Origin of the sequence: Caballeronia fortuita (assembly GCF_001544835.2) — a bacterium.
GTDB lineage: Bacteria > Pseudomonadota > Gammaproteobacteria > Burkholderiales > Burkholderiaceae > Caballeronia > Caballeronia fortuita.
The window spans coordinates 55,038-111,178 of record NZ_FCNX02000009.1 but is presented as its reverse complement, the minus strand read 5'-3'; the positions used below and the strand labels follow the sequence as shown (position 1 = coordinate 111,178).

The following is a 56,141-nucleotide window of genomic DNA, read 5'->3' as shown; positions in this document are numbered from 1 at the left end:
ATGCGGACGTCGTGGTCTTCGCCGCAGAAAACATCACGCCGGACGGCAAGGTCAATTACCGCGTCGAGACGGGCGACGCCGTTATCAGCGGCATGCAGGCAGTCGAGAAGATTCTCGATCTGTCGCTGCAGGCATATTGCTGTAACAAACTTGTGCGCCGTTCGATTTTTCTCGCTGTCGAGCATCCGACCGGGCTGATCTACGAAGATATTTGCGTGTCCGTCCAGACGCTCGGCAATTCGAAGATCGTGCGGCTGATGCCCGATACCCTGTATTCGTACATGTATCGCGAAACGGGTATTTCGACGCGCTTCAATCCGAATATCGTGGATCTCTTCGCCATCATCGATCGCGTGGAGAAAATCACCGCGTCGATGCCGATACCGAACTATCGGCGGCTGCTATTCCGATTGAAGTACATCTTTGCCTATCGCACGATTGCTTTTCAGGCGGCGATCAAGGCCCCGACCTATCGGCTCGCGAAGCCGATCCTTTGCAGCGTGTCGGAGAAACTGCGGGTCGCGCACTTGCTCGGCATGTACTCGGATCATCGGCCGAAGCTGTCGATCGTCATGGCGATGCTCAAGATTCATCCGTGGATCTTCTATTGCTTCGTTCGGAAATTCGGACGAAGGTAGCTTCCGATGGAAACGGCCGCGTGGCTCGCGGCCGTTTTGCGGCCGCCGCGCGGACGGTCATTGTTGCGTTTCGAATCCGATTCCGCTCGCCTGAAGGCACGTCAGTTCCGCTTCATCCATGCCCCAATCGAGCAGCGCATCGCGCCCGCCTTCGCCGCGCCGCGGCGCAGGACGCACGATCGCCGAGGGCGTCGCGGAAAATTTCGGCGAAGGGGCCGGCTGCACGACGCCGTCGAACTTGACAAAACTTCCGCGCGCCTCGTGCTGCGGGTGCGACGCCGCCTCGGTGAATCCGAGCACCGGCGCCACGCACGCATCGCTGCCTTCGAATATGCGGCACCATTCGTCGCGCGTGCGCTCGGCGAACGCCGCCGCAAACCTCGCACGCAATATCGGCCATCCGGCGCGATCGTGCTGCGCGGGCAAATTCGCGCCGGCAAGTTCGAGCTTGTCCAGCAACTGCGCGTAAAAGCGCGCCTCTACCGCGCCCACCGACATGTAATGTCCATCGCGGGTGCGATAGCTGTCGTACCACGGCGTGCCGCCGTCGAGCAGGTTGTTCCCGCGCGCCTCGCGCCAGTTGCCCGACGCGATCAATCCCCAGAAGGTGGTGCCCAGTTGCGCGGCGCCTTCGATCATCGCGGCATCGACCACCTGACCTACGCCCCCGCGTTGAGCGTGAAAAAGCGCGGCCACGACGCCGAGCGCGAGCAGCATGCCGCCGCCGCCATAGTCGCCGACGAGATTCAGCGGCGGCACCGGCGACTCGCCCGCGCGGCCGATTCCCGACAGCACGCCTGACAACGCGATGTAGTTCAGGTCGTGCCCCGCGCGCTGCGCGAGCGGCCCCGTCTGTCCCCAGCCCGTCATGCGCCCATACACGAGCTTCGGGTTACGCGCGAGCGCCTGGTCGGGACCGATGCCGAGACGCTCCATCGTGCCCGGCCGAAAGCCTTCGATGACGATGTCCGCCTTCGACATCAACCCGAGCGCGGCCTCGGCGGCTTCGCGCTTCTTCAGATCGAGCGTGATCGAGCGCCGGCCGCGTGCCGTCAGATTCTTGTGCTTGCCGCTGATCTTGGGTCCGAGATCGTCCGGCGCGACCGGCCGATCCACGCGCAACACGTCCGCTCCCATGTCGGCGAGCAGCATGCAGCCGAACGGCGCAGGACCGATCGCCTCGAATTCCAGGACCCGAACTCCGCTCAATACGCCCATTTGCCCGCCTCCGGTTTGAAAGTGATTCGATTGCATCAGTAGGCCAGACGCGCAAACGCGCGGCGCCACCCGCATCGGGTAGACTGCGCTGACGTTCATCCGCGCTCGATCAGCGAATCCGATGCTCTCTCTTTCTCCACGCGACACCGCCATGCTCGGCGGCGATCTCGGCGATGGCCTCGCGCTCGCGATGCGTATCGTCGCGGCGACGGCGCGCGTCATGGACGCCCACGCGCTCATCGATATTTCATCGGCGCATATCGACGGATGTCTGTATCACGGCGCGGCGAGCCTCGATTTCGTCGAGCGCTTCGTCGCGAGCGGCGCGCGCGTCGCCGTGCCGACGACGCTCAACGTCGGCTCGCTCGATCTCATCCATCCCGAACTCTTTCGCGGCACCGCCGATATCGCGAGCGCGGGCAAGCGCCTCATGCAGGCGCATCTCGAACTCGGTTGCGAAGCGAGCTTCACGTGCGCGCCGTATCAATTGAAGCATCGTCCGAAGCTCGGCGATCAGATCGCGTGGGCGGAATCGAACGCAATCGTCTTCGCGAACTCCGTGCTCGGCGCGCGCACGAGCCGATACGGCGATTTCCTCGATCTCGCCGCCGCGATCACCGGCCGCGTGCCCGACGCCGGCCTGCACGTCACGGCGAATCGCGCGGCGCGCATCGTGATCGCGGCGCCCGATCTTCGCGCGTCGCCGCATCGCGATGCCGACTTCGCCGCGCTCGGCTTTCTGCTCGGCAGCATCGCCGGCGCGACGGTGGCCGCCATCACCGGCCTGCCCGACGACACCACCGAGGACGAGCTGAAAGCGCTCGGCGCGGCGGCGGCATCGAGCGGATCGGTGGCGCTGTTCCATGCGGTCGGCATTACGCCGGAAGCCGCGACGCTCGATGCCGCGTTGCAAGGCCGCGCGCCCGAGCGCACGCTCGCGTTGAGCGCCGCCGATCTTCACGCGGTGCGCGCACGCTGGTCGCATGCGCGGCCCGGCGATGCCCTCGCCGCCGTCGCGCTCGGCACGCCGCACTTTTCCGTCGATGAATTCCGCGCGCTCGACGCACTTTTCGATGGTCACGAAGGCGCGCCGCGCTGCGATGTCTACGTGAACACGAGCCGCTACGTGCTTTGGCAACTCGAAGAAGAAGGCATCGCGCAGAATCTCACGGAGCGCGGCGTGCAGATCGTCGTCGATACGTGCACGTACATCACGCCGGTCATGAAGCAGATCAGCGGCCTCGTGATGACCAACTCGGGCAAATGGGCGCACTATGCGCCGGCGAATATCGGCGTGACGGTCGCGTTCGGCAGCATGAGCGAATGCGTGCGATCCGCGTTCGAAGGAAAGGTGTGCATCGATGAACACGTTTGAAGCCGTCACGCTCGTTCCGGGCCACGCGCGCGCACCTGTCATCGCGTTGCCGCCGCTCAGCTTCTGGGGCGGCTACGACGCTGAGCGCGGCCTGATCGTGGATGCCACGCATGACGGTCACGGCCAGAGCCTCGCATCGCGCGTGCTCGTCATGCCGCGTGCGCGCGGATCGAGTTCGAGCAGCAGCGTGCTCGCGGAAAGCTTGCGCAACGGCACCGGGCCAGCGGGCATCGTGCTCACGGAGCGCGATCTGATTCTGTCGATAGGCGCGATCGTCGCGAACGAACTCTATGCGTCGAACGTGCCGGTCGTGATGGTCGATGAAGCCGCGTTCGCGCGCATCGCCGCCGCCGGCGATGCTCACATAGAAATCGATGCGGGCGATGAGGGCAATGCAGCGAGCGTAAGAATCATCGCGCCATGATCGTTTCGACGACGGAGATGATCTGCTGCGCCGCCGTCTTCACGTGCTGTTCGAGCAGCTTCGCGCCGAGCTTCGCGTCGCGCTTCCTGCATGCGTCGATCAGGTTCATGTGCTCTTCGTGCGACTGCTCGCGGATCGGCACCTGCACGACCTGAAAGCGAAAGTAGCGGTCGCTGCGGTCGTGCAGCACGCGCAGCATCTGCAATGTGATGTCGCGCCGCGCGGGCAGATAGAGCGTTTCGTGGAGACGCCAGTTCAGTTGACCCCACACGCCGGAGTCGGCATCGTCCATGTCCTCGACGAGCTTTTCCGCCTTCGCGATCTCGGCATCGGTGATATGCGGGATCGCCTGCGAGAAGAGCCACGGCTCCAGACGCAGGCGAATCTCGAACGTTTCCTGGACCTCTTCTATGGACAGTTCCGCGACATACGCGCCCTTGTGCGGCACCTTGGTCAGCAAGCCTTCGCCCGTCAACCGCGTGATTGCTTCGCGGATCGGCACGCGGCTCACGCCGAGTTCGTCGGCGAGCGCCTCCTGACGCAGCACTTCGCCGGGCGCGAGATCGCCCGACAGAATGCGCTGCCGGATCGCGGTCGTGACGAGTTCGACCGTCGTCGTGCGCACGATCCTGTGCGTGCTGTCGCTCTCTGTTCGAAGCGGTTTGTTCGCGACCGGAGGCATGTTCTTATCGTGCTTATGCGTGAAGTTGCGGCATCGTAACATGGGCTTTCATCGCAACTTCTCACGCACCCACGCACCGTTTTTCATCACGCCCGCGATGCGCTCGCCCTGCCCCGTCAGCACGCGGATGTCCTTCAGCGGATCGCCGTCGACGACGAGCAGATCAGCATACGCACCCGCTGCGACGAACCCGAGCTTGCCCTTCATGTTGACGATCTCCGCGCCGATCGCAGTCGCCTGGCGAATGGCTTCGAATGCGCCGACGATATCCGCGCGTATCGACAGTTCATCGCTCTGATACTGATGCATGTCGCCGAGCAGATCGCTTCCAAGGCCGATCTTCACGCCGCGTCGATGCAGCATCGCGAGCGCTTCGAGACCGCGCTTGCGCACCGATTCGTTCTTGTCGAGCGTGTCTTGCGCGAGCCCCATCTGCGCGCCAACCTTCGACATCGCGTCATACGTGACGAGCGTCGGCACCGCGTAGGCGCCGTGTTCGGCCATGATGTTCGCGGCTTCTTCATCGATCAGATTGCCGTGCTCGATCGTGCGCACGCCGAGCTTCACCACGCGCGCGATCGCCTTCGCCGTGTACGCATGCGCCATCACATACGTCTGATGCGACTCCGCTTCTTCGACGGCGGCCTTCACTTCATCGACGGAAAATTGCAGGTTGCCGATGGGATCGGTCGGCGAAGCCACGCCGCCCGACGCCATGATCTTGATGTGATTCGCGCCCGCGCGCATTTCCTCGCGCACCGCCTTGCGCATTTCGTCGACGCCGTCGACCACGCGGCCGATCGCGCCCATGTTGCGATTGCAGCCGCATGGATCGGGATCGGTGTTGTCGAAGCGCTCCCGAAAATCGCCGTGGCCGCCTGTCTGCGAAAGCGCCTTGCCCGCGACGAACAAACGCGGTCCCGCGATCACGCCGTCTTCGATCGCGCGCGAAAGCGCATAGTCCGCGCCGCCCGCATCGCGCACGGTCGTGAAGCCGCGGTGCAACATGCCCGCGAGAATCGGCACGGCGCGCAACACGGCAAACGTGTTCGGCAAACGGCTGTTGTTGCCGAGATGCGCAACCGACGCGATCACATGCACATGGCAATCGATCATGCCGGGCATCACGGTCTTGCCGCCGACATCGATCACCTGCGCGCCGCTCGCCTCGACCGGTTCGCGCGTGACTTCGCGGATCGTATCGCCGTCGATCACGATGGAATAGCGCCCGTCGTCGCGTTCGTGATCGGCGTCGAGCACGCGTGCGTTCTTCAGTATCAGCATGACGATTCTCTCCGTCTATTTCAGCAGGAATCCGTGCGCGAGCGGATCGCGATCATCGACGAAGATCGTGTTGTGACCCGTCACGCGCGCCCATCCTTCGATGCCCGGCACGATTGCATCGAATTCGCCGACGCGCGCCGCTTCCATCGGAACGCCTTCGAACAAGGTGCCGATGATGCTCTCATGCACGAAGCGCTCGCCGATCTTCAACTGTCCCTTCGCGACGCGCTGCGCCATGCGTGCCGATGTGCCCGTGCCGCACGGCGAACGGTCGATGGCCTTGTCGCCGTAGAACACCGCGTTGCGCGCACTCGCGCCTTCCACTGTCGGCGCGCCGGTCCACATCACGTGACTGAGGCCGCGAATCGCGTCGTTCTCCGGATGCACGAACGCGTACTTCTCGTTCGCCTTCCGACGCAGGATCGGACTGAGCCGTTGGATGTCGGAAGGTTTCAGCGCATGCAGACCTTCGTAGTTCTGCTGCGGCTCGACGATTGCATAGAAGTTGCCGCCATATGCGACATCGAAACGAATCTCGCCGAGGCCTTCTACGTCCACGGACAAATCCTGCGAATGCAGAAACGACGGCACGTTCACGAGCTGCACGGAATCGACATGCTCGCCGTTCATGCGATATCGCGCGATGACGACACCCGCGGGCGTGTCGAGCCGCAACACGCCCGGCTCGCGCGGCCGCACCAGTCCGTTCTCGATGGCCGTCGTCACCGTGCCGATGGTGCCGTGGCCGCACATCGGCAGGCAGCCGCTCACCTCGATGAAGAGAATCGCGAGATCGCAATCGTCGCGCGTCGGCGGATAGAGAATGCTGCCGGACATCACTTCGTGGCCGCGCGGCTCGAACATGAGCGCCGTGCGTATCCAGTCGAATTCGCGCAAAAAATGCGCGCGCCGCTCGATCATGTTCGCGCCTTCGAGCGTCGGCGCGCCGCCCGCCACGACGCGCACCGGATTGCCGCACGTGTGTCCGTCGATGCAGAAGAACGTGGATTTCATCGCGCGAGCGCCCGCACATTCGCGATCGCCTTCTCGACGATCTCGATCGTCCGCTGCCGTTCCGCGCCTTCGAGCATCAAACGCGGCGCCTTCACATATTCCGGATAGCCCGCCGTGATGTTTTCCGCGAGCTTGATGTACTGCACGAGCTTCACGTGCGTGTCGAGATGAAATAGATCGATCAACGCGCGATACAGCGCGCGCGCCTTGTCATATTCGCCGTTCACCGCGTAGTTCAGCAAGTCGACCGATTCCTTCGGCATCGCGTTCGCCATGCCCGAGACCCAGCCCGTCACGCCGAGCGCGACGGATTCCACGATCAGATCGTCGACGCCGCAGAACACGACGAAGCGCTCGCCGAAGCGCGCGTAGAGATCGGTGACGCGCGTCGTGTCGTAGGTCTCTTCCTTGATCGCGACGACGTTCGGTTCATCGGCGAGTTGCGCGAGCAAGTCCGGCCGCATGTCCACGCCATAGCCGCGCGGATTGTTGTAAATCATGAGGCCGAGCTTCGTCGAACGCGCAATCGACCGATAATATTCGACGGTCTCGCGATCGTCCGAGCGATACGTGAGCCCCGGGAACACCATCAATCCTTGCACGCCTATTGTTTCGGCATCCTTGGCGAACTGTATTGCGCTTGCCGTGTTCAGTTCAGCGAGGCCCGAGATGACCGGGACGCGGCCATTCACCGTTTCGACGGCGATTTTCAGCACCGTGCGCTTTTCGTCGGGCGTAAGCTGCGCGTTCTCGCCGACCATGCCCATCATCACGACGCCGCCCACGCCGTTATCGATCAGACGGTTCAGGCCCGCGACAATGGCATCGCGATCGAGCGAGCCGTCTGCCTTCAGCTTCGTCGTGACGGCGGGGAATACGCCTTTCCAGTTCACTTGCATGTCTGCTCTCCGGTTTAGAAACGCGCAATCGAATAAGGTGTGAGCGGCACGCGCGGCGCGCGGTTCGCGAGGACATCGGCGACGAGCGCGGCGGTCGTCGCGGATTGCGTGAGGCCGAGATGACCATGCCCGAATGCATAGACCACCGACGGCGTGCGCGGCGATGCGCCGATCACCGGCAGCGAATCGGGCGTCGCGGGGCGATGGCCCATCCATTTTGCGGCGTCCGTATCGTCGATGCCCGGAATGAAGCGCTTGCCGAGCGCGAGCAACGCGTCGCTGCGGCGATAGTTCGGCGGCGCATCGATGCCCGCGAACTCCGCCGCGCCGCCGATGCGCAAGCCCACGTCGAGCGGCGTCGCGACGAACTTGCGCTCCGCGAAGATCACTTCGCGGGTCAGCGCGACGCCGTGCTTCGGCAGCGTTGCGTTATAGCCGCGCTCGCTTTCGAGCAACACGTTATCGCCGATTGAATTTGCAAGCGCCTTCGACCACGCGCCCGCCGCGATCACGATTCGTCGTCCTTTCACGCGCGCGCCGTCCTCGAGCAAAACCGATCCGGGCGTTTCGATGCCGCGCGCGAAACCCGTCACGAAGCGCGCGCCGAGCGCGCGCACGCGCTCGCGCAACAGCGTGACGATGCGGCGCGGATCGCCGATATGCGACCAGTCGTCGAGAAAGACGCCATGTCTGAACACGTGCGCGAGCGACGGTTCGCACTCGCGCACCTGCTGCGCGTTCAACGCATGCCAGCGTGCGCCGAGTTCGCGTTTGAAGGACCATTCGGGCTGATCGGCGGCGAAGGCTTCATCGGTTTCATAGACCGTGAGCGCGCCACGCCGATACAGCATCGCGCTCGCGCCAATATCGTCGAACATCGGCAGGATGTCGTCGTAGACGCGGTTGTTCAGCAGCGCGAGCGCGTGCGATATCGCCTGAAAACGCGCCGGTTCGCTCGCACGCCGGAACGCCATGAACCACGGCAGCGCCTTCGGCACATGCTTCCAGTCGAGCGCGAGCGGCCCGAGCGGATCAATCAGCCATTTCGCGGCCTTCGTGAACATGCCGTGCACGGCGATAGGCGTGCTTTCCGTCACCGCGATGCCGCCCGCATTGCCGTGCGACGCGCGATCGCCTTCGAACTCGCGATCGACGATCGTCACGCGCGCGCCATCGCGCGACGCGGCCCACGCGCACGCGAGTCCCACAATGCCCGCGCCGATCACCACGACATCCGCCATGTCTTCACTCGTCACGTCGTGATCCCGCGCGCGATTTGATGAGCTTGTCGTCGACGGCTTCGCACCATGTGTCGGCAAGCGTGAAGCCGGTCTGGAAGCGATCGGTCGGATCGACGCCGACCTGCGATATCGCCGTGATCCACGCCTGTCCCGCGACGACGGGCACGACGGCGGGAACATCGCCTAGACGCGTGACGGATTCGATGCGGCTTTCGAACACCGACCCGATGATCGACTCGTGCAGAAACGTCTCGCCGACATCGATCAATCCTTTCGCGTGCATCACCGCGAGCCGCGCGGACGTGCCCGTGCCGCACGGCGAACGGTCGCAGCGCCCCGGCGACACGATCACCGTGTTGCGCGATTTCAGCACGCCGCTTTCGCGTGCGAGGGGGCCGATAAACTCGGTCATCGTGATGCCCTTGATGAGCGGATTGAGCGGATGCGGCGATGGCAACTGTTCCGCCGCCGCGGCCTTGATGACTTGCCCCAGCTCGCACAGTTCGCGCGCTTCGTCGGGCGCGATGCGAAAGCCGAGCTTCTCCGCATCGACGATGACATACGTCATGCCGCCATAGCCGACATCCACGCTCAGACTGCCGATGCCTTCGACCTCGATCGTCCTGTCGAGATGATTCGCGAACGCCGGCTGATTCGTGAACTCGACCTTCGTGACCTTGCCGTTCGCGCACGAGCAACGCAGATGAATGAGGCCCGCGGGCGCTTCGAGCACGAGTTCGGTGACGGGCTCGGTCATCGGCAGGATGCCGGTTTCGAGCAGCACAGTCGCGACGCACATCGTGTTCGAACCGGACATCGCCGGATATTCGGTCGATTCCGCGATCACGTAGCCCATCTGCGCGCGCGGATCGGTCGCGGGCAGGATGAAGTTCACGGTCTGGTTCGCCGAACCGCGCGGCTCGAAGATGCAGATGCGGCGCAGGTCGTCGCGCACTTCTTCGAGGTGCATCATCTTGTCGAACATCGTGGCGCCGGGCACGTCGAAGACGCAGCCCGTCACGACGTTGCCGACTTCGCCTTCGGCATGGCAATTCACTACGGTCAGCGTGCGATTCCAGCGCATTTATTGCAGCGGCGCGTGCGCCGTCTCCTTGATGGTGACGACCGTGATGGTCGAGAGCAGCGCCGCGAGCATCACGAAGTACGCGGGCGAAAGCGGCGAGCCGGTCGCCTTGATGAGCGCGATGGAGATCATCGGCGCGAATCCGCCGAACACCGCGTTGGCAATGCCATAGCCGATCGACATCCACGTCGTGCGGATTTTCGTCGGGAAAAGTTCGGAGAGCACGGCCGGCCCGACGCCCGAAAATATGCCGATGACGACGCCGCCCAGCACCTGCACCGCGCCGACGATCGCCGCCGACTTGTATTCGAGCATCAGATGGAAGATCGGATACGGCAGCACGAGAAACGCGATGCAGCCGATCGCGTAGATGGGCTTGCGGCCGAAGCGGTCGGAGGCCGCGCCCCAGAAGGGGATCGACGCGGTCATCACGATGAGTCCCGCCGTGTTGAGCCAGAGCGCGGTCGACGGATGCATGCCGACATACTTCGTCGTGAACGACGGCAGATAGTTGAGCAGCACGTACAGCGAAACCGTCCATACGATGACAAGACCGCACGCCTGCAGGCCGAGCAGCGCGGGCGCGCGACCTTTGGTCCTCGGCGCTTCGTCGCTCGCGCTTTGATATGCGGGCGTTTCCTCGCTGCGCTTTCTGATGATCCAGCCGATCGGCCCGATCACGATCGCGCCGACGATGAACGGCACGCGCCAGCCCCAGTCGAGCATTGCCTGCGCAGAGAGCAGCGTCGTCATGAGCGCGGCCGCGCCCGAGCCGAGCAGCATGCCGCCGAGTGTGCTGCATTGCTGGAAGCTGCCGTAGAAACCGCGCCTGTTCTGCGGCGCCCATTCGACGAGATACGCGACCGCGTTGCCGAGTTCGCCGCCGACGGAAACGCCTTGCAGCATGCGCGCGGCCACGAGCAGGATCGGCGCCCATATGCCGATTGCCGCATACGTCGGCAGGAGCGCCATGAAGAGCGTGGCGGCGGCCATCAGCGGCATGACGAAGGTGAGCGTCCACTTGCGCCCTTTCTTGTCGCCAAGCCATCCGAAGATGATCGCGCCGAGCGGACGCGCCGCGAAGCCGAGGCCGAACGCGCCGAAGGTGCCGAGCATGGCGGCGAAGTCGTCGCCGGCCGGGAACATCACTTTGGCGATGACGGTCGCGAGAAACGCGTAGGTGCCGAAATCGAACCATTCGAGGATGTTGCCGACGACGGCGGCGGTGACTGCACGGCTGGATCTGGATGAGACTTTCGGTGAATCGCTTGCGACGTACGGGCTGGCAACGGCGTTGGCGCGGTCGGTCATGGCGGCTTCCTCGGATCGCTTAGGCTGCGGGTCCGGTCGATTGTGCGCCTGTCTCGATTTTGAATCAAGGATTTTGGATCCAAAAACGCTGCATGTGTCGTCAGAGAGAAAAAGCGAAGCGGCAGGCAACCTTTGATCTTCCGCCGCTTCGCGCGGCTGAACTATGCCAACCCTTCCATCAACGCCTCACGAAGGCAAAATTCGAAGACGAGATCGAAGGCAACTGGGCTGTCTTGAAGCCCAAGTCGTTACCTCGATAAGTGCCATCGTCTTGAAGCACAAACTGCGTGAGTGCGGAATTGTAATGATCCACAGTGAAGATCGACTGCGTCTTCGCATCATACTGAACTTGAGGGAAGCTTTGTCTCTGTGTTTCGGTCCGCTTTGTCACGCCGACATCCAAGTCGTAAATTATGACCGAAGCAATAAGGGTAGAGTCGTTGTTGTAAGAGAACACGACTTGATGATTATCGAACGCCTGGAGGCCATTGATGTACTGATACGGATACCTGTACGGATCGACGCCCGGCAGTTTCCTGATCTTGCCATTCGACAAATCTATTTCCGACATATCCGACGGGCCAGCATACACGGCAGGCGCCATGTAAATCGCACGCTTTCCGTCCGGTGTCACGACAAACTGCGTTTCGGCAAATGCGCCTGGTGTCGGTCCAACCGGAAGCGAAAACATCACATTCTTCGCCTTCATGTTCACGCGGCGAACGTACTGCTTGCCGGTGCCGGAGACATTGCCCAGCGTGTACACGCTGTCGTTGTCACCGGGAGTCGTATCGACTGCCGCAATATGATACGGATCGGAAAAGGTCATGACGTCGACGATCGCGCCGTGCGCCGCATCCAACGTACTGATGGAATTGTCCACTGCATAATACAGTCGTGAACCATCCGGCGAAGCTTTCAACACGGTGTCGGACGTACGACTCATTCGCGTGTTCCATAGCACTGTACGCGTAGCCATGTCGTATGCAATCAGTATGCTCGATTGCGCGCCTTTCATCTGCGGCCCGTCTTGCGATTTGATCTCCATTTCGAAGAAAAGCCGATTTTTAGCCGGACTCGCGACCATCTTGCGAATGAAAGCATCGGCTCCGCCGAAATTGAGTTCGAACGTGGACACAGCCTGACGAGTGTTCAGGTCGTATTCCGTGACCTTTGCAGGGCTCGAGACGCGCGTCACGATATAGACCGTATCGGTCTTGTGCGGACCATAAAACTTCTGCGCCATCTCGATATCGGTGGCGCTCAGTTTCCCGTCGCCGTTCCACTTCGGGTTGCAGTAGTTCATGACCGATGCGAGGTCCCACTCGCCGACCATCGTGTCGCCTCGTGTACCTTGCGCGGGTTCGATGCACGACGACGGCGTATCCGGCCGGTTCTGCTCATGCGCGAAACCAAGCGCGTGACCGAATTCGTGCGCAGCGATCCGTCGAATGCAATATTCTTCGCGTCCCTGGCAGTTCGGTTTCCAGTTATTGAACGTGAAATTGAGCGCCATGCCGCCCGGCGAATTGTTCAGCATCGCGCCGAGGCCCCACGTATGCGGGGCGCTCCCGGCGATGTCTTCGACTGAAATGCGTATGCCGTAGAAGTCTGGGTCGTTCGTACACTGCTGCCATCCGGTGAATTCGACGCCGGAGTGCTGCTCCCACGTTTCCCCCACCGCGGCGCGGGTCCATCCGCGTTCCGCTGAATAGCGCGCGAAGTCCGCGTTGTTGAGATCCCAGCAAACGCCGATCGGCACGCGATCCCAGATAACGGTCGACAAGGCATAGCCCTTTATCGTCGCATTACTCTGAGCCGCCGATTGTTCTGCCGAAGCCTTGGTGGTCCCGTTAAGCGCGTCGCTTCCGCTGTTACTTCCGCCGCACGCACTTATCAGTATCCCTGAAAATAACGCGAAGGCTAACCCCTTTAATTTTTCCATTTTCTTTTCCGTTATGACTAACCATGCGCCCTCGCGCAGGAACGGAGAAGTATATTTTCAAAGTGCAATCTGGGTTCGACGTATTACAGAATATTTCCACACGCTTTCAAAATCATTTGCCAACGCACAAGAAACCGCTTTTCGGAAACGTTCGTCGTCTCGCTCAACGCACCCCATAGAACATCTGCGCCATCACGATATCCGTCGCGCTGAGTTGCCCGTTACCGTTCCATTGCGGATTGCAGTAATTCATGATCGACGCCAGATCCCACGCGCCGATCATCGTGTCGCCGTAGGTGCCTTGCGCGGGCTCCTTGCACGTCGTCGATGGCGTGTCCGGCCGATTCTGTTCGTGCGCGAATCCCAGCGCGTGCCCGAACTCATGCGCGGCGATATTGCGGATGCAATACTCCTCACGCCCGACGCAACTCGGACTCCAGTTCCTGAACGTGAAGTTGAAAACCATTCCGCCGACGACATTGTTCAACTGAGTGCCGAGACCTTGCGTATGTGGCCCGTTCGCCGCGCTGTCTTCGAGCGATATACGAATGCCGTAGTAATTCGGCGCGTTCGTGCATTGCTGCCAGCCCGTGAACACGACGCCCGAATGCGCCTCCCAGCTCGCTTCGACCGCCTGCTGACTCCAGGACCGCTGTGTCGCATAGAGCGCGAAATCGGCATTGCTCAAGTCCCAGCACACGCCGATCGGGAACTGCTTCCAGATGACCGTCGACAGGGCAAATCCCTTGTTCGTGCCTTGCAGTTGGGCGTTGGACGTGGCGGAAGCGCCGCCGCTGTCCTCACCGCCGCACGCACTGAGCAGCATTCCTGACATCAATGCAAACAGCCACGCCCCGATTCGCCGCATCTTCTTCTCCGTTCCCGCTGCCACGCAAAGTAGAAGAAGTATATTTCCGAACGCACGCTCAAACGCGTCTGGTCATTCCATAAGACTCACAAAGCGCGCACGAAATTTACGGTCACGACCACGCCCCGCTCCGGATGCTCACGCGTCCCGAGCCCGATTTCCCCGCGATGCGCCTGTACAATTTCCTTCGCGATCGACAAACCCAAACCGGTGCCTTCCGTATCGGCGGATGCGCGATAGAACGGCTCGAACACGCGGCTGCGCGCTTCGGCGGGAATGCCGGGGCCGTCGTCGGTGACGGTCAGCGTCACGTTGCGCTCATCGCGCGCGACGGCGACGGTCACATGCCCGCCCGCCTGCGTATAGCGAATCGCGTTCTCGGTGACGTTGTAGATGAGCGCCGACAGCAAACCCTCATGCCCGATGACCCACGCCGATCCGGTCAGGTCCGCGCCCAGATCGATCTCGCGCTTCTGCGCGAACATCGCGAGGTCTTCGATCACATCCTGCGCGATCGCGCAAAGCTCGACCTTCTGCTTCGCGAGTTGTGTGTAGTCCGCGGCTTCGGCCTGCGCGAGCAGCAGCAGCTTGTTGGTCAGGCCGACCATCGAACGATTGCTCCGCTGCATCGCCGCGAGCGCTTCGTTCAGCGACGGCTCCATCTCCCGATGCTGCCGTGCAAACTGCAATTGCGTCTCCAGCAGCGTGAGCGGCGTGCGCAACTGATGCGCCGCATCCGCGATGAAGCGCCGCTGCGCCGCGACCTGAAGCCCCAGCCGCGCGATGCACTGGTTGATCGCCTCGACGATCGGCCGCAGTTCCGTGTGCAGGCGCTCGACGCGCAACGGCTCGAGCTGCATCGGATCGCGGTCCATCACTTCTTCCTTCACCTTCAGGAGCGGCCGCAATTCGAACGTCAAGCCGATGCACGCGAGCGCGACGGCGAGCAGCACGATCTCGATCTGCCGCACGAGCTGCGGACGCCACAGTTCGCGCACCATCGCATCGCGCGACGCCTGCGTCTTGCCGACGGAAACGAGCACGCGGCGTATCGCGCCGTTGTCGTACATCTGGCGCACGAAACCGACGGCGCGTATCGGCTTGCCGTGAAGATCGGCGTCGTAGTAATTCGGGGCGTCGTGTCCGTCGGCGGCGCGCGTCGGGAAGTCGGGTGCGCCGGCGAGCAGGCGGCCATCGTCGACGCTCACGTTGTAGAAAACCTGATCGCCCTGCGGCGATGCGAACACTTCGAGCGCGGAAGGCGGAACGTCGACGAGCAATCTGCCGTCCGACCATTCGACCTCGCCCGCGATCATCCGCGCCGATGCCAGCAGCGTGTTTTCCTGCACGAGATCGGCCGTATGGCGCGCGTTGTCGTACGCGGCCTTGCCCGTCATGAACACGTACATGGCGAGCGGCACGAGCAGCCACCACAAAAGACGCACGCGCAGGCTATTGGTCATGGTCCTTCCTGCGCAACAGATAGCCGAGGCCGCGCAGCGTGACGATGGCGGCCGAGCTGCCGTCGAGCTTCTTGCGCAGCCGCGACACGTAGATTTCGAGCGCGTCCTCGCTCGGGCTGTCCTCGTGCGTGATCGCATCGAGCAAGGACGCCTTCGAGACTGTCTTGCCGAGACGCAGGATCAGCGCTTCGAGCACGCTGCGCTCGCGCGGCGTCACCGCGAGCGGCGCGCCCTTGAGCGCGAACTGGCGTGTGTCGATATCGAACACGAGGTCGCCGCACGACACCTCGTTCGCCGTCGACGACGTGCGCCGCCGGATCATCACCTTGACGCGCGCGACGAGTTCGCGCACTTCGAACGGCTTGACGAGATAGTCGTCCGCACCCGCGCCGAGCAGTTCCACTTTTTCGTCGATGGAGCCGCTCGCCGTGAGGATCATCACCGGCGTCGGATCGCCGCGCTGGCGCAGGCGTCGCAACACATTCTTGCCGGAAAGCCGCGGAAGGTTGAGATCGAGCAGCACGACATCGTATTGATTCGTGCGCAGAAGTTGATCGGCCGACTCGCCGTCCTGCACCGTTTCGAGCGCGAACGCCTCCTGTTCCAGCATCTTGGCGAGCCAGAGCGCGAGCGTCGGATTGTCTTCGATCAGCAGCAGCTTCATGGTGCGCGATTGTATTGCGTGGACGCTCCGTTAAGCATCGGGTTAACACCCATGTTTCGACATCGACGCAGAAAGCTCACAGAAGGTTTCACCTTTCTATAATCGCCACGCACAACTGAAAAAGCGGGCCTTCACTTACAACACGGCCCACACCAAGGAGACTTCCGATGCGTACCTTGCGCCAGATCGCTGCTGTGTCCAGCGTCGCTTTCGCCCTCGCTGCCACGTCCGTTTCCGCGTATGCGGAGAAAATTTCCATCATGGTCGGCGGCGCGACCAAGATCATCTATCTGCCCGCGAAGCTGACCGAGCAGCTCGGCTACTTCAAGGACGAAGGCCTCGACGTCGAAATTCTCTCGCAGCCCGCCGGCGTCGATGCCGAGAACGAGTTGCTGGCGGGCGCGGTGCAAGGCGTCGTCGGCTTCTACGATCACACCATCGACTTGCAGAGCAAGGGCAAGGAAGTGCAGGCGCTCGTGATCTTCGGGCAAGTGCCGGGCGAAGTCGAACTGGTGTCGACGAAACAGGCCGGCAAGCTGAAAAGCATGGCCGATGTCAAAGGCAAGACGCTCGGCGTGACGGGCCTCGGCTCGTCGACGAGCTTTCTCACGCAATATCTCGCGCAACGCGCGGGCGTGAGCTCGAAGGAATACACGCTGCTGCCGGTCGGCGCGGACGCGAGCTTCATCGCCGCGATCAAGCAGGAGCGCATCGACGCGGGCATGACGACCGAGCCGACCGTCTCGCAACTGCTGAAGACCGGCGAGGCGCAGGTGCTCGTCGACATGCGGACGATCGAAGGCACGCGCGCCGCGCTCGGCGGCACGTATCCGGCGTCGAGCTTCTACGTGCAGCGCGCGTGGGCCGAAGCGCACAAGGCCGACGCGGCGAAGCTCTCGCGCGCGTTCGCGAAGACGCTGAACTTCATTTCGACGCACAGCGCCGAGGAAATCGCCGAGAAAATGCCGAAGGACTATTACGCGAAGAACAAGGAGTTGTACGTAGCCGCGCTGAAGGCTTCGCTGCCGATGTTCACCAAAGACGGCAAGATGCCCGCCGATGGTCCCGATACCGTGCTGAAGGTGCTGGCCGCGTTCAATCCGTCGGTGAAGGGCAAGCATATCGATCTCGCGCGCACGTACTCGAACGAATATCTGTCGGGCACGGCAACCGCGTCGAAGTGAGGATCTGGCGATGAATCAATCCACTCAACCCGCGATCGAACTGCGCAACGTCTCGTGCCGCTTCATCTCGCCGGACGGCCGCGCGACCGTCGCGCTGCGCGAATTCAGCATGTCGGTCGCGAAGGGCGAGTTCGTCGCGATCGTCGGTCCGACGGGCTGCGGCAAGTCCACCACGCTCAGCATGATCACGGGCCTGCTCAAGCCGACAACGGGCGAAGTGCGCGTGATGGGCCAGCCGGTCGATGGCATCGATCCGCGCATCGGCTTCGTGTTTCAGGCCGATGCCGTGTTCCCGTGGCGCTCGGTGCTCGACAACGTCGCGGCCGGTCCGCTCTATCGCGGCCGCTCGAAGTCCGCCGCCTACGACGAAGCGCAGTCGTGGCTGCGCCGTGTCGGCCTCGACAAGTTCGGCAAGCATTATCCGCATCAGTTGTCGGGCGGCATGAGAAAGCGTGTCGCGCTCGCGCAGACGTTCATCAACAAGCCGGAAATCCTGCTGATGGACGAGCCCTTCTCCGCGCTCGACATGCAGACGCGCACGCTGATGCAGGATGAACTGCTGCAACTGTGGTCGGCGAACGCGGGTTCGGTGGTGTTCGTCACGCACGATCTGGAAGAGGCGATCGCGCTCGCGGACCGCGTGTTCGTGCTCACCGCGCGCCCGGCGACGCTCAAGAAGGTCTACGAGATCGATCTGCCGCGCCCGCGCGTCACGTCGGAGATTCGCTATCACCCGCGCTTCATCGAGATTTCGCGCGATATCTGGCACGACTTGCGCGAAGAAGTGCAGATCGGTTGAACCTGTCGAAAGGAAACGAAAACATGTCAACGCCTCAACAAGCGATGCTCGCGGGCATCGATCCGGGCGCGCTCGCGCAAGTCGAACGCGAGGCGCAAAAGCGCATCAGGCAACGCAAGGCGCTCGTGATCGGCTTGCGTATCGCGGTGCTCGTGCTCGTGCTCGGCGGATGGGAACTGTCGGCGCGCCGTCACTGGATCGATCCGTTCTTCTTCTCGATGCCGTCCGCGATCTTCGATCAGATCGTCGAATGGTTCGTCGACGGCACCTCGCAAGGGCCGCTGCTCACGCAAGTGTGGGTCACGCTGGAAGAGACGATTCTCGGCTTTCTCATCGGCTCGGCGGGCGGCATCGTCTGCGGCATCGTGCTCGGGCGCAACAAGCTGCTGTCGGACGTGTTCAGCATCTACATCAAGATCGCCAACTCCATCCCGCGCGTCGTGCTCGGCTCGGTCTTCGTGATCGCGCTGGGTCTCGGCATGGCGTCGAAGGTCGCGCTCGCCGTGGTGATGGTCTTCTTCGTCGTGTTCGCGAATGCCTTCCAGGGCGTGCGCGAAGCCGACCGTTACATGATCGCGAATGCGCAGATTCTCGGCGCGTCGCGGCGGCAAGTGACGACGTCGGTGGTGATTCCGTCGGCGCTGTCGTGGATTCTCGCGAGTCTGCACGTGAGCTTCGGCTTTGCGCTCGTCGGCGCGGTCGTCGGCGAGTTCCTCGGATCGAAGCAGGGCATCGGCTTGCTGATCTCGACGGCGCAAGGCGCGTTCAACGCGAGCGGTGTGTTCGCGGCGATGATCGTGCTCGCGGTCGTCGCGCTCGCGGCGGATTATCTGCTGACGGCGGTCGAGCAGCGTCTCTTGAAGTGGCGGCCCACGGCGAACTGATGCGCGCCATGTAAAAAACCCCACGCTTTCGATGAAAGCGTGGGGCTTTTCTTTTTGGCGCCCAGCCCAGCTCGATTCAGCGCAGTCCGACTTGCCTTGCCCGTGAGACGCTGCAACCCGCGTGTTCGGTGAATACGACACGGCTCTGGTTGTTGTAGTAGACCGCGTAGCGGTCCACGCCGTGTTTGCCGAAGCCGTATTCGGTGCACACCGAATGCCACGGTCCCCAGCTTCCGTCGGGCGGTCCGAGATGGTCTTCCACGTCCGCCCGCGTCATGCCCACTTTCACGCGGCTCATGAATTCGGTCGGGTCCGGGTCCTTGATGAAGACCGAACATCCGTTCAGCCCGATGAGAACGAGGACAAGGCCCACTACGCTGCATACTTTCGATTGGAACATCGCTTCAGCCCGAGCAAAAGGCTAAAACTAACGTCATCGGATACGCGGGACAATCAAACTACTCCGAAAGTGCTCGGGAACGGCGTCGCGCGAGTTCCGCCGCGCCGATGCACGCAGCGAGCCACGCGCCGCCCGACGCGAAGCCGCCGATCACATCGCCGGGAAAGTGCACGCCGATCACGATGCGGCTCGCGCCGATCGCCAGCACGATGAAGCACGCCAGCGCGACGATGAACGGATCGCGGCGCGTCGGCGCGAGGCGCAGCAGAACGTAGGCGCACATGCCATAGCAGACGATCGAGCCGAACGTATGCCCGCTCGGAAACGCGAAGCTCTCGGGCAGCGGCACGACGGAACCGGTCGGGCGGTCGCGGCGCATCATCGCCTTGAGCGCCTGGTTGATGACGCCGCCCGCGCTCGTGACCGCCGCGAAGTACACGGCGAGCCCGAAGCGGCGCGCGAGCAGCAGCGCCACGGACATCAGCACGCACAGCAGCGTGAGATACCACGGATCGCCGAAATGCGTGAGGCCGGCGAACCAGCGCGCGGCGGGCGCGGGCGTGCCGTCGCGCACGGCGTCGAGCAGAAGCTGATCCGCCGATGCGAACGCCGTGCCGCGCGCGATGCGCGTTGCGATTGCGATGAACACCGACGCGCCGAGCGCGGCGAGCACGCCCGCCGTGACGGCGACGGCCGCGCCCGGGACGCGCTGGCAGCGCGCGGCGCGGGCCCACGCGAGCGCGACGAGCGATGGTAAGACGAAGAGCGCAATCGCGATGATCGCAACCGCATGACGTTGCACGAGCGCCGTGTAATCCATGATGTCCTGTTTCTCCGATCCGGTATGGCCGGCGTTCGCGGATTCAGGACGAGGCTGCGCCGACCTCCGCTTCGAGCGGCCGTTCCCAGCCGAAGGCGCGGACCCGCGTGACCGGTTTGTCCACGACGAGCACGCCGCAAATTCCGCCGGGCATCGGCAGTGTAAGACCGTGCCAGTCGGTGTCCGGTTCGGCGCGCTGCGCGCGCGTCGCCGCGATCCGCGCCGCTTCGTCCCACATCGACTGCCGGGCGACGGCGTCTTGCGCCCCGGCAGGCTCGACGGTCAGGCCGAGACCTATTCTCGCCGATGCCACCGCGATCACGATCCAGATGCCCGAATACGCGACATCGACGTGAATCGCGCCTTCGACGTTTGGATGCGTCACGACGATGCGCTCGCCCGGCTCGTCATCGACGCCGACTTCATGTGGCTCGCAGCCGAGCATGTGCGAGAGCACGAGACGCAGCGTCGCGCGCGCGACGGAAAAGCGCCGCCCGAGCGCGGAATTCGGATGCAGCCGCGCGCGTTTGCGTTCGGCCGCGCTGAGCCAGTTGCCGATATTCGACGCCGACGCAAACCGGAATTCGCTCGGCACCAGCCATAGACAGACCTCGGCGGGCGCGGGCGGTTCATGGATTTGCACGCGCGCCTTGGCGAGGTCGAAGTAGCGCCACGGAACGTCGGTGGCGTCGAGCCGGGAGATGCGTTGAGTGGCAGGCATGCGCCGGAATGTTCCGCATTCAGGGACAAAGCATCATTTTCTACATTGTTAGCTTATGGGAAGCTTAGGAGCCTGGAACCGGGCGCGTATTGAAACGCCCCGCCTACGGGTCATCCCCGAGTTGAGCTTTCATCAACGCCGCCCTCAAAAATCCTCGATTCCTCCCCGCACGACGCCCGCCGCAGAATGCCTCACATCCACCGCATCGGTGGCGGAACTGCGCACATCACGCGGACACAAGGAAGGAGTCAATGGAAAAGAATCTGTTCATCGGCGAAGGCTTCGAAGGGCCGGGCGTCAATCTCGCGCACATCAACGTGCTGGTCGGACCGCGCAACGGCCCCGCCGGTCACGCCTTCGCGACCGCGCTCGCGACGCCGTCCGCCGGGCACGCGCCGTTCGTCGTGATTGCGCAGCCGGGCGTGCCGGCCAAGCCGCTGACGCTCTACGTCAACAAGGCGCAGATCGAAGGCGATTTCCACGGCAACGCGACGTGGGGCGCATCGCAGGCGGGCATCGCGAAGGCGGTCGCCGAATCGCTCGAAAACGGCACGCTGCCGCCGGAAGCGGAGAACGACTGGGTCGTCGTGTCGGCGAACTGGGTGAACCCGAAAACCGACGATCTCGACGCCGTGTTCGCGAACAACTACCGCGCGTGCAAGAACGCGATCATCGCCGCGATGGAAGGCCTGCCGCGCAAGGAAGCCGTGTTCAAGGCCGCGCGCGATGTGTCGAATCCGTTCTACACGCCGAAGAAGTAAGGAGCTTTCGACAATGGAATATGTGCGTCTCGGCCAGTCCGGCCTGAAAGTCTCGCGCCTGTGCCTCGGCACGATGAACATGGGCACGCCGCAATGGAAGCCCTGGATTTTCGACGAAGCGCAAAGCGAGCCGATCGTGAAACATGCGCTCGACCACGGCGTGAACTTCGTCGATCTCGCCGATTTCTATTCGACGGGCGTCGGCGAGGAAGTCGTCGGCCGCATTCTGAAGCGGCTCGTCAAGCGCGATGAAGTCGTCGTGACGACGAAAGTCGGCTACGACATGGCGAGCCACGCGAACGCGGGCGGCCATTCGCGCAAGCACATCATGGACGGCATCGACGGCTCCTTGACGCGTCTCGGCATGGATTACGTCGACATCTACATGCTGCATTACTTCGACGTGAACACGCCCGTCGAGGAAACGATGGGCGCGCTCGACGATATCGTGCGCGCGGGCAAGGCGCGCTACATCGGCGTATCGACGATGTACACATGGCAGTTCGCCAAAATCATGCAGGCGTGCGAGCGTCACGGCTGGCACAAGCCGATCAACATGCAGTTGCAGTTGAACGTCGCGTATCGCGAGGAAGAGCGCGAGATGATCCCCTACTGCATCGATCAGGGCGTGGGCGTTTCGGTGTTCAGTCCGCTCGCGCGCGGCCTGCTCACCTCCGATGCGAAGTCCACGCGCAATCAGACCGATTTCTTCACCGCGCAAATGTACGGCGATCGCGCGTCGCAGGACATCGCGGCATCGGTTGCGCGCGTCGCGGCGCGGCGCGGCGTGCCGGCGGCTCAGATCGCGCAGGCGTGGGTGCTGAGCCGGCCCGGCATCTCGTCGATGCTCGTCGGCGCGGATTCGGCCGCGCAGTTCGACAGCGCCATCGCCGCGCTCGACACGAAGCTCGACGACGACGAACTGCACGAGCTCGACCGCAACTACACGCCGTGCGATCTCATCAACGATTACACGGCGGGACGGCGCATCGCGCGCGAGGCGCGTGCGGCACAAGGCGCGTTCGATGACGCACTGGAGCGCGCGGCATGACGAACCTCATGCAGACGAATCACTACATCGACGGCAAGTGGCGCGAAAGCGCGGGCACGTATCCCGTGCGCAATCCCGCGACGGGCGAGGCAATCGCAAACGTCGCGCGCGGCGGCAGTGCGGAGACGCAATTGGCCATCGATGCCGCGAAGCGCGCGTTTCCTGCCTGGCGCGCGCTGACGGCGAAGGAACGCAGCGTGCGCGTGAAACGCTGGGGCGAACTGATGCTCGCCCACCGCAACACGCTCGCGGAACTGCTGACGCGCGAACAGGGCAAGCCGCTCGCCGAAGCGCTCGGCGAAGTCGCTTACGCGGCGAGCTTCTTCGAATGGTTCGCGGAAGAAGCGAAGCGCAGCTACGGCGACATCATCCCGAGTCCGAAGCCGAATTCGAAGATCGTCGTGACGCGCGAGCCGGTCGGCGTCGTCGCGGCCATCACGCCGTGGAATTTCCCGCTCGCGATGATCACGCGCAAGGCCGGCCCCGCGCTCGCCGCGGGCTGCACGATGGTGCTCAAGCCGTCGGAAGAGACACCGCTCTCCGCGCTCGCGCTGGCGGTGCTCGCCGAACAAGCGGGCATTCCGGCGGGCGTGTTCAACGTCGTGTCAGGCGATGCCGTGGCCATCGGCGCGGTGCTCACCGAATCGCCCGATGTGCGCAAGCTCTCGTTCACCGGCTCGACGCGCGTCGGCAAGCTGCTCGCAAAGCAATCGGCGGATACGTTGAAGAAGCTGTCGCTGGAACTCGGCGGCAATGCGCCTTTCATCGTATTCGACGACGCCGATATCGATGCCGCCGTGCAAGGCGCGATCGCTTCGAAGTTCCGCAACACCGGGCAGACGTGCGTGTGCGTGAATCGCTTCTACGTGCAGGACGGCGTCTACGAAGCCTTCACACAAGCGTTGACGCGCGCGGTGCACAAGCTGCGCGTGGGTAACGGGCTCGAAGGCGAATTCGATCAGGGACCGCTCATCAACGAGGCCGCGTTGCAGAAGGTTCAAACGCATGTCGCCGATGCGGTGAGCAAGGGCGCGACAGTGCTGACGGGCGGCAAGCCGCACGCGCTCGGCGGCACGTTCTACCAACCGACGGTGCTGGCGGACGTGAAGCCTTCGATGTGCATCGCCGGCGAAGAAACCTTCGGTCCGGTCGCCGCATGCTTTCGTTTCGCGACGGAAGAGGAAGTCATCGCCGCCGCGAACGACACGCCTTACGGCCTCTCCGCGTACTTCTACACGCGCGATCTGGGCCGCGCGTGGCGCGTCGCGGAGGCGCTGGAGAGCGGCATGGTCGGCATCAACGAAGGCATCATCTCGACGGAAGTCGCGCCCTTCGGCGGCGTGAAGCAATCGGGACTGGGCCGCGAAGGATCGAAGTACGGGCTCGACGAATACATGGAGCTCAAGTACATGATGATGGCCGGACTCGGCCGCTGATTCATCGCCACACCGCGCACGCACGAACATACGAACGACTAGCGCCACGGGTGCGCGGTATTTTGCGGCGTAAGACGCGCCGCTCCGCTCGAAGTGGAGGAGATACTCATGGACTTGCAAAGCGTGAGCGCACAGCCGCTCGCATCAGGCGCCGCTGCGCCTTTCGATACGTCGCGCAACCGCGTTGCCCTCGACGACGTGCCGCTGAACCGCTTCCACGTGAAGATCGCGGGTCTCACGTTCGGCGCGCATTTCACCGAAGGTTATGCGCTCGGCACGATCGGTTACGCGCTGTCGTCGTTGAACCGGCAGATTCCGCTCGACGCGTTCTGGATGGGCCTGCTCGGTTCATCGGCGCTGATCGGCATCTTTCTCGGCAGTCTCGTGTTCGGCTGGCTGTCCGACAAGCTCGGCCGCCAGAAGATTTTCCTCTTGAGCTTCGTCATCATCACGGCGGCCGCGTTCGCGCAGTTCCATGCGACGACGCCCGCGATGCTCGTCGGCTTGCGTGTGCTGATCGGCTTCGGCATGGGCGGCGATTTCGCCGTGGGGCACGCGATTCTCGCGGAGTTCTCGCCGCGCAAGCAACGCGGCGTGCTGCTCGGCTCGTTCAGCGTGATCTGGACGATCGGCTATGTGATCGCGAACGTGCTCGGCATGCATTACGCGGACGCATCGCCCGATGCGTGGCGCTGGCTGCTCGCCTCCGCCGGCGTGCCCGCGCTGCTCGTGCTCGTCATGCGTATCGGCACGCCCGAGTCGCCGCGCTGGCTGCTCGGCCAAGGTCGCGTCGATGAAGCGATGCGTATCGTGCGCAAGCACTTCGGACCAAACGTGACGCTCGAAGCCGATACGGGCGAGCACTTCGCCGGCAAAGGCGGTTTCGCGCGCCTCTTCAAACCCGACCTCGTCCGCCGCACGGTCTTCAATTGCGCGTTCTTCGTGTGTCTCGTGATTCCCTACTTCGCCATCTACACGTTCCTGCCGAGCATTCTCACGGCGATCCGTCTGCCCGAAGGCTCGGGCGCCGATCTGCTGCTGAATGCGTTTCTGGTGCTGGGCGCGCTGCTCGGCATCTGGCTGACGATCAAGCTGTCGCGGCGCTCGTTCCTGATCGGATCGTTCGCGGTGTGTTGCCTGTCGCTCTTTGCGCTGAGCGTGCTGCCGTCATCGGCGAGTGTCGGGATGATCGTCGCGTTCGGCGTCTTCACGCTGACGATGTCGGCGTTCTCTAATCTCGTCGGCGTGTTTCCGCCGGAGTGCTTTCCGACCGAGGCGCGGGCGTGCGGCGTGGGCCTGTCGATCGCGTGCAGCCGGCTGGGATCGGCGGTGGGCACTTTCCTGCTGCCGGTTGGCATCGCGCAGGCCGGCGTGCAGATGACGATGCTCGCGCTCGCGGGCGTGCTGCTCGTCGGCATGCTGGTGTCGATCGCGTGGGCGCCGGAGACGAAGCATCTCACGCTGAATCAGGCGAGCGCGGGGTGAACGATACGTCGCGTGGCGACGACTAGATTTTCTAGTCCGCTGCGCAAGTTCTTCTCATTTGTCCGGCGGCTTCGGGACGACGATAGTTGAGTCCAACGAGACGACAACGGTTCTCGCCACTCAACTCTCGAAGGAGCATGTCATGAAGCTGAAGAACAAAGTAGCACTCGTCACCGGTGGGACGTCTGGTATTGGTTTCGAAGCGGCCCGGCTTTTTCAGGCAGAAGGCGCGCACGTTGTCGTCACCGGCACGAATCCGGAACGGCTCGGTGCGACCGCGCGCGAACTCGGCGATGACGCGCTCGTCCTCGCGGTCGATCTCCGCAAGGTCGACGAGATCGAACGTGCCATCGAAGAAATCCGCGCGAAGTTCGGCCGCATCGATGTCGTGTTCGCCAACGCGGGTGCTGGCTCCGCCGCGCCGCTCGAGGAAGTCACGCAAGAACAGATCGATGCGCAGTTCTCGCTCAACTTCCGCGGCTTGTTCTTCACGATTCAGAAAGCCGCGCCGTTGATGACGAAGGGCGGCAGCATCGTTGCAACGACGTCGTTCCTGAACGCGGTCGGCACGCCCGGTCTGTCGATTCTTTCGGCGACGAAGGCCGCGATTCGGTCGCTGGTGCGCTCGCTCGGCGCCGAACTCGCGCCGCGCGGCATTCGCGTCAACGCAATCAGCCCGGGGCCCATCGCAACGCCGTTTCATACCAAGCTCGGTTTGTCGGATGCGCAACTCTCGGAAACGGCCGCGGCAATTCAAGCGAAGATACCGCTGCAACGCTTTGGCGAAGCCTCCGAGATCGCGAAGGCTGCGCTGTATTTAGCGAGCGACGACGCGTCGTTCACGACGGGCACCGAACTCGTCGTCGATGGCGGATTGACGCAGTTCTGAAGCCGCGGCCCATGCGCAGGAGGTGCATTGACGCGCACCTCCGCAGCGATGATGATTCGTCCATCGCCACGAAACCATTCGCCCGATGAGAGCTCCGCACAACCTGAATGCGCTTCGTGCGTTCGAAGTGGTATCGCGACATCTGAGCTATCAGACGGCGGCGCAGGAACTGAATGTCACGCCCGCCGCGGTCGGTCATCTGATACGCGGGCTCGAAGACACGCTGGGCGTCGATCTCTTTCATCGCGCGACTTCAGGGACGACGCGTCTCGTCCTGACCGATGCCGGCCGCGCGTCGCTTCCCGCGCTGCAGGCCGGCTTCGATCTGTTGAGCGAGGCCGTCGAACAACTCAAGGCGAGCAAATCGCGCACGGTTTTCAACGTCACCGTGCCCGCGGCTTTCGCGGACAAGTGGCTCTTGAGACGCATCGAGCGCTTTCAGCGCAAGCATCTGTATTACGACATCCGCATCGACACGAGCAATCGTCTGCTGGACTTCGCCGCCGATCGCATCGACGCGGGTATCCGCTACGGTGCGGGCGTGTGGCCCGATCTGATGGCGACATTTCTCTTGCGCGACGAATTCTTCCCCGTGTGCAGTCCGGCCCTGCTCAAGGGAAAGCACGCGCTCAAGACGCCCGCCGACCTGGCGAATCATCTTCTGATCCATGATGTCTCCATGGAAACGACGGGACAGTTTCCGACATGGCGTTCATGGCTGCATAAAGCCGGCGTCAGGAAAGCAGTCGATAGCACGCGCGGCATCCATATAGACGATTCGGCCGCGGCGATCCAGACCGCGATATCCGGAAACGGCGTGACGCTGGGAAGGACCACGCTCGTCGAAAACGATCTGCTCGAAGGACGGCTCGCTCGCCCCTTCAAGGAAGCTCAGAGCTGCGAGCTCGCCTATTACCTCGTCCACACGAAAAGCAGCCGAAACGCGCCGGCTGTCGTTGCCTTCAAGGAGTGGCTCATCGAAGAAGCCGCTTCGGCTTGATCCTCGGCGCGCGGCGCACAACATCGGCTCGTTCGGCGGCGCACAGTTCAATCCTTACAAACATATAACAATGCGTCTGACTTCGCCGGACTGGCGAATGAGAAGGCTTAACCGAGGGGCGCTGCGCATTGCGGATCCGTCGACCTGCGACTGAACGCATCAACCGGACCGAGTGTTCGCAGCCTCGAAAAAAACCAATACTCGTGTGCCAGGGGGACGGTCAGATGCTGCATTCCCACTTCTTCGATTCTGTCGCGAACCAGCCGGAACAGCCTGCGTTATGGGTCGATGAACGTTTTTACAGCTACCGTGAAATCGAAACGCGGGCGCGTCGCCTGTCGGCGAGACTGGCGAGGTTCGCAGCAAGCCACGATACCGGTCGATGCCTGCTGTTCGCCCATCGCAGCGTCGACGCCTATGTCGGCATTCTCGGCATTCTCGATGCCGGCATGGCCTATGTGCCGCTCAATCCCAAGATGCCCGCCGCGCGCATCGCCGCCATCATCCGTCAATCCGGCGCGCCGTTGATGCTGGTCGATGAAGCTTGCGCCGCATCGCTCGACGAAGTGTTGTCCCTGGTCGACGATCCTCCTCGAATCCTTCGCTTCGACGCGGGCGCGCACGATTCGCGACCGTCATCGACTGCGCTGCATATGCAGAAGCGACGCGCCGCATGCGATGTCGCGTACATACTCTTCACGTCCGGCTCGACGGGAGCGCCCAAGGGCGTGCCGATCACCCATGCGAACGCCGACGCATACGTGAAGGGCCAGTTGCAGATCGTCGATAAGGTTCGCGATGCGCGCTACATGCAGCTATGCGAGTTGAGCTTCGATCCTTCCGTGCATGACATGTTCGTCTGCTGGGCGAACGGCGGCTGCCTGTACGTGCCCGAAAACGTCGATCCGGTCGGTAACGCGGCATTCGTCCAGACGCATCGGATCACGCACTGGAGCAGCGTGCCTTCGGTCGCCGGCATCATGCAGCAGATGCGCAAGCTGACGCCGGGCGCATTTCCGAGCATTCGCGTATCGATGTTCGGCGGCGAGCCGTTGCCGCGTTCGCTTGCGCAGGCGTGGATGCGAGCCACGCCGAACGGCCGGCTCTTGCATATGTACGGGCCGACCGAGGCGACCATCGCCTGTACGTGCTTCGAAGTCACGCCCGAATTCCTGGAAGATCCGCAGCACACGGTCATCCCGTTGGGTCGCGGACTGCCCGGCGTGGAACTGATGATCGTCGATGCCGCGCTCGAACCGGTCGATGCGGGACAGACGGGCGAACTGCTGATTGCAGGCCCGCAGCTCGCCGACGGTTATCTGTCGCCCGACGATCCCGGCAACAGCCGGTTCATCACGATGACGTATCCGGGCATGTCGGCGCATCGATGGTATCGATCCTCCGATGCCGCGCGCCAGACGTCACGCCACGGTTTCGTGTTTCAGGGACGTCTCGATACGCAAGTGAAGATTCGCGGCAACCGGCTCGAACTGGAAGAAGTCGAACATGTCGTGCAAATGTCCAGCCAGGCCGCGTCGTGCGCGGTTGTGCCGTGGCCGCTCGATGAAGTCGGGCGGCCAACGGGCCTCGTCGCGTTCGTGACGAATCCGGAGATCGAAAGCGCGCTCGTACTGCGGGCGTGCCGGCTACGCTTGCCGGTGTACGCGATGCCGCAACGGATCGTCGTCATCGATGCGTTCCCGCTGACGGTGAACGGCAAGATCGACAGAAAGGCGCTCGTGGCGTATTGCGCGCGCGGTGAAGTCGCTGCATGAGACGCATGCTCGCGTCCGGAACACGAGTTCCACCTGGGCGGGAGATCAAGCCGATGCGGTGACATCCCGCCGCCGGATGGCTTACTGCGACATCGCGCCCGACGCGGGATGGTCCATGCCCATCGCGTTGTTCTTCTTCATCTTGTCGCTCTTCTTCATCGAGTCGTGCGACATTCCATCCTTGCTCATCGAGTCGTGTGACATGCCGTTCTTGCTCATGGCGTCGTGAGACATGGCGTCGTTGGACATTGCGCCGCTCGCCTGGGCGAAAGCGGACGAAGCGCCGAGCGCCATTATGGTTGCGAACACTGCCGTCATCAGTCGTTTCATGGTGCATCTCCTTCGTGGGTTGAAAAGCAAGCGTGCGGTGCGGCGATCAGGAACCGCCGAACCAGTTGTAGCCCTGGTCGACCCAATAGCCGCCCGGATACGTATTGGTGACGAATAGCTCGACGATATGCTTCGGGTTCTTGTAGCCCAGCTTGGTCGGCATGCGCAGCTTCATCGGATAGCCGTACTTCGCGGGCAAACGCTCGCCGTCGTATTCGAACGTGAGCAAGGTCTGCGGATGCAGCGCCGTCGGCATGTCGATGCTTTCGTAGTAGTCGTCCGCACAGCGAAAGCCGACGTACTTCGCCGTCGTATCCGCGCCCACGCGGCGCAGGAATTCGGAGAACGGCGTGCCGCCCCATCGCCCGATGGCGCTCCAGCCTTCGACGCAGATATGCCGCGTGATCTGCTCCGCGTGCGGCAGCGCGTACAGCTCGGGCAAGGTCCACACGCGCTGGCCCGTCACGAGGCCGCTCACCTTCAGCCTGTAGTCGCCGCCATCGACATGCGGCACGTCGTCGATGCCGTAATACGCGTTGAACGGAAACGGCCGCGTGAGTTGCGCCTCGGTGTAGGTCGGCGCGAGACGCTTTGGATCGAACAGCAGCGCCTGCGCGCGATCGTTCAGGCGCGAGACGGCGGTGAGAAACTTGTTGACGGAGTCTTCGTCCGTGATCGAGCAGCCGGTCAGAAGCGAGAGGCCACCGAGCGTCAGAATGCGTTTGCCGAAGAGACGCCGCGAAGGCATGTCGAGTTCGCGGCGCGCGTCCGCTAGTATCGATGCGCGATCGAGCTTCATGATCTTTCTATCGTTCGTGTTCATGGCGAGTTCCCGATCAACGTCCGCGCAGCATCGTGAGAAGCGAACGCGGCACGAGCGCGACCATCGCGACATGCACGACCACGAACGCGGCCATCAAGGCCATCGCGCAAAAATGCACGATGCGCGCACGGTCATAGCCGCCCATCATTTCGCGCAGCAGCGGAAACTGCACCGACTTCCAGATCGCGAGACCGGACAACACGAGCACGATCAGATCGATCACGACGAAGAGATAAGCGAACTTCTGCACCGCGTTGTATCGACGAAGGTCGGCGTGCGAGAGTTTGCCGCTGAGTGCGTCGATCAGGTCGCGCAGCACGGCGCGCGGCGAGAGCGGGAAGAACTTCGCAAGAAAGCGCCCGCTCGCGAGATTCAGCGCGAGATACACGATGCCGTTGAACACGAGCAGCCACATCGCGGCGAAGTGCCATTGCAACGCGCCGCCGAGCCATCCGCCGAGCGTGATCGACGGCGGAATGACGATGCCGGGAAACACCGGCGATGCGTCGTAGATGCGCCAGCCCGAAAACATCATGATGAGCGCGGCGAGCGCGTTGAGCCAATGCGTGATGCGCAGCCAGAGCGGATGAATCGGCGGAACAGGTTGCGCGGTTTCGCGCGTCGGCGTGAGAGTCGTTTGCATGTCGATCACCGTGATGAATCGTCGATACGGGTGAATTCGTCGCGAGTCCGCATCCGGTTACAGCGGCTCGCATTTTTCTCTTAACTTTTCTGTAACCGATCGACGCGCCCGCGCGAACTAGCTGACAACACATGCAAGGAGGTGCGTCATGCGAATCCGCACGGCTTTCAACGCGCTTGCGCAATGAACGTTATGGAGCGCGACGACGCGTTCGCGGCCTTCGTGGGCGCTATTGCGGCGCATCGAGGCTTCGGCTATTCTGAAACGCCCGATCTAAAACCCGGTGCGCCCCGCGCGCGTATGCCGGGCACCGCGCATCGATCGCCGTCCGGCCGTCTCGCCAATACAGGAACCACCTTGCAAGAAGCGGAAAACCGCCTGAGGGCGCTTTTCATCGCCGGACTCGATGGCGACCAGAACGCATATCGCGGTTTTCTGCAGGCGCTTACGCGGCACTTGCGCGGCTATCTGCGCAGACGCATTCCGCAGCATCGCGACGATGTCGAGGATCTCGTTCAGGAGATCCTGCTCGCCGTGCATAATGCGCGTCACACCTATCGCACGAATGAACCGCTGACCGCGTGGCTGCATGCCATCGCGCGCTACAAGCTGATGGACTATTTCCGCTCGCGCGCACGCCGCGAATCCCTGAACGACCCGATCGACGATCACGCCGACCTGCTCGCCGTCCCCGACGACGAGCCCGCGCAGGCGCGCCGCGACATCGGCAAATTGCTGGAGGATTTGCCCGACAAGCAGCGCCTGCCGATCGTGCATATGAAGCTCGAAGGTCTGTCGGTGATGGAAACCGCGCGCATCACGGGACTCTCGGAATCGGCTGTCAAGGTCGGCGTGCATCGCGGGCTCAAGGCGCTCGCCGCGCGGCTTCGGGGACTGCGATGAAAACCGACGACCTCATCGGGCTGCTCTCCAATCAGGTGACGCGCATCGATCGCGGCGCGGTCGCACGGCGCTTTACCAGGGCGTTGATGCTTGGCGCACTCGGCTCGGTGCTCCTGATGGCCATCGTGTACGGCGTGCGGCCCGATCTTGCGAGCATCGCGCGCACGCCGGTCTTCTGGGCGAAGATCGCATATCCGTTCGTGGTGGCGATCGGCGCGTTCATCGCCGTGACGCGGCTCGGGCGTCCGGGCGTTCGCGCGGGTTATGCGTGGGCGCTCGTCGGCTTGCCGTTCGCCGCCGTGTGGATCGCGGGCTGGCTGGTGCTCGACGGCGCCGCGCCCGCGCAACGCCTGCCTATCGTGCTGGGTCAGTCGTGGCGCACGTGTCCGTTCAACATTCTTTTGCTGTCGGTGCCGACTTTCCCCGCCGTCTTCTGGGCGATGAAAAGTCTCGCGCCCACGCGGCTGCGGCTCGTGGGCGCCGTCGCCGGTTTGCTCGCGAGCGCCATCGCGACAGTCGCGTATTGCCTGCATTGCCCGGAGATGAGCCCGGCGTTCTGGAGCGTGTGGTATGCGATCGGCATGATGCTGCCCGCATGCATCGGCGCGTGGCTCGGACCGAAGCTGCTGCGCTGGTAATCAGTTCTTGCGCCGCGTGCGGGGCTGCGCGCCGATGAGCGCCAGCACCGGCCGCGCCGCGCCTTCGAGCAGCTCGCGCTTCGGATCGACACGCGCAAGCACGCGCAAACCCAGCAGCGAAGCGAGCAGCGCCTTCGCCGTGTCGGCGGTGTTCAGTGCGGCGGGAATCGAACCGTCCTTCTGACCCGCCGCGACGCAACGCGAGAAGAATCCTTCCATGTCCTTCAGCACGCCATTGAGCGCGCGATGAAACTGCTTGTCGTGCGGCGCGAGTTCTATCGTCGAATTGACGATGAGGCATCCCTTGCGATGCGGATCGCTCACGGAAAGCTGGATGATCTCTTCGAAGAATGCGGCGATCGCATCGCGCGGCGGCAAGTGATGTTCGAAACGCCGCACCCGGTCGCGAAAACCGCGCTCGACGTAACGATCGAGCGCGCGTTCATAGAGCGCGCGCTTGTCGCCGAACGCGTTGTAGAGGCTCGCGGCCGTGAGGCCCATGGTCGCGGCGAGATCGCGCACGGACGTCGCTTCATAACCATGCAACCAGAATTGCGCAGTGGCCGCGTCCAACGCGGCTTCGTCGTCGAACTCACGCGGGCGCGGCATGTTGCGGCTCCTCTTTTTTCACGCCGGCTTGGGGAAATTCGACGGGAACAGCGCGCGCTTCGTCTCGTCGTCGTTGACCGTCTTGAACGCGTGCTTCTTGTTCACGGCGCGCGCGCGTTCGACGGCGGGCCGCGCGTCGATCTTCGCAAACCAGCGCTTGAGTTCCGGATAAGGCGCGAGCGGGTCCTCGCTCGACTTGAACACGCGCGATGCCCGATCGATCCAGCCCCACGCGGACATGTCCACGATCGTATAGCCGTCGCCCACAATGTAATCGCGGCCCTTCAGCCTGTCGTTCAACACCTGATAGTGACGGTCCGCTTCCCGCCGATAGCGGTTCACCGCATAGTCGAGCCCTTCCGGCGCCGCGTACTGAAAGTGCACCGCCTGCCCGGAGAACGGCCCGAGGCCGCTTGCGACGAACATCAGCCAGGAAAGAAGCTGCGGACGATCTTCCGGCGCGCCCGCGAACTGGCCGGTCTTCTCCGCGAGATAGAGCAGGATCGCGGTGGAATCGAACACGGCAGCCGGCTTGCCGCCAGGACCTTCCGTGTCAACGATGGCGGGCACCTTGCCGTTCGGATTGATGGCGCGGAACGCGGGCGAATGCTGCTCGCCCTTGCTCGTGTCAACGGGCTTCAGTTCGTATGGCAACGCGGCTTCTTCGAGGAAAAGCGCGATCTTCGCCGGATTGGGCGTCGGATGAAAGTAAAACTCGATCATGCAGTCGTCTCCGTGTCGTGGCCGATGTCGGCTATTTTAGATCGAACGATCTAATACGCGCAAAAGCCGAAGCATCGCTACGTTTCGCAGGACCGCTCGATGCTGAAAGGACCATGAAGGTCGTCGCGTTGACGGCCACACTTACCGGGACCACACCATGACTCAATCCAACCGAACCGCAATGCAGGACAATAACTCGTCCAATTCACCCGACGAGCGCGAAAAGGACAATGAGGCCCGCGAAGCGCTCGATCGCGGCGACAAGGAAAAGATCGACAAGAAACTCGACGAGCTGGACGTATCGACGACGGAATCGGGAAAGGATCAGACATCGAAGCCGGATACGGAAGGATCGAATTCTTCGAGCAAGAATCTCGATGAACAGAACCATTGATCGATCCCCGACGCTCCGCCTCACCTGATCGTGCGGGCGGAGCAACCCATCGCACTTATCACTTCGGAACGCGCGCGACGATCTCACCGGTAGCGTCGACGATTGCGGTCCCGCCCGTCGGCGACGGCTCGACGGCATCCGCAAGCACGAGCTTTGGCGTGCCCGGTTCCGGCAGCGAAGCATTCGCTCCCATTGCCCCGATGACATCGGCGGTGGTCGCGGTGATGATCGAGAACAACTCGTTCGCATACGAGAAGAACGCGAGCGGCATTGCGGGCCGCGCTTCCGCTGCGTCGAGCGCGCCGGACTGCATTCGCACATTGGCGAGCGTGGACTGGATCGTCTTCTCGTTCAGTTCTCGCACGTGCTGAAACCCGAGCGCAACACTCGACGCTGCGCGCATGCTGGTCTCGAGGCTCGCCTGGGCGACAGAGAAAAACGGCTGCATCAGGACGGGATACATTTCGACTCTCCATGATGGGTAGAAGCCGGCGGACGTTCGCCGACGCTGCCGGGAAACAGCAACGGCTATGCCATCCACATCGGCACGGCGGTTGCTGTGATGAGCTTGCGTCGAGATTCAAACCGGAGAGCGCCGTTCGCACGCGCCACACGCTCGCCCAGTCATCGTTCACAGTCAAAGGAGTATCGATCATGAGCACGCCATCGCAGGATCCCGAACAAGGCAAAAAGCCCGACGACGACGAAACCTTCACCACGGACGTATCCGAAACGGACGACGAAGGCACGACAGTTCGCGAAGCCGAAGTAAAAAAAGACGATCTTTCCGAAGTCCAACGATCCGGCAACGAGCAAGGCGCGCAAAAGTAATGTTCGCACGCATTGGCCGCTTGATGCCGCGTTTGCGGGCAGCCCAAGCGGCACGCTGATTGCGGCAAGCAGGCCAGATGAAACCGCATCAATCCGTCGCGATCGCGACCCTGACTATCGGAGGCAAGCATGGCTGAAAACAACCGCGCGCTCGAACCCGTCGACGCTCTCGCAACCGAAAAATCCGACAGCACCTACGAATTTCCAACGAGCGAAAACATGTCATCGTCGAACGCTGACAACGGCAGCTTTCGCGAAGCGTCGAAGTCGTGGGACAAGGGTGGCGACGCCTCCTCCGCGAGCGATCTGCGTTTGAGCGCGAAGAACAAGTTTGCCGACGTGCAAGATGCGATGACCCGGAAATACCGCGCCGCCGCCGATACCACTGACGACTTCGTGCACGAAAATCCGTGGAAGGCGATCACGATGGCCACGCTGGTCGGCCTGGTCGTCGGAATGCTTGCCGCGCGTTGAGGAAACGATGAACGTTCCGGCTACGGAAGAGCAGATACGCGCGCTCGCTTATCGGCTATGGGAAGAAGCGGGCGGCCCCGAAGGCCGCTCGGGCGATTTCTGGGTCATGGCGCAGCAAAAGCTGGCGAGCGAACCGGGCATGGGCCACAACGAATTACAGGATCAACCGCCCGAGGCGCAGGGAACGGCATGACGCTCATGGCGCGCGCGGGAACACGGCCGCGCGCACCCGCCGTCTAGCTGACGAACACGACGTCCTGATCGAACGAATGCCCGCAGGAGAAGCATGCGATGCGGCCGACGCGCAGTTGCAACAGCACTTGTTCGAGTCCGCGCACTTCGCCGCCGTCCTTTCGCCTGCCGACCACGCTCGCGCGAAACGCCTCGGTGCTGTCGCGCCGGATCGCCATGAGGCGCCGTACAGCGCCGTGCCGATTAGTGAAGTATCGATTCATGGACGCCGATCGTAGCGCGGCTTTCCTTAAGCCAATGTTATGCAGGTCACACCGCGGCCGAACAAGCGCAAGGCATCAGCAGCGATCGATGGTTCCGGTGAGTTGCGACGCCGTGACCGGCTTGCGCAGACAGCCATCGAATTGCACGGAAGTGGCCGCGTCGAAGTCCTGGTTGCCGGTCACCGCGACGATGCACGCGTCGTTCGACGCGCCCGCGCAGCGTATGTACTCGCAGAGCTTGCGGCCGTCCATGTCGGGTAAGCCGATGTCCATGAAAACGGTGTCGTAGCGCGTCTGGCCCGCCATCTGTAACGCCTCCCCGCCCGTTCGCGCGATATCCGCACGATGTCCGAGCGATGCGGCCAATTCCGCAAACGCTGCCGCTACGTTTTCATCGTCTTCGACGAACAGGAACATCATGGTCGATTCCGTCCGATTCCGGCACGGTCTCCGCGGCAAAAGGTCATACACGTGTATTCGAGGTGTTGAGCATGTTGTGTGCCGCGTCGTCGCCTGGATCGACGAGGCCGATGCAGGCGCGGAACGAAATATGCTCGTTGCCGATTGCAAGGAGGAGCGGCGATCGAACGCCGGTAAAACGTCATGAGCGCGAGAACCCGCACACTGTCGATTTTTCCTGCGTTGGCGCTTTTGCTGGCGGGATGCGTCGGCGAGCCGCCTCCGCCCGGCCGATATCTCAGCGATACCGAGTGCCGCGACCTGACCGCGCTTCGCACCAACGCGCATCCGACGATGGCGGAGCATCAGAGCGAACTCGTCGCGCTGCGCAAGGCGGGCTACGACCCGCCGCCGTTCTACGACGATCCGTACTACCCCGAGGACTTGCAGGCGGCGCAACGCCTCGTCGACTATTGGTATCAGACGGAATGTGTCCGGCCGCAAGGCCAGTGAACTGCGAGCGCGTTACGGCTGTGCCGCCTTTGCCCCTTCGCCGCGCAGCCATTCCGCGAACGCCTGCACGGAGTCCTCGCTCGCGAACGAAGGCGCGATATCGAGCCAGTAGCCATACGGCCCGGTCGATTCCACCGGCGACAGCAGCACCAGCGCGCCATCGTGGAGTTCGTCGGCGATCATGTTGCGATCGACGACCGCCAGTCCAGAACCCGCGCGCGCCGCGTGAATGGCCTGATCGAGCGTCGAAAACTCGATGCCCTTCTCGCCGAACGTGCGCGGCAATCCGGCGGCGTCGAGCCAGTTGGGCCACAGGGTGAGGCGCGTATCGTTGTGCAGGACATGCAACGCGGGCAGCCGTTCGAGCAGCGCTTCGACCGGCTGCCCCGCGAACTTCATCGTGCCGACGAGCACATGCCGCTCGATGAACAGCAACTCCGAGCGATGATCCGCCCGCGCCTCGTAACCGAAGCGAATGCTGCATTGGCGGTCATCGGCAACATCGGTGCGAAGGGAAAGATCGATGTCGGGCACCGCGTCCATCAGCGAGCCGAGCCGCGGAGACAGCCAGCGCGTCGCGAACGTGGGCGGCGCGCTCACGGTCAGGCGCTTGCGTTCGCCGCGTCGCACGGTCGAAAGGGATCGCGTCACGCGCTCGATCGAATCGAACGCATCGGACAGACACGCGAGCAGTTCGGCGCCCTGTTTCGTCAGCCGGATGCCCTTGTGATCGCGATCGAAGAGCTTTGTGCCGAGCGCATCTTCCAGCAGGCGAATCTGCCGGCTCACCGCGCCCGGCGTCACGCACAACGCCGCCGCCGACTTGTTGAAGCTCATGTGCCGCGCGCTCTCCTCGAAGAAGCGCAACGCGGTCAGGGATGGCAGTCGCCGCACGGATGTCGTCTCCTAACTGCGCGCGCCTCGTTTGCCGCCGAAAGCGCCTGTCTGTTTTTCGATCTCTTCGCGCAGCCATGCCCGAAAGAGCGCGACTTGCGGCGAATCTTCCTGACCGGTGCGCGTGACGAGCCAGTACGACTGATGCCCGTCCACTTCGACATCGAGTATCGGCACGAGCGCGCCCTGCCCCATCTCGTGCGCAATCATGTGACGATCCGCGATCGTGACGCCGAGACCATCGGTTGCCGCGCGGATCGCGTGATCGAGCAGATCGAATTCGCAGCCGCCGCGCGTATCGACATCATCGATATTCGCTGCCTTGAGCCAATGTTGCCATGTGAGATAGCGCTGATCGTTGGCCGCGAGCACATGCAGCAGCGGAAGATCGTTCAGATCGATGTCCGATGGCTCGCACTCGCCCAGGAGCGTCGGCGAACAGACGGCGATATGCCGCTCGTTCATCAGCAACTGATTGTCGAGACTGTTCCACTCGCCGTTGCCGAAGCGGATCGCGCAGTCGAGCGCGCCCGATTCGACGATATCGTCCTTCAGGCGCGTGGTCAGCGTGATTTCGACTTCCGGCGCGGCCGCGCGCAGCGCTGGCAGACGCGGCATCAGCCAGCGGCTTGCAAAAGTGGGCGGCGCATTGACGCGCAGGCGCCTCAGGTGCGTGCGCTCCTGAATGCTGCGCACCGTCAGTTCGATGCGGTCGAACGACATCTTGAGCGCCTGCAACAGCAGCCGCCCGGTCGCCGACAACTCCAGATAATGGTGACGCCGCAGCAGCAGCGGCTCGCCGAGCTGCGTTTCGAGCTGGCGCACCTGACGGCTCACCGCGCTTTGCGTCACATGCAGCATTTCGGCCGCGCGTGTGAAGCTGCCGGTATGCCCGGCAACTTCGAATGCCCTGAGCGCGTTCAGGGCAGGCATTTTTCGCTTCAAATCGGTCTCCTTTCCTTGCGTTCGATGCGCGAATTGAACACGCATCGACGCCGGAACGTGCCGCTCTCAGGCGACATTTTACGAATCGAGGCAAATTATGCCGCTTCAGGCGATTGCCGCTGGCTCCGCGGGCGCGCCGACTTGTTCGATGACCGTGCGGGCATCGTCGAGAATCATGTCCGCGCCCTTTTCCGCGACCATCATGACGGGCGCGTTGAGATTGCCCGACGTGATGTTCGGAAATATCGACGCATCCACGATACGCAGGCCCGCTACGCCATGCACGCGCAGGCGCTCGTCGACGACGGCGGTGCGCGCGTCCGGACCCATCGCGCAGGAACCGCACAGATGGTAGATCGAACCCGACTGCTCGCGGAAATACTCGAGCATGTCGGCGTCGCTCTTCACGTCCGGTCCGGGCGAGATTTCCTCCGCCGTAATCGCGCGCAGCGCGGGCGAACTCATGATCTTGCGCACGAGCTTGCTGCCCTGCACGACTTCGCGAATGTCCTTCGGCGTCGTCAGTGCGTTGATGCTGATCTTCGCGGCGTCTTCCACGCGATTCGACGCGATCTCGATCGAACCGCGGCTCGTCGGACGGCACGGGTTGAAGCACAGCAAAAAGCCCGAGTACGGTTCCGGTTCGAGCTGCGCCTTGCTGCTCTTCGGAATGCGATACGACAGCGGATTGAAATACAGTTGCAGGTTCGGCTGCGCTTCGTCGTCATCGCCCTTGAAGAAGCCGCCCGACTGGTTGACGCTCATCGAGAGCGGGCCCTTGCGCGATGTCAGATAGCGCAGCGCGGCCTTCGCCTTGCCGAAGAGCGAGCCGAGTTCGTCGTTCAGCGTTTCGATCGTCGCGCGATAGTAGAAACTCACGCACAGATGATCCTGCAGATTCTTGCCGACGGCCGGCAACGCGTGCACGACGGAAATGCCGTGTTTTTCGAGCAGGGCGCTGTCGCCGAGACCGGAAAGCTGCATGAGCTTCGGCGAATCGACCGCGCCCGCCGACAGGATCACTTCACGCTTCGCGCGGAATTGCAGCGCTTCGCCGTTGCGCGTCGCCATGACGCCGGTCGCGCGCTTGCCGTCGAACGTCACGCGGCTCACGCTGACATTGCGCTCCACGCGCAGATTCTTGCGCCCGAGCACCGGATGCAGATATTCGAAGCTGCTCGACGAACGCTCGCCCTTGCGCGCGTTGATGTCGTAGACGGTCGCGCCTTCGTAGTCCGCGCCGTTGATGTCGCCGGTGACGGGAAAGCCCGCCTGCCGCGCGCCTTCGAGAAAGGTGCCGCTGATCGGATGCGCGCCGTCTTTCATCGACGAAATCCTGATCTTGCCGCTCGCACCGTGATAAGGCGTATCGCCGGCCCAGTGCGATTCGAGACGGCGGAAATACGGCAGCACGTCGCTATAGCCCCAGCCGGCGTTGCCCGCGCGCGACCAGTCGTCGAAATCGTGCGGCTGACCGCGCACGTAGATCATCGCGTTGATCGAGCCGGAGCCGCCCTGCACCTTGCCGCGCGGACAATATAGCGAGCGGTCCTTCAGTTGCGCTTCCGGCTCGCTGTAGTACATCCAGTTGTATTCCGGGTTGTAGTAGGTCTTCGTGAAACCAACCGGAATCTTGAACCAGAACGAGTCGTCCTTGCCGCCCGCCTCGAGCAGCAGCACCGAATGCTCGCCGGACTCGGTTAGACGATTGGCGAGAATGCAGCCCGCCGAACCCGCGCCCACGATGATGTAATCGAATTCCATGCTTTATTTGCCTTTCGTTCAGCCCTTCGCGGGCGCGAGATCCTTCACGTCGGCGGGCTTCGCCGCCATCTGCAGGTGCAGACGCTCACCCGTGTACGGCGTATGCGCGCGCACGACGTCCATATTCAGTTCGACGCCGAGACCCGGTTCCGTCGACGGAACGATGTAGCCGTCTTCCCAGCGGATCTTCGACTTGAGCACGTCGGCGTGGAAACCGTCCCACGTGCCGATGCTTTCCTGAATCAGGAAGTTCGGCGAACACGCGGCGATCTGGATGCTCGCCGCCGCGCCGACCGGACCGTTGTAGAGATGCGGCGCGATCTGCGCGTAGTGCACCTCGGCGAGACTCGCGATCTTCTTCGCTTCCAGCAGACCGCCCACGCGTCCGACGTTGAATTGCAGGATCGATGCTGCTTTCGCTTCGAGCAGCTTGAAGAATTCGTACTTGGTCGTGAGGCGCTCGCCCGCCGCGATCGGAATACTGGTTTTCGCGGCGACTTGCGCCATCGCGTCTTCCTGTCCCGGCGGCACCGGCTCTTCGAACCACAGCGGATCGAACTTTTCGAGGCGTTGCGCGAGGCGGATCGCCGACGACGGCACCATCTGGCCGTGCGTGCCGAACAGCAGATCGGCCTTGCTGCCGACGGCCTCGCGCACCTTGCGGCAGAACGTCTCGCAGCGATCCATCACTTCGAGCGAAATCTGATGGCCGGAATACGCGGTGTACGGACCGGCCGGATCGAACTTGACTGCCGTGAAGCCGAGCGCGACGTTGTGCGCGGCGCATTCGGCGGCGAGGTCGGGGTCGTCGTAGTCGTATTCGCCGCGCGCGTTCTTCGGATAGAGATACGTGTACGAACGCAGCCGGTCATGCACGCGTCCGCCGAGCAGTTCGTACACCGGCTTGTTCGCCGCCTTGCCGATGATGTCCCAGCACGCCATTTCCAGGCCGCTCGCGACGCCCATCATCGTGAGGTCGGGGCGCTGCGTGAAGCCGCTCGAATACGCTTCGCGATAGAAACGCTCGACATGATGCGGATCGTGGCCGAGCAGATAGCGCTCGAACACGTCTTCGATGATCGGCGCCATCGCCTTCGGATGGAACGTCGCGGAATAGATTTCGCCGACGCCTTCGATGCCGCACGCGGTGCGCAGCTTCACGAAAATCCAGTACATGCCGCCGACGTGCGGCGGCGGCACCGCGACGATGTGCGTTTCCAGCGCGGCGATCTTCATGATTGCGCTCCCTGCTTGCTAAGTCGAAGTTTGAACATGATTGCCGCCACGCCGCCGAGCGCGGACATGAAGGCGATATAACCGAAATACAGCTGATAGCCGTGAACGCCCGGATAGTTCTGCGTCAGATAGCCGTTGATGAGCGGCAGCACAGCATCGGGCGAATAGCCGACGACGGACACGAGACCGATCGCGAGGCCCATCGTTTCGGCGGGCACCTTGCACTGATCGAGCAGCGACCAGTAGAGGCCGCGAATCGCATACGTCATCACGCCGATGAACAGCACGAGCACCGCGACGAGCACATGGCTCGAAATGGCGGGCGCGGCCATCAGCACCAGCAGCGCGGCGGATGCCGAGAACAGCGCGACGATGAGCACGCTCGTCTTCGAGAAACGGTCGCCGAGAAAGCCGCCGCCGATGCCGCCGATCGGGCGCATCCAGAGTTTCAGCGTCGTGATGAAGCCGGCCAGCACGACCGTCAAGCCGATTTCCTTCTCGTGCAGATAAGCCGAGAAGCTATACGTCGACCAGAAAACCTGATAGCCGCAGAACACGATGGCCGACAGCAGCGCGAGTTGCGGATTCTTCACGAGCGTGGCGAGGTCGCGCAGCACGTTGCGCTTTTCGCGCTTCGCTGCCCCGGCCTGCGCGCCTTGCGGATCGCGCACGAGACCGAGCACCACGCCAAGCCCGATACACAGGAACGCGTACATATAGACGACGAGCCGGAAGCCCGCCGTGGCCGATTCGCCGCGCGTCTGCGTGGTCCACGCGAACAGCCCGATCGCGATGGTCGCGAGCAGCGCTTCGATCAGCCCGCGCCCGCCGTCGAGAAAGCCGAAGAAGCGGCCTTGCTCGTCGGCGGCGGCGATCGTCTGCACGCGCTTGATGATCGCGGCCCAGAACGTGAGGCCGGTCGTCAGGCCCCAGCCGCCGAAGATCACGACTAGCGCACCGAACGAAGGCGCGGTGGAATACCACAGCCCGAGCGCGCCTGTCGCGATCAGCGAGAAGCTGATGAGCAGGCGCGGCGCGACGCGGTCCGCGAGCCAGCCGCTCGGCAGATAGCACACCAGGAAGATCGTGCCGAGCGCGGAGTAGAGATAGCCGAGTTGCGCCTCGGTGATGTGAAAGACTTCGAGCATCGTCGGCTGATAAACCTGCCGGAGATACAGAATCGGATAGATCGCGCCAGCGGCGATCACGAGCAACGCAAGCTGGATATAGCGGTCGGCGCGCGTGCTTGCGCGCGGTGCGCTCACGCTCTGGCTGGATTGAACGGAATTCGACGACACAGGAGTGCTCCTCGAAGGGCAGCGGCGCGCGGCGTCCTGACGCCGCGCGACTGGGCCTTCAACATGTTTTTGTAGATGAGGGGAACAACAAAGCGGCCGTCAGCGGCCGCGCAAATCAGTACTTCATGACGACGAGACGCGTCTGCGTGAACTCGAGCATGCCGTGCTTGCCGTCGTCGCCGCCGATGCCGGAGCGCTTCCAGCCGGCGTGAAAGCCCTGATACGGATCGGCGGGCGTGCGGTTGATGTAAAGCTCGCCCGCTTCGATCGCATTCGCGACCTTCATCGCGGTGCGATAGTTCTCGGTGTAGAGCACCGAGGACAGGCCGAACTGGTGATCGTTCGCCAGCGCGAGCGCTTCGTCGATCGTCGCGTACTTGAGCACCGCGAGCACGGGGCCGAAGGTTTCTTCCTGAACGATCTCCATGTCCTGACGGCAGTTGGAGAGCAGCGTCGGCGGATAGAAGAAGCCCTTGCGAGCCGGCACTTCGCCGCCGGTTTCGAGCTTCGCGCCCGCTTCGACAGCGCGGCGGACCATCGCGTGAATGCCGTCGCGCGACGCCTTGTTCACGAGCGGACCCATGTGGCTCGCGTCTTCATAACGGTCGCCGATGCGCTTTGCCATCATCTGATCGCGCAGCAGTCCGACGAATTCGTCGTGGATGCTTTCGTGCACATAGACGCGTTCGATCGCCGTGCAAAGCTGGCCGCTGTGCGTGAGCTTCGATGCGACGAGTTCGCGCGCGGCCTTCTGCAGATCAGCGTCCGGCTCGACGATGGCGGGCGTCTTGCCGCCGAGTTCCAGCGACGGCTTCGCGATATTCGCCTTGCAGTATTCGAGCACCTTGCGGCCGGCGTTGACGCTGCCCGTCAAGGTGATCATGCCGACCTTCGGATGCGTGCAGACGACTTCGGCGGTGGCGTGATCCATCGCGAGCACGTTGACGACACCCGCCGGCAGCGCCGCGCGTTCGACGGCGCGCGCAAGTTCGAACGCCGACAGCGGCGTGTTGTTGCTCGGACGCACGACGACCGTGTTGCCCGCGATCAGGGCCGGCGCGATCTTGCGCATCAGCGTGTAGATGGGGAAGTTGAACGGGATCAGGCACGCGACGACGCCGATCGGCTCGCGATGCAGCACGAGGTTCTCGTTCGGCGTATCGCTCGGAATGACTTCGCCTTCGATGCGGCGCGCCCATTCAGCGTGATAACGGGTGATCTGCGCGGCGTACACGGCTTCGTTGGTCGCATCGAGCAGGCTCTTGCCGGATTCGGCCGCGAGCGCCGCGCCGATATCGGCGGAAGCTTCGACGATTGCATCCGCGAGACGCTGCATATGCGCGCCGCGCTCGGCGGCGGGCAGCACGCGCCATGCGCGTTGCGCTTCGGCGGCTTGATCGACGGCCATGAGCGCCTGTTCGCGCGATGCGTTGTGAACGTGGCCGAGCACTTCTTCGGTCGCGGGATTCAGGACTGCGGTGACGTTATCGGCGACAGGCTCGATGAAACGTCCGTTCACGAAATTGCATTCTGGCTTCATGTCTTGCGGTTTCCTTGATCGCTGTGCGTCGCGGCGCCCGGCCGCCGGCGAGTCGGGCAACCGCTGCGACAAGGCAACGCATTTCAGGCCATTCTTCCGCGCCTCGCGCTGCAGCGACAAGCAATGAATTTTCTGGACGAACATTCAAAAAACTCACGCTCGCTGTTCGACTAAATCCTTTTGCGACGCTTCTTTCATCGGCCACAATCCGTCGCTCGCGGTCCCTGCCAGCCTCGATGGTTGGGACTTCTTCACGAATAAGTAAAAGATTTGAGACTTTCATGAGAATCAAAGTAATAGCCCTGGCCGCGCTCGCGTGTATCGTGACTTCAGCGCATGCTCAAAGCAGCGTTACGCTGTACGGCGTCCTCGATGAAGGCGTCGACTACACGAGCAATGTCGGCGGAAATCGCGTGTATGAACTGACGAGCGGCTACGCATCCGGCAGCCGTTGGGGCCTGCGCGGCGCCGAAGACCTGGGCGGTGGCACGAAGGCCGTGTTCCAGCTCGAAAGCGGGGTGAATCTGAGCAACGGCGCAGCCGGACAAGGCGGGCGCATGTTCGGGCGGCAGGCGTATGTGGGCATGAGCAACGACCGCTTCGGCTCGATCAAGCTCGGCCGCCAGTACGACTCCGTGGTCGACTACCTCGCGCCGACGACGGCCAACGGCAACTTCGCGGGCTATCTCTTCGCGCATCCGTTCGACAACGACAACACCGACAACTCGTTCCGCGTGAACAACACGGTCAAGTACGCGAGCCCGTCGTTCGGCGGCTTCAGCTTCGGCGGCACGTACAGCTTCAGCAACGACACAAGTTTCGCGAACAACCGGCAGTACAGCTTCGGTGCGTCGTATGCAAACGGCGGCCTGCTCGCCGGCGCGGCGTACCTGCGCGCGGATGGCGTCGGCGCGAATGCGAACGGCGCGATCGCGACGAACGACGCGAGCTTCATCGCCGAGCGCATGCAGATCTTCGGCGCGGGCGTGAACTACACGTTCGGCAAGGCGACGGCGGGTTTCGCGTACACCAATTCGAGTTATCGCGATCCGCTGACGAACGGCTATATCGGCGGGTCGCTCGCATCGTCGGGCAATACGCTGAAGAACCTGCGCTATCAAAACTTCGAGATCAACGGCAAGTATCAGTTCGCGCCTGACTTCTTCGTCGGTGCGCAGTACGTCTATTCGATGGAGAAGTACGACTCGACCGCGGGCACCGTGAAGCCGCATATCCACTCGGCGGGTCTGATGGCGGACTACTTCCTCTCCAAGCGCACCGACGTGTACATGCAGGGTGCGTATCAGAAGATCGCGGGCGGCTCGACCGATTCGGTGATGGACCAGGCGTTCATTCCGGGCACGCAAGGCGTGTCGTCGAATTCGGAGCAGTTCGTCGCGCGCGTAGCGTTGCGGCACGCGTTCTGATATCGGGAAGCGAAATTGCTGTCCGCGTCGCGTGCGCGGACAGCGCAACCCCTAAGCATCTCCTAAGCTTCACTCCACTACCCTTGCGGCTTCCCTGAACGCGAAGGCTCCGCAACATGAAGCATCCGCCTGCCTCAATCGTCGCGCGCCGCCGTCGATCGCCATGACCGCACGGAGACACGCCATGAGGATATTGCTCGTCGAAGACGACCGGATGATCGGCGAATCCGTGCAGGACGAACTCCGCGAAGGCGGCTATGCCGTCGACTGGGTGCGCGACGGCCGGCTCGCGCTCACGAGCCTCACCACGCACGTCTACGATGCGATCCTGCTCGATCTCGGCCTGCCCGGCGCCGATGGCATCGACGTGCTGCGTGAAGTGCGCCGCGGGACCAATCACGTGCCGCTCATCATCATCACGGCGCGCGATTCCGTCGAGGAACGCATTCGCGGACTCGACGAAGGCGCCGACGATTACCTCATCAAGCCCTTCGACATCGCCGAGCTCAAAGCGCGCATGCGCGCGGTGATCCGCCGCCGTGGCGGACAATCCGCGCCGCTCATGACGAACGGCGTGCTCACGCTCGATCCCGCCACGCGCGAAGCCACCACCGGCGAACTCTCGATGCGGCTCTCCAGCCGCGAATTCGCGCTGCTGCAAGCGCTGATGATCCGACCCGGCGCGATCCTCTCGCGCGCGGAACTCGAAGACCGCATCTACGGCTGGAACGAGGAAGTGGAAAGCAACGCGGTCGAATTCCTGATCCACTCACTGCGCAAGAAGCTCGGCGCGACCGCGATCCGCAACGTGCGCGGCGTCGGCTGGATGGTCTCGAAGCAGCCATGACGCGTTCGCTCCAGTTCAGGCTGTCGGCCTGGCTGTCGGCGCTCGTCGTCGCGATTGCTGCGGCGGGCGGCGTCGTCGCGTTCAAGACGGCGCTTCACGAAGCCAACGAGTTGCAGGACGGCCAGTTGAAGCAGATCGCCGCGCTCGTCACGCCGCGCACGCTCGCGGTGATGGAGCGCGAGGCGCTCGCCCAGGTCGACGGCGCCGACGCGGAATCGAAGCTCGTCATCCAGACGCTCGTCGAGCGCACGCCGCTTTCCATCGCCGCCAATGTCCCCGACGGCCTGCAGAACGCAATAGTCGATGGCACGCGCTGGCGTCTCGCCGTCAGGACGCTCGACGACGGCACGCGCGTCGTGATCGGCCAGAAGACCGCGGGCCGCGACGAGATCGCCCGCAACAGCGCGCTCGCCACCGTGACGCCCTTCGCCGCGCTCGCGCTGGTGCTGCTCGCGGCGCTGCATCTGATCGTGCGGCGCATGTTCCGGCCGCTCGCGGCGCTGTCGGCGGGCCTCGACACGCGGCCCGAGCACGATCTCTCCGCGCTTTCCGGCGACGCGCTGCCGAGCGAGATCGCGCCTTTCGTCGTCGCGATCAACCGCCTGCTCGCGCGCGTGGAGGCGTCGGTGGCGCTGCAGCGCCGCTTCGTCGCCGATGCCGCGCACGAATTGCGCTCGCCGCTGACCGCGCTGTCGCTGCAGGCGGAGCGGCTCGACGCGTCCGAGTTGCCCGACACCGCGCGCGAACGCCTCGATGCATTGCGGCGCGGCCTCGCGCGCACGCGCTCGCTGCTGCATCAACTGCTGACGCTCGCGCGCCTGCAACAACGCACGGACGCCGATGTCGCGCGGCTGCGCGTGCAGGAGATTTTCCGCAACGTGCTCGAAGATCTGATGCCGCTCGCGGAAGAAAAGGAGATCGATATCGGCGTATCGAGCGTCGACGAGGTGTTCATTCACGCGCCGCAAGCCGACATCACGATCATGGTGAAAAATCTCGTCGACAACGCGATCCGCTATACGCCGGCGGGCGGGCGCGTCGATCTCGCGACGGGCGTCTCGAACGCGCGGCCGTGGATTCGCGTCGCGGACGACGGGCCGGGCATCGCGCCCGAGGAACGCGCGCGCGTCTTCGATCCGTTCTATCGCGTGCCGGGCAGCGACGCGAACGGCTCGGGACTCGGGCTTTCCATCGTCGGCACCATCGCGGCACGCATCGGCGCGCAGGTCGAACTCGCCGATGCCGCGCCGCGCGGTCTCGTCGTGACCGTCACCATCGCCACGCCTTAACTGCCCGCAGCGACATGCACGACGCGCGCGGCCATACGCGCCGGGCATGCCGGGCGCGGGCACGGCGTGATATCGTCGATGCGTCATTCCGATGCGTCATTCCGATGCGTCATTCCGATGGGTCATTTCGATGGGTCATCATGAGTCAAGTGCGCTATCCCCTCGGCCCCGACGACCGGGTGCATCTGCTGTGCTGGCTCACCTGCGCTTTGCTCGGCGCGTACTACATCGAAGGCGAGTGGCCCGACACGTCGTTTCAGGTGCGCGCGGCGCATCGCTGGCTCGACCGGCATCATCGCGCGGCGGACTGGATCGAGACCGCGCGGCTTTCGGTGGCGGCACAGTCGCTCGCCGCGCGCTTTTCCGCCACGCTCGACGCCGATGCTTCGCGCGGCGACATCGAGCGCATCCTGGAAGGCGAGGATCTCGACTACGAAAGCGCGCTCGTCCAGCGCATCTTTCACGAATGCCGTATCGAATTGTCGAGCCGGCGCAAACCATTGCCGTAACGGGTTCGTCCGCTTCTGTTCGTCTGATCAATTTCCGTGCCGCGCCGCGCGCGCGCCTTGGCGCGCCTCGCGCTCGGGCATGGACGTTTTTTTGCGCTGGCCGAATGTGCGGAACCCCACATTGGCGTGCGGGGCGCGGACGATACCATCTGCGCGCCTGCTCGCACGTCGATGTTCGCGGCTCCCGGCGGTGTCACGAATCGCCCGGCTGAAAAGCGGCTACACCGTCAGCGGCCCACAACGATGACAACAATCGACACCGACTGGAGGTGGTCATGCACCGTAGCAATCGTTTGCGCAGCTGTTCGCCCACGCGTTCGTCCAAGCGTTTGCCTGTTTCCGAAACCGCGTTTCACCGCGTGCGTCTGCGACCGCTCGCGATACTCGTGCCGCTCGTCGCGGGGCTCGCCTGCGCGACGCTCGCCAATGCAGCGCCGCCCTTGCCGTCCGGCGGCCAGTTCGTCGCGGGCAGCGGCGCAATCAGCGGCGGTGGTCAGGCGCTCACCGTCAATCAGACGACGACGCGCGGCGTCATCGACTGGAACAGCTTTTCGATCGGCAGCGGACGTCAGGTCACGATCAACAACGGCAGCGGCGCGACGCTCAATCGCGTGACCGGCGGCGAGGCGTCGGTGATTCTCGGGCAGCTCAGCGCGACCGGCAGCGTGTACCTCGTCAATCCGCAAGGCGTGCTGGTCGGGCCGGGCGGTGTCGTCGCGACGGGCGGGCGCTTCGTCGCGTCGGCGCTCGACATCGGCAACGACGCGTTCATGCAGGGCGGCCCGCTCACGCTGTCGGGCGGCGGCGACGGTATGGTCATCAACCTCGGCACGATCGGATCGAGCGGCGGCGACGTGTTCCTCGTGTCGCGCTCGGCCACGGTGAACGGCGGCAGCATCAACGCGCCGCAGGGCACGGTCGAGATCGCGACCGGCAATCAGGTGCTTCTGCAGGATTCGTCGAGCGGACAGCAGGTTTTCGTGCAGGCGGGCAGCGGCGGCACGGCGATGAACGGCGGCACGATCCGCGCGGCGCAGGCGAACCTGCAAGCCGCCGACGGCAACGTGTACGCTCTCGCGGGCAACAGCAGCGCGATCCGCGCGACCGGCACCGCCACGCGCGAAGGCCACGTATGGCTCGTCGCCGACCAGGGCGCGGTCCACGCGAACGGCGCGATTGCCGCGACGAACGCGGACGGCAGCGGCGGCACCGTCGAAACGCGCGGGAACGCGCTCGATCTCGCAGGCGCGAACGTGACGGCGCGCACCTGGAAGGTCGGCGCGCCGGCGTTCACCGTCGATCAGACCAACGCGGACGCGCTCGCGCGCAGTCTTTCCAACGGCACATCGGTCGATGTCGAAGCGGGCACCGGCGATCTGAGCGTCGGCGGCAACGTCCAGTGGAACGGCAATGCGTCGCTGACGCTCGGCGCGGCGCATGGCGTGGTGATCGGGCCGGGCGCGATCGTCGGCAATACGGGAAACGGCAATCTCACGCTGCGCGCGGATGCGGGCGGCGTCGACAACGGCGGCGGCGTGACGAACGGCGGCACGATCGACTGGTCGAAGAGCGGCGGCATCGTCAGCGTGCTGTATGACATGAACGGCAGATACGCGCCGGGCACGCTGCTCACGAACAGCGGATGGACGGCCGCGCCGTACAGCGGGCTCGTCACGCAGGCGACGGCGTACAAGCTCGTCAACAATCTCACCGATCTCTCCAACGTGTCGAAAGACCTCGCGGGCAACTACGCGCTCGGCAAGGATATCGACGCGAGCGCGACGGCGTATCCCAACTACTTCACCGCGATCGGCGCGACGGCGACGCCGTTCACCGGTCAGTTCGACGGCTTCGGCCACACCATCGACAAGCTCACGACGACGGCCAATCTCGACGACGACCGTCAGGGCATGTTCGGCGTGATCGGCGCGAACGGCGTGGTGCGCGACCTGAATCTCACGAACTCGAACACGAACGGCTATTCGTCGGGCGCGTTCGGCCTGCTCGCGGGCCAGAACAACGGCGTCGTCGCGTACGTCAACACGACGGGCAGCGTCTCGCAGAACGGCTTCGGCGGCGCGGGCGCAGGCGGTATCGTCGGCGTGAACAACGGGATCGTCGAGCGCTCGTCGAGCACGGCGGACGTCGGCTATCAGATTCCGGCGGGCGGACTCGTCGGCGTGAACAACGGCACGATCGCGCAGTCGTACGCGAGCGGCACCACGTACGCCGGGACGCATGGCGAAACCGGCGGGCTCGTCGCGTTCAATAACGGGCTCATCACGCAGTCTTACGCGACGGGCGGCGTCGGCGGTTTCGGCGGCGGCGGCCTCGTCTACGTCAATGGCACGACGGGCGTCATCAACGAATCGTTCGCGGTCGGGCAAGTCGGCGGCGGCGGGCCTCCGGGCGACGCATACGGCGGCATCGCAGCCTACAACCAGGGCGCGATTCACAACAACGTCTACTGGAACAGGGACACGACGATCCGCACCAGCGCCGCCGGCTCGAACTCGGGCACGGCGCCGCCCGATTCGAACGGCCTCACGACCGCGCAGATGAGCAATCCGTCGAACTTCCTCGACTGGGGCATTCCGTCGAACGGCGTCTGGGCGATGCCCTCGGGCGCGACGCATCCTGTCTTGCAGTGGCAGCAGGCGCAACCCTGACGCGCTGGCGTGCCGAACGGAATCCTAGCTGCCGATCACGAGAAACAATTCTCCGACCGGCGCTTTCGATCCGTTCGGCACGACCGCCTTCAACGGAAAACCGTAGGTGCCGCGGAAGCTGACGAAGCGTCCGACCTGAACGCGCACGCCCGCGCCGATGCTGGCGAGCGATGCGTTGTTCACCTCGCCGAATTCCGGGATCCGATTCCACACGTGCCCGGCATCGAAGAACACGAACGGCTGCAGCGCCGCGCTGCCCGCCGATAGCGCCGGCGCGCGGAGTTCCGTCTGCAGGTTCCATCCGCGATCGCCCTGCGCGGAATACGGCTCGTAGCCGCGTACCGTGGCATCGCCGCCCAGTCCGAGTTCCTCGCTCGGCAACAGCGTGCTGCCGGTCCATTGCAACAACCCGCGCGCCGATATCGAAAAGCCCGTTTTGCCGAGCGGCAAATCGCGCTGCGCCGACAACTGCATGTACTGATAGCGTGGCTTCGCGCCCAGACGCGCGGCGTCGTAGGCGTCGTCGTTGCTGTCGCTGTCGAAGTAGCCGGGACTCAGGAAAAGCGACGCGTTGACATGCGTATCGCCGGAAGCATCGCTGCCCGACAGATCGTAGGCGATCACGAACTGATGGATATGCGTGTTCGCATTGAACACCTGAAAGCCGCCGAATTCGAGATCGTTGTTCGAACGCTTGAAGTCGTAGCCGAACTGCAGTTGCTGTTGCCACGCGCCCGCGTTGTCGAGCGGCGGCAGACGCCTGTCGTAGCGAAAGCTCAACTGCGCGCTGAGACCGGTCTGACCGTAACTGTCCGGCAGACGCGGCGTGCTTTGCGCGAACACGCCGAACAGTTCGACGCGATCCATCCACGGCAGCGGCGCCACCGCATTGAACGCGTGCGCGATATAGCGCGGACGATCGGGCCGCCCTTCGATGTCCGGATTGCCGCTCAGCAAGTCGTTACTCGCGGTCATCTGATAGCCGATGCGCGCATCGATGCCGAACAAATTGCCGTAATCGAAGCCTGCGAGAATGCGATCGCGCCCGAGATCGCGCACGCCATCGTTGTTGTAGCCGCCGTAGACGCGAAACGGAAAACGGTCTTGCGTCTGCAACACGACATCGGTCGTATCGGGCGCGGTGCCGGGCGTATAGATCACGTCCACGCGCCGATACGGATTCGCGTTGAGCAACGCAAGCCCGGCGGCGACATCGGCTTCGCGGATCGGCGCGCCGCTTTCGAGCGGCATCTCGCGCGTGAGCAACGCATCGGAAAAGTAACGATTGCCTTTCGGCGTCACGCGCCCCGCGCGAAACTCGGCGATCACGATCTTCACAGCGCCATCGCTCACGTCCTGCTCGGGCACGTAGACATCGACGAGCGGCTGGCCCGCCGTGCGATACCGCTGCACGACGGCGCGGCGGATCTGCGCGAGACGCGCGAAGGTCAGCGGCTCGTGAAGGTCTGCGGCGAATTCATCGAGGAACGCGGACGTGAGTAAAGGCGCGCCCGTCGATGTGATCGCGCCGTTCGCGCTCGACTGCGACGCGCCCGTGGCGGCATCCGCGCGCACGAACGCGATGCCGCGCAGGTCTGCGATCGCGATTCTCTGCGAATCGTCGGCGGGTTCCGGCGGCGACGCCGGCGCGCGCGGCCGTTCGACGGCAGGCGGCGCGATTGGCGCGACATCGCGATACGATTGCGCGGCGGCATCGCGCGCATTCATGCTGCATAGAACCGCGACGGGCAGAAGGGTCGCGGCGAATCGTGCGCGCGTCAATGGTTCGGACGCGCGGAACAGTCATGCTGCATCTTTCCTCCGGCGTAGCTCGCGTGGATCGGCCCCGCATGTTATCAGCGCATGGCGCGGAACGTTTCATGCGGCTGGCGCGCTCATGAAGTTTCGTGAAGGTAAGATGCGCGACGCCTGCTTATTAGCGTTCATCGCCCCGCGTGGACGTAGAAATGACTGACGCATCACGCGCGGCCAGTAGAAAGCACCGTAACGACGCCTTTCTTTCTAACGACCGCTCAACACATCTATGATTCAGGGATGATCGGCCGATCAACGGCTGAAAACGCATTGTCAGGACGAGGATGGACAAAACCTCCCACGCAGAAATCACCGATTCCGATTCGCTCGATGCATCGGTCTACGCGCAATGCGCGCGCGAGCCGATTCACATTCCCGGCGGCATCCAGCCTCATGGCGTGCTATTCAGCGTCGACGCGCACTGCCATATCTTGCAGGCGAGCGCCAATGTCGCGCAGTTCGCGCATATCGCGCCGGAGGCATGCCTCGGCCGCGCGCTATCGACGGTGCTCGGCCCGCACGCGGCCGATCGCGCGAGCGCGGGCCTGAAGCAGCTCACGCGCGATGGCGCGACGATCCACGTCGGCAATGTCGTGCTCGACGGCTGGACGCCGAACGCGCCCGTCGCCATCGTCGTGCATCGGCATGACGGGCTGCTGTTCGTCGAAGTCGAACCCGCGCAGGACACCGCCGACGTCTTCTCGACGATGTATCCCCGCGTGCGCTCCTTCGTCACCGAAGTGCAGTCGATGCGCACCGTCGAGCAGATTTGCCAGTTCGCCGCCGATGAAATCGCGCGCATCACCGGCTTCGGCCGCACGCTCGTCTACCGGTTCGATGACGAAGGCAACGGCAACGTGCTTGCCGAAGCTGTCGAGCCGGGCTATCCGTCGTATCTGAACCAGCACTTTCCGGCATCGGACATTCCGGCGCAGGCGCGCGAGCTGTATCGCAGGAATCGCATCCGGCTGATTTCGAATGCCGATTACGAAGCCGCGCCGCTCGTGCCCGCGCTGCATCCGGCGACAGGCCGCCCGACCGATCTCACCTACGCGTCGCTGCGCAGCGTGTCGCCCGTGCATTTGCAGTACATGCGCAACATGGGCACGCTCGCGTCGATGTCGATGTCGATCCTCGTCGACGACAAGCTCTGGGGCCTCATCTCCTGCCACCACGCGACGCCGCGCCTGCCGCCGTTCGAAGTGCGTACCGCGTGCGAGCACGTCGCGCAGATCGTCTCGCTGCAGATCGAGGCGCGCGACACGCAAGCCGAAGCGCATTACCGGCTCGAACTGCGCCGCATGCTTTCGAAGCTGCTTTCGTCGATGGCGAACACCGACAGCTTCGTGGAGGCGCTCGTCAACGATGCCTCCGATCTGCTCGGCTTCACGCGTTCGTCGGGCGCGGCGGTGATTTTCGAGGGCCGCACGTCGCTCGTCGGCGTGACGCCGGGCGAGCACAGCGTCACGGCGCTCGTCGACTGGCTCGACAATCAGAGCGAGGACGTGGTGATGTCGGACCGCGCGTCGCAGGATTGCCCGGCGCTCGCGGATTCGCCGGAAGTGGCGGGCTTTCTCGCGGTGTCGATATCGAAGATCTACCGCAATTACGTGATCTGGTTCCGCCGCGAAGTCGTGCAGACGATCGAATGGGCCGGCGATCCGCGCGCGAAACTGACGGGTCTTTCCGCATCGCTTTCGCCGCGCGTGAGCTTCGAGACCTGGACCGATGTCGTACGCAACCGCTCGCTGCCGTGGCGTCCCGCCGAACGCGAGATCGCGCTGGAATTCCGCGCGGCGGTGCTCGGCATCGTGCTCAGGCGCGCGGAGGAAATCGCGCAGCTCGCGACCGAACTCGGGCGCGCGAATCACGAACTCGAAGGGTTTTCGTACACGGTGTCGCACGATCTGCGCGCGCCGCTGCGGCATATCGTGAGCTTCGCGGATCTCTTGAAGCAGATGGACGGCGAGAAGCTGTCCGAGCGCGGGCGCGGCTATCTGGACCGCATCGTGACGTCGGCGCGTTTCGGCGGACGTCTCGTCGACGATCTTCTTTCGTTCGCGCAACTCGGCCGCGCGGCGCTGCGTCCGCATAAGGTCGATGTCCGCGCGCTCGTGCATACGGTGATCCAGAACGACATCGACGAAAGCGCGTCGGCGCGTGTGCGCTGGAAGGTGGACGCGCTGCCGCCCATCGAAGCGGATCACGTCTTTCTGCACGTGGCGTTCGCGAACGTCATGTCCAACGCGGTGAAGTTCAGCGCGCAACGTGAGCAGCCGACGATCGAAGTCGGCGCGCACGACGGCACGGGCGAGATGGTCGGGCACGTCGTGTACTTCGTGCGCGATAACGGCGTGGGTTTCGACATGCGTTACGTCGACAAGCTCTTCGGCGTGTTCCAGCGTCTGCATGTGAACGAACAGTTCGACGGCACCGGCATCGGGCTCGCGAACGTGCGGCGCATCATCGAACGGCATGGCGGCAAGGCCTGGGCCGAAGGCGCGCTTGATCGCGGCGCGACGTTTTACATGGCGTTGCCGAGGCAGTTCCGTCCGGAGAGCGGCGTGCGGCGCGACACGGCCGCGACTGCGCTGGCGCGGCTCGCCGCGGGCACGGGCGGCGCGGGGCACGACATCGGCCAGCTCATCAAGCGCTCGGAAGAGAAGAAGTAAGGCGCCATGCAAAACGGCCGCGATCCGGTGGATCGCGGCCGTTTCACTTTCTGCGACGCTGCGCTTAGAAGCGGTGGCGCAGGCCGACGGTCGCGGCGACCTGATTCTGCGTCGACGACGGCGACAGCGTGTTGATCATCGCGACGTTCGCGCCGGCGTTGCCCAGCTCGCCCGATGCGTGCTGGT

57 protein-coding genes (2 of these 57 cut by a window edge) are annotated in these 56,141 nt (G+C 63.6%); 26 read left to right on the top strand and 31 right to left on the bottom strand.

The features are described from left to right. On the top strand, positions 1 to 638 hold the 3' portion of the coding sequence (locus AWB77_RS18420) for a glycosyltransferase family 2 protein (protein WP_061135889.1). It extends 346 nt beyond the left edge of the window; the window shows 638 of its 984 coding nt (coding positions 347-984); its start codon lies off the left edge, out of view; it ends in the stop codon at positions 636 to 638. A 57-nt stretch (positions 639 to 695) separates the two neighbouring features. On the opposite strand, the gene AWB77_RS18415 is transcribed toward AWB77_RS18420, so the two are convergent. After that, positions 696 to 1,856 (bottom strand): CaiB/BaiF CoA transferase family protein, encoded by a 1,161-nt coding sequence (locus AWB77_RS18415; RefSeq protein ID WP_061135888.1) that lies wholly within the window; start codon positions 1,854 to 1,856, stop codon positions 696 to 698. Between the two features lie 121 nt (positions 1,857 to 1,977). Here AWB77_RS18415 and AWB77_RS18410 point away from each other — a divergent pair, with 121 nt between their 5' ends. Both AWB77_RS18410 and AWB77_RS18405 read left to right on the top strand, forming a co-directional pair. Further along, on the top strand, positions 1,978 to 3,231 hold the full coding sequence (locus AWB77_RS18410; RefSeq protein WP_061135887.1) for an aconitase X: 1,254 nt from the start codon (positions 1,978 to 1,980) through the stop codon (positions 3,229 to 3,231). Continuing rightward, positions 3,218 to 3,655 carry an aconitase X swivel domain-containing protein gene (locus AWB77_RS18405; RefSeq protein WP_061135886.1) on the top strand — a complete coding sequence of 146 codons (438 nt, stop codon included), beginning with the start codon at positions 3,218 to 3,220 and terminating at the stop codon, positions 3,653 to 3,655. The genes AWB77_RS18410 and AWB77_RS18405 overlap by 14 nt, the downstream gene beginning before the upstream one ends. Here AWB77_RS18405 and AWB77_RS18400 read toward each other — a convergent pair. From AWB77_RS18400 to AWB77_RS18350, 11 genes are all read right to left on the bottom strand, one after another. After that, complete coding sequence (locus AWB77_RS18400; protein WP_061135885.1) at positions 3,642 to 4,337, bottom strand: GntR family transcriptional regulator; 696 nt, start codon at positions 4,335 to 4,337, stop codon at positions 3,642 to 3,644. The genes AWB77_RS18405 and AWB77_RS18400 overlap by 14 nt on opposite strands. A gap of 48 nt (positions 4,338 to 4,385) precedes the next feature. Further along, positions 4,386 to 5,621: a metal-dependent hydrolase family protein gene (locus AWB77_RS18395; protein ID WP_061135884.1), complete on the bottom strand. Its 1,236-nt coding sequence runs from the start codon at positions 5,619 to 5,621 to the stop codon at positions 4,386 to 4,388. Positions 5,622 to 5,636: 15 nt separating this feature from the next. Continuing rightward, a complete protein-coding gene (locus AWB77_RS18390) occupies positions 5,637 to 6,635 on the bottom strand; it encodes a 4-hydroxyproline epimerase (protein WP_061135883.1) in 999 nt (332 codons plus the stop codon). Then, a complete protein-coding gene (locus tag AWB77_RS18385) occupies positions 6,632 to 7,534 on the bottom strand; it encodes a dihydrodipicolinate synthase family protein (RefSeq protein ID WP_061135882.1) in 903 nt (300 codons plus the stop codon). The genes AWB77_RS18390 and AWB77_RS18385 overlap by 4 nt, the downstream gene beginning before the upstream one ends. A 14-nt stretch (positions 7,535 to 7,548) precedes the next feature. Next, on the bottom strand, positions 7,549 to 8,775 hold the full coding sequence (locus AWB77_RS18380; protein ID WP_061135881.1) for an NAD(P)/FAD-dependent oxidoreductase: 1,227 nt from the start codon (positions 8,773 to 8,775) through the stop codon (positions 7,549 to 7,551). Positions 8,776 to 8,779: 4 nt separating this feature from the next. Further along, a complete protein-coding gene (locus AWB77_RS18375; protein ID WP_061135880.1) occupies positions 8,780 to 9,859 on the bottom strand; it encodes a proline racemase family protein in 1,080 nt (359 codons plus the stop codon). After that, positions 9,860 to 11,170 (bottom strand): MFS transporter, encoded by a 1,311-nt coding sequence (locus AWB77_RS18370; RefSeq protein ID WP_061135879.1) that lies wholly within the window; start codon positions 11,168 to 11,170, stop codon positions 9,860 to 9,862. 178 nt (positions 11,171 to 11,348) lie between these two features. Continuing rightward, positions 11,349 to 13,115, bottom strand: a complete 1,767-nt coding sequence (locus tag AWB77_RS36635) for a zinc metalloprotease (protein ID WP_208601531.1) — start codon at positions 13,113 to 13,115, stop codon at positions 11,349 to 11,351. A gap of 163 nt (positions 13,116 to 13,278) precedes the next feature. Beyond that, positions 13,279 to 13,983 (bottom strand): M12 family metallopeptidase, encoded by a 705-nt coding sequence (locus AWB77_RS18360; protein ID WP_244158571.1) that lies wholly within the window; start codon positions 13,981 to 13,983, stop codon positions 13,279 to 13,281. An 86-nt stretch (positions 13,984 to 14,069) separates the two neighbouring features. Next, a complete protein-coding gene (locus tag AWB77_RS18355) occupies positions 14,070 to 15,446 on the bottom strand; it encodes a sensor histidine kinase (protein WP_061135877.1) in 1,377 nt (458 codons plus the stop codon). Continuing rightward, positions 15,436 to 16,110, bottom strand: a complete 675-nt coding sequence (locus AWB77_RS18350) for a response regulator (protein ID WP_061135876.1) — start codon at positions 16,108 to 16,110, stop codon at positions 15,436 to 15,438. The genes AWB77_RS18355 and AWB77_RS18350 overlap by 11 nt, the downstream gene beginning before the upstream one ends. Before the next feature lie 167 nt (positions 16,111 to 16,277). On the opposite strand from AWB77_RS18350, the gene AWB77_RS18345 reads away from it, so the two are divergent. The 3 genes from AWB77_RS18345 to AWB77_RS18335 are packed head-to-tail and all read left to right on the top strand — an operon-like array spanning position 16,278 to position 18,977. Beyond that, positions 16,278 to 17,294: an ABC transporter substrate-binding protein gene (locus AWB77_RS18345; protein ID WP_061135875.1), complete on the top strand. Its 1,017-nt coding sequence runs from the start codon at positions 16,278 to 16,280 to the stop codon at positions 17,292 to 17,294. Positions 17,295 to 17,304: 10 nt separating this feature from the next. Next, positions 17,305 to 18,093: an ABC transporter ATP-binding protein gene (locus tag AWB77_RS18340; protein WP_061135874.1), complete on the top strand. Its 789-nt coding sequence runs from the start codon at positions 17,305 to 17,307 to the stop codon at positions 18,091 to 18,093. A gap of 23 nt (positions 18,094 to 18,116) precedes the next feature. Next, the gene (locus AWB77_RS18335) at positions 18,117 to 18,977 is read left to right on the top strand and encodes an ABC transporter permease (protein WP_061136064.1); all 861 of its coding nucleotides are present in this window, start codon (positions 18,117 to 18,119) and stop codon (positions 18,975 to 18,977) included. Between the two features lie 76 nt (positions 18,978 to 19,053). Here AWB77_RS18335 and AWB77_RS18330 read toward each other — a convergent pair whose 3' ends face one another. The 3 genes from AWB77_RS18330 to AWB77_RS18320 are packed head-to-tail and all read right to left on the bottom strand — an operon-like array spanning position 19,054 to position 20,918. After that, positions 19,054 to 19,377 (bottom strand): outer membrane protein assembly factor BamE, encoded by a 324-nt coding sequence (locus tag AWB77_RS18330; RefSeq protein ID WP_061135873.1) that lies wholly within the window; start codon positions 19,375 to 19,377, stop codon positions 19,054 to 19,056. Positions 19,378 to 19,435: 58 nt separating this feature from the next. Beyond that, complete coding sequence (locus AWB77_RS18325; RefSeq protein WP_061135872.1) at positions 19,436 to 20,197, bottom strand: phosphatase PAP2 family protein; 762 nt, start codon at positions 20,195 to 20,197, stop codon at positions 19,436 to 19,438. A gap of 43 nt (positions 20,198 to 20,240) precedes the next feature. Next, positions 20,241 to 20,918 carry a 4'-phosphopantetheinyl transferase family protein gene (locus tag AWB77_RS18320; protein ID WP_061135871.1) on the bottom strand — a complete coding sequence of 226 codons (678 nt, stop codon included), beginning with the start codon at positions 20,916 to 20,918 and terminating at the stop codon, positions 20,241 to 20,243. Positions 20,919 to 21,169: 251 nt separating this feature from the next. Here AWB77_RS18320 and fae point away from each other — a divergent pair, with 251 nt between their 5' ends. The 7 genes from fae to AWB77_RS18285 all read left to right on the top strand — a co-directional run bounded on the left by fae (position 21,170) and on the right by AWB77_RS18285 (position 29,315). Next, a complete protein-coding gene (gene fae, locus AWB77_RS18315; protein ID WP_061135870.1) occupies positions 21,170 to 21,679 on the top strand; it encodes a formaldehyde-activating enzyme in 510 nt (169 codons plus the stop codon). A 13-nt stretch (positions 21,680 to 21,692) separates the two neighbouring features. Then, positions 21,693 to 22,730 (top strand): aldo/keto reductase, encoded by a 1,038-nt coding sequence (locus tag AWB77_RS18310; RefSeq protein ID WP_061135869.1) that lies wholly within the window; start codon positions 21,693 to 21,695, stop codon positions 22,728 to 22,730. Beyond that, a complete protein-coding gene (locus AWB77_RS18305) occupies positions 22,727 to 24,166 on the top strand; it encodes an NAD-dependent succinate-semialdehyde dehydrogenase (RefSeq protein ID WP_061135868.1) in 1,440 nt (479 codons plus the stop codon). The genes AWB77_RS18310 and AWB77_RS18305 overlap by 4 nt, the downstream gene beginning before the upstream one ends. A gap of 108 nt (positions 24,167 to 24,274) precedes the next feature. Further along, positions 24,275 to 25,651, top strand: coding sequence for an MFS transporter (locus AWB77_RS18300; RefSeq protein WP_061135867.1), 1,377 nt, complete (start codon positions 24,275 to 24,277; stop codon positions 25,649 to 25,651). A gap of 142 nt (positions 25,652 to 25,793) precedes the next feature. Next, complete coding sequence (locus tag AWB77_RS18295; protein WP_061135866.1) at positions 25,794 to 26,540, top strand: SDR family oxidoreductase; 747 nt, start codon at positions 25,794 to 25,796, stop codon at positions 26,538 to 26,540. Between the two features lie 85 nt (positions 26,541 to 26,625). After that, entirely contained in the window at positions 26,626 to 27,540 is a 915-nt protein-coding gene (gene gcvA, locus AWB77_RS18290) for a transcriptional regulator GcvA (protein WP_061135865.1), read from the top strand. Between the two features lie 224 nt (positions 27,541 to 27,764). Further along, positions 27,765 to 29,315: an amino acid adenylation domain-containing protein gene (locus tag AWB77_RS18285; protein WP_061135864.1), complete on the top strand. Its 1,551-nt coding sequence runs from the start codon at positions 27,765 to 27,767 to the stop codon at positions 29,313 to 29,315. 81 nt (positions 29,316 to 29,396) lie between these two features. On the opposite strand, the gene AWB77_RS18280 is transcribed toward AWB77_RS18285, so the two are convergent. The 3 genes from AWB77_RS18280 to AWB77_RS18270 are packed head-to-tail and all read right to left on the bottom strand — an operon-like array spanning position 29,397 to position 31,111. Beyond that, entirely contained in the window at positions 29,397 to 29,645 is a 249-nt protein-coding gene (locus AWB77_RS18280; protein ID WP_061135863.1) for a pentapeptide MXKDX repeat protein, read from the bottom strand. Between the two features lie 46 nt (positions 29,646 to 29,691). Beyond that, positions 29,692 to 30,468 (bottom strand): molybdopterin-dependent oxidoreductase, encoded by a 777-nt coding sequence (locus AWB77_RS18275; protein WP_061135862.1) that lies wholly within the window; start codon positions 30,466 to 30,468, stop codon positions 29,692 to 29,694. Between the two features lie 13 nt (positions 30,469 to 30,481). Continuing rightward, a complete protein-coding gene (locus AWB77_RS18270; RefSeq protein ID WP_061136063.1) occupies positions 30,482 to 31,111 on the bottom strand; it encodes a cytochrome b/b6 domain-containing protein in 630 nt (209 codons plus the stop codon). A gap of 357 nt (positions 31,112 to 31,468) precedes the next feature. On the opposite strand from AWB77_RS18270, the gene AWB77_RS18265 reads away from it, so the two are divergent. Further along, positions 31,469 to 32,014, top strand: a complete 546-nt coding sequence (locus AWB77_RS18265; RefSeq protein ID WP_061136062.1) for a sigma-70 family RNA polymerase sigma factor — start codon at positions 31,469 to 31,471, stop codon at positions 32,012 to 32,014. Beyond that, entirely contained in the window at positions 32,011 to 32,652 is a 642-nt protein-coding gene (locus AWB77_RS18260) for a DUF1109 domain-containing protein (RefSeq protein WP_061135861.1), read from the top strand. The genes AWB77_RS18265 and AWB77_RS18260 overlap by 4 nt, the downstream gene beginning before the upstream one ends. On the opposite strand, the gene AWB77_RS18255 is transcribed toward AWB77_RS18260, so the two are convergent. Then, complete coding sequence (locus AWB77_RS18255) at positions 32,653 to 33,261, bottom strand: TetR/AcrR family transcriptional regulator (protein WP_061135860.1); 609 nt, start codon at positions 33,259 to 33,261, stop codon at positions 32,653 to 32,655. 18 nt (positions 33,262 to 33,279) lie between these two features. Further along, entirely contained in the window at positions 33,280 to 33,984 is a 705-nt protein-coding gene (locus AWB77_RS18250; RefSeq protein WP_061135859.1) for a glutathione S-transferase family protein, read from the bottom strand. A gap of 181 nt (positions 33,985 to 34,165) precedes the next feature. Between AWB77_RS18250 and AWB77_RS18245 the strand changes: the two genes are divergently transcribed. Further along, the gene (locus tag AWB77_RS18245) at positions 34,166 to 34,378 is read left to right on the top strand and encodes a hypothetical protein (protein WP_082852679.1); all 213 of its coding nucleotides are present in this window, start codon (positions 34,166 to 34,168) and stop codon (positions 34,376 to 34,378) included. A gap of 58 nt (positions 34,379 to 34,436) precedes the next feature. Here AWB77_RS18245 and AWB77_RS18240 read toward each other — a convergent pair whose 3' ends face one another. Continuing rightward, complete coding sequence (locus AWB77_RS18240) at positions 34,437 to 34,841, bottom strand: hypothetical protein (protein ID WP_061135857.1); 405 nt, start codon at positions 34,839 to 34,841, stop codon at positions 34,437 to 34,439. A 191-nt stretch (positions 34,842 to 35,032) separates the two neighbouring features. Between AWB77_RS18240 and AWB77_RS36400 the strand changes: the two genes are divergently transcribed. From AWB77_RS36400 to AWB77_RS18230, 3 genes are all read left to right on the top strand, one after another. After that, the gene (locus AWB77_RS36400; RefSeq protein WP_167354155.1) at positions 35,033 to 35,209 is read left to right on the top strand and encodes a hypothetical protein; all 177 of its coding nucleotides are present in this window, start codon (positions 35,033 to 35,035) and stop codon (positions 35,207 to 35,209) included. Between the two features lie 129 nt (positions 35,210 to 35,338). Then, entirely contained in the window at positions 35,339 to 35,683 is a 345-nt protein-coding gene (locus AWB77_RS18235; RefSeq protein WP_061135856.1) for an ElaB/YgaM/YqjD family protein, read from the top strand. Between the two features lie 7 nt (positions 35,684 to 35,690). Further along, on the top strand, positions 35,691 to 35,876 hold the full coding sequence (locus AWB77_RS18230; RefSeq protein ID WP_061135855.1) for a DUF2934 domain-containing protein: 186 nt from the start codon (positions 35,691 to 35,693) through the stop codon (positions 35,874 to 35,876). Positions 35,877 to 35,919: 43 nt separating this feature from the next. Here AWB77_RS18230 and AWB77_RS35855 read toward each other — a convergent pair whose 3' ends face one another. Together AWB77_RS35855 and AWB77_RS18225 are read right to left on the bottom strand one after the other, a co-directional pair. Continuing rightward, positions 35,920 to 36,093 (bottom strand): hypothetical protein, encoded by a 174-nt coding sequence (locus AWB77_RS35855; protein ID WP_167354154.1) that lies wholly within the window; start codon positions 36,091 to 36,093, stop codon positions 35,920 to 35,922. A gap of 120 nt (positions 36,094 to 36,213) precedes the next feature. Then, positions 36,214 to 36,609, bottom strand: a complete 396-nt coding sequence (locus AWB77_RS18225) for a response regulator (protein WP_445343886.1) — start codon at positions 36,607 to 36,609, stop codon at positions 36,214 to 36,216. A 132-nt stretch (positions 36,610 to 36,741) separates the two neighbouring features. On the opposite strand from AWB77_RS18225, the gene AWB77_RS18220 reads away from it, so the two are divergent. Beyond that, positions 36,742 to 37,050, top strand: a complete 309-nt coding sequence (locus AWB77_RS18220) for a DUF4148 domain-containing protein (RefSeq protein ID WP_061135853.1) — start codon at positions 36,742 to 36,744, stop codon at positions 37,048 to 37,050. 12 nt (positions 37,051 to 37,062) lie between these two features. Here the strand turns inward: AWB77_RS18220 and AWB77_RS18215 are convergent, their stop codons facing one another. The 6 genes from AWB77_RS18215 to aldA all read right to left on the bottom strand — a co-directional run bounded on the left by AWB77_RS18215 (position 37,063) and on the right by aldA (position 44,727). Beyond that, on the bottom strand, positions 37,063 to 37,944 hold the full coding sequence (locus tag AWB77_RS18215) for a LysR substrate-binding domain-containing protein (RefSeq protein ID WP_061135852.1): 882 nt from the start codon (positions 37,942 to 37,944) through the stop codon (positions 37,063 to 37,065). 12 nt (positions 37,945 to 37,956) lie between these two features. After that, the gene (locus tag AWB77_RS18210; protein WP_061135851.1) at positions 37,957 to 38,877 is read right to left on the bottom strand and encodes a LysR substrate-binding domain-containing protein; all 921 of its coding nucleotides are present in this window, start codon (positions 38,875 to 38,877) and stop codon (positions 37,957 to 37,959) included. A gap of 117 nt (positions 38,878 to 38,994) precedes the next feature. Beyond that, complete coding sequence (locus AWB77_RS18205) at positions 38,995 to 40,653, bottom strand: GMC family oxidoreductase (RefSeq protein WP_061135850.1); 1,659 nt, start codon at positions 40,651 to 40,653, stop codon at positions 38,995 to 38,997. An 18-nt stretch (positions 40,654 to 40,671) separates the two neighbouring features. Continuing rightward, on the bottom strand, positions 40,672 to 41,889 hold the full coding sequence (locus AWB77_RS18200; protein ID WP_061135849.1) for a mandelate racemase/muconate lactonizing enzyme family protein: 1,218 nt from the start codon (positions 41,887 to 41,889) through the stop codon (positions 40,672 to 40,674). Next, positions 41,886 to 43,187 (bottom strand): MFS transporter, encoded by a 1,302-nt coding sequence (locus tag AWB77_RS18195; protein WP_061135848.1) that lies wholly within the window; start codon positions 43,185 to 43,187, stop codon positions 41,886 to 41,888. Before AWB77_RS18195 ends, AWB77_RS18200 begins: the two co-directional genes overlap by 4 nt. Positions 43,188 to 43,302: 115 nt before the next feature. Continuing rightward, entirely contained in the window at positions 43,303 to 44,727 is a 1,425-nt protein-coding gene (gene aldA, locus AWB77_RS18190) for an aldehyde dehydrogenase (RefSeq protein WP_061136061.1), read from the bottom strand. 281 nt (positions 44,728 to 45,008) lie between these two features. On the opposite strand from aldA, the gene AWB77_RS18185 reads away from it, so the two are divergent. The 5 genes from AWB77_RS18185 to AWB77_RS18165 all read left to right on the top strand — a co-directional run bounded on the left by AWB77_RS18185 (position 45,009) and on the right by AWB77_RS18165 (position 51,468). Further along, on the top strand, positions 45,009 to 46,154 hold the full coding sequence (locus AWB77_RS18185; RefSeq protein WP_061135847.1) for a porin: 1,146 nt from the start codon (positions 45,009 to 45,011) through the stop codon (positions 46,152 to 46,154). Positions 46,155 to 46,338: 184 nt separating this feature from the next. Next, entirely contained in the window at positions 46,339 to 47,001 is a 663-nt protein-coding gene (locus AWB77_RS18180) for a response regulator (protein ID WP_061135846.1), read from the top strand. Continuing rightward, the gene (locus tag AWB77_RS18175) at positions 46,998 to 48,290 is read left to right on the top strand and encodes an ATP-binding protein (protein WP_082852678.1); all 1,293 of its coding nucleotides are present in this window, start codon (positions 46,998 to 47,000) and stop codon (positions 48,288 to 48,290) included. Before AWB77_RS18180 ends, AWB77_RS18175 begins: the two co-directional genes overlap by 4 nt. A gap of 140 nt (positions 48,291 to 48,430) precedes the next feature. Continuing rightward, positions 48,431 to 48,799, top strand: coding sequence for a hypothetical protein (locus tag AWB77_RS18170; RefSeq protein WP_061135844.1), 369 nt, complete (start codon positions 48,431 to 48,433; stop codon positions 48,797 to 48,799). Between the two features lie 275 nt (positions 48,800 to 49,074). After that, a complete protein-coding gene (locus AWB77_RS18165; protein ID WP_082852677.1) occupies positions 49,075 to 51,468 on the top strand; it encodes a beta strand repeat-containing protein in 2,394 nt (797 codons plus the stop codon). A 24-nt stretch (positions 51,469 to 51,492) separates the two neighbouring features. Here the strand turns inward: AWB77_RS18165 and AWB77_RS18160 are convergent, their stop codons facing one another. After that, positions 51,493 to 53,196: a ShlB/FhaC/HecB family hemolysin secretion/activation protein gene (locus AWB77_RS18160; protein WP_061135843.1), complete on the bottom strand. Its 1,704-nt coding sequence runs from the start codon at positions 53,194 to 53,196 to the stop codon at positions 51,493 to 51,495. Between the two features lie 371 nt (positions 53,197 to 53,567). Between AWB77_RS18160 and AWB77_RS18155 the strand changes: the two genes are divergently transcribed. Beyond that, on the top strand, positions 53,568 to 55,955 hold the full coding sequence (locus AWB77_RS18155) for an ATP-binding protein (protein ID WP_061135842.1): 2,388 nt from the start codon (positions 53,568 to 53,570) through the stop codon (positions 55,953 to 55,955). Positions 55,956 to 56,019: 64 nt separating this feature from the next. On the opposite strand, the gene AWB77_RS18150 is transcribed toward AWB77_RS18155, so the two are convergent. Next, positions 56,020 to 56,141: the 3' portion of a porin gene (locus AWB77_RS18150; protein ID WP_061135841.1), read on the bottom strand. It continues 1,036 nt past the right edge of the window; only the last 122 of its 1,158 coding nucleotides appear in the window; the start codon falls outside the window, past its right edge; the stop codon is at positions 56,020 to 56,022.

Coding starts and splice junctions, on each gene's coding strand:
- AWB77_RS18415 (WP_061135888.1), bottom strand. CDS start 1,856: ATGGGCGTATTGAGCGGAGTTCGGGTCCTGGAATTCGAGGCGATCGGT.
- AWB77_RS18410 (WP_061135887.1), top strand. CDS start 1,978: ATGCTCTCTCTTTCTCCACGCGACACCGCCATGCTCGGCGGCGATCTC.
- AWB77_RS18405 (WP_061135886.1), top strand. CDS start 3,218: ATGAACACGTTTGAAGCCGTCACGCTCGTTCCGGGCCACGCGCGCGCA.
- AWB77_RS18400 (WP_061135885.1), bottom strand. CDS start 4,337: ATGCCTCCGGTCGCGAACAAACCGCTTCGAACAGAGAGCGACAGCACG.
- AWB77_RS18395 (WP_061135884.1), bottom strand. CDS start 5,621: ATGCTGATACTGAAGAACGCACGCGTGCTCGACGCCGATCACGAACGC.
- AWB77_RS18390 (WP_061135883.1), bottom strand. CDS start 6,635: ATGAAATCCACGTTCTTCTGCATCGACGGACACACGTGCGGCAATCCG.
- AWB77_RS18385 (WP_061135882.1), bottom strand. CDS start 7,534: ATGCAAGTGAACTGGAAAGGCGTATTCCCCGCCGTCACGACGAAGCTG.
- AWB77_RS18380 (WP_061135881.1), bottom strand. CDS start 8,775: ATGGCGGATGTCGTGGTGATCGGCGCGGGCATTGTGGGACTCGCGTGC.
- AWB77_RS18375 (WP_061135880.1), bottom strand. CDS start 9,859: ATGCGCTGGAATCGCACGCTGACCGTAGTGAATTGCCATGCCGAAGGC.
- AWB77_RS18370 (WP_061135879.1), bottom strand. CDS start 11,170: ATGACCGACCGCGCCAACGCCGTTGCCAGCCCGTACGTCGCAAGCGAT.
- AWB77_RS36635 (WP_208601531.1), bottom strand. CDS start 13,115: ATGGAAAAATTAAAGGGGTTAGCCTTCGCGTTATTTTCAGGGATACTG.
- AWB77_RS18360 (WP_244158571.1), bottom strand. CDS start 13,983: ATGCGGCGAATCGGGGCGTGGCTGTTTGCATTGATGTCAGGAATGCTG.
- AWB77_RS18355 (WP_061135877.1), bottom strand. CDS start 15,446: ATGACCAATAGCCTGCGCGTGCGTCTTTTGTGGTGGCTGCTCGTGCCG.
- AWB77_RS18350 (WP_061135876.1), bottom strand. CDS start 16,110: ATGAAGCTGCTGCTGATCGAAGACAATCCGACGCTCGCGCTCTGGCTC.
- AWB77_RS18345 (WP_061135875.1), top strand. CDS start 16,278: ATGCGTACCTTGCGCCAGATCGCTGCTGTGTCCAGCGTCGCTTTCGCC.
- AWB77_RS18340 (WP_061135874.1), top strand. CDS start 17,305: ATGAATCAATCCACTCAACCCGCGATCGAACTGCGCAACGTCTCGTGC.
- AWB77_RS18335 (WP_061136064.1), top strand. CDS start 18,117: ATGTCAACGCCTCAACAAGCGATGCTCGCGGGCATCGATCCGGGCGCG.
- AWB77_RS18330 (WP_061135873.1), bottom strand. CDS start 19,377: ATGTTCCAATCGAAAGTATGCAGCGTAGTGGGCCTTGTCCTCGTTCTC.
- AWB77_RS18325 (WP_061135872.1), bottom strand. CDS start 20,197: ATGGATTACACGGCGCTCGTGCAACGTCATGCGGTTGCGATCATCGCG.
- AWB77_RS18320 (WP_061135871.1), bottom strand. CDS start 20,918: ATGCCTGCCACTCAACGCATCTCCCGGCTCGACGCCACCGACGTTCCG.
- fae (WP_061135870.1), top strand. CDS start 21,170: ATGGAAAAGAATCTGTTCATCGGCGAAGGCTTCGAAGGGCCGGGCGTC.
- AWB77_RS18310 (WP_061135869.1), top strand. CDS start 21,693: ATGGAATATGTGCGTCTCGGCCAGTCCGGCCTGAAAGTCTCGCGCCTG.
- AWB77_RS18305 (WP_061135868.1), top strand. CDS start 22,727: ATGACGAACCTCATGCAGACGAATCACTACATCGACGGCAAGTGGCGC.
- AWB77_RS18300 (WP_061135867.1), top strand. CDS start 24,275: ATGGACTTGCAAAGCGTGAGCGCACAGCCGCTCGCATCAGGCGCCGCT.
- AWB77_RS18295 (WP_061135866.1), top strand. CDS start 25,794: ATGAAGCTGAAGAACAAAGTAGCACTCGTCACCGGTGGGACGTCTGGT.
- gcvA (WP_061135865.1), top strand. CDS start 26,626: ATGAGAGCTCCGCACAACCTGAATGCGCTTCGTGCGTTCGAAGTGGTA.
- AWB77_RS18285 (WP_061135864.1), top strand. CDS start 27,765: ATGCTGCATTCCCACTTCTTCGATTCTGTCGCGAACCAGCCGGAACAG.
- AWB77_RS18280 (WP_061135863.1), bottom strand. CDS start 29,645: ATGAAACGACTGATGACGGCAGTGTTCGCAACCATAATGGCGCTCGGC.
- AWB77_RS18275 (WP_061135862.1), bottom strand. CDS start 30,468: ATGAACACGAACGATAGAAAGATCATGAAGCTCGATCGCGCATCGATA.
- AWB77_RS18270 (WP_061136063.1), bottom strand. CDS start 31,111: ATGCAAACGACTCTCACGCCGACGCGCGAAACCGCGCAACCTGTTCCG.
- AWB77_RS18260 (WP_061135861.1), top strand. CDS start 32,011: ATGAAAACCGACGACCTCATCGGGCTGCTCTCCAATCAGGTGACGCGC.
- AWB77_RS18255 (WP_061135860.1), bottom strand. CDS start 33,261: ATGCCGCGCCCGCGTGAGTTCGACGACGAAGCCGCGTTGGACGCGGCC.
- AWB77_RS18250 (WP_061135859.1), bottom strand. CDS start 33,984: ATGATCGAGTTTTACTTTCATCCGACGCCCAATCCGGCGAAGATCGCG.
- AWB77_RS18245 (WP_082852679.1), top strand. CDS start 34,166: ATGCAGGACAATAACTCGTCCAATTCACCCGACGAGCGCGAAAAGGAC.
- AWB77_RS18240 (WP_061135857.1), bottom strand. CDS start 34,841: ATGTATCCCGTCCTGATGCAGCCGTTTTTCTCTGTCGCCCAGGCGAGC.
- AWB77_RS36400 (WP_167354155.1), top strand. CDS start 35,033: ATGAGCACGCCATCGCAGGATCCCGAACAAGGCAAAAAGCCCGACGAC.
- AWB77_RS18235 (WP_061135856.1), top strand. CDS start 35,339: ATGGCTGAAAACAACCGCGCGCTCGAACCCGTCGACGCTCTCGCAACC.
- AWB77_RS18230 (WP_061135855.1), top strand. CDS start 35,691: ATGAACGTTCCGGCTACGGAAGAGCAGATACGCGCGCTCGCTTATCGG.
- AWB77_RS35855 (WP_167354154.1), bottom strand. CDS start 36,093: ATGGCGATCCGGCGCGACAGCACCGAGGCGTTTCGCGCGAGCGTGGTC.
- AWB77_RS18220 (WP_061135853.1), top strand. CDS start 36,742: ATGAGCGCGAGAACCCGCACACTGTCGATTTTTCCTGCGTTGGCGCTT.
- AWB77_RS18210 (WP_061135851.1), bottom strand. CDS start 38,877: ATGCCTGCCCTGAACGCGCTCAGGGCATTCGAAGTTGCCGGGCATACC.
- AWB77_RS18205 (WP_061135850.1), bottom strand. CDS start 40,653: ATGGAATTCGATTACATCATCGTGGGCGCGGGTTCGGCGGGCTGCATT.
- AWB77_RS18200 (WP_061135849.1), bottom strand. CDS start 41,889: ATGAAGATCGCCGCGCTGGAAACGCACATCGTCGCGGTGCCGCCGCCG.
- aldA (WP_061136061.1), bottom strand. CDS start 44,727: ATGAAGCCAGAATGCAATTTCGTGAACGGACGTTTCATCGAGCCTGTC.
- AWB77_RS18185 (WP_061135847.1), top strand. CDS start 45,009: ATGAGAATCAAAGTAATAGCCCTGGCCGCGCTCGCGTGTATCGTGACT.
- AWB77_RS18180 (WP_061135846.1), top strand. CDS start 46,339: ATGAGGATATTGCTCGTCGAAGACGACCGGATGATCGGCGAATCCGTG.
- AWB77_RS18175 (WP_082852678.1), top strand. CDS start 46,998: ATGACGCGTTCGCTCCAGTTCAGGCTGTCGGCCTGGCTGTCGGCGCTC.
- AWB77_RS18170 (WP_061135844.1), top strand. CDS start 48,431: ATGAGTCAAGTGCGCTATCCCCTCGGCCCCGACGACCGGGTGCATCTG.
- AWB77_RS18165 (WP_082852677.1), top strand. CDS start 49,075: ATGCACCGTAGCAATCGTTTGCGCAGCTGTTCGCCCACGCGTTCGTCC.
- AWB77_RS18160 (WP_061135843.1), bottom strand. CDS start 53,196: ATGAATGCGCGCGATGCCGCCGCGCAATCGTATCGCGATGTCGCGCCA.
- AWB77_RS18155 (WP_061135842.1), top strand. CDS start 53,568: ATGGACAAAACCTCCCACGCAGAAATCACCGATTCCGATTCGCTCGAT.